At 39.5% G+C, this 57,671-nt stretch carries 60 protein-coding genes, 1 pseudogene and 2 riboswitches (2 of these 63 cut by a window edge); of the genes and pseudogenes, 11 read left to right on the top strand and 50 right to left on the bottom strand.

Going from position 1 to position 57,671, the window contains the following annotated elements; translation table 11 throughout:
- Nucleotides 1-151, bottom strand: partial view of a metal-sensitive transcriptional regulator gene (locus CCK98_RS12940; RefSeq protein WP_088086969.1) — the 5' portion only. 197 nt of this gene lie to the left of the window's left edge; the window shows 151 of its 348 coding nt (coding positions 1-151); it begins with the start codon at nucleotides 149-151; its stop codon lies off the left edge, out of view.
- Between the two features lie 196 nt (nucleotides 152-347).
- On the opposite strand from CCK98_RS12940, the gene CCK98_RS12935 reads away from it, so the two are divergent.
- Nucleotides 348-1,466: a metallophosphoesterase gene (locus tag CCK98_RS12935; RefSeq protein ID WP_088086968.1), complete on the top strand. Its 1,119-nt coding sequence runs from the start codon at nucleotides 348-350 to the stop codon at nucleotides 1,464-1,466.
- Nucleotides 1,467-1,636: 170 nt separating this feature from the next.
- Complete coding sequence (locus tag CCK98_RS35310) at nucleotides 1,637-1,798, top strand: hypothetical protein (RefSeq protein WP_168243275.1); 162 nt, start codon at nucleotides 1,637-1,639, stop codon at nucleotides 1,796-1,798.
- A 103-nt stretch (nucleotides 1,799-1,901) separates the two neighbouring features.
- Here the strand turns inward: CCK98_RS35310 and CCK98_RS12930 are convergent, their stop codons facing one another.
- The 3 genes from CCK98_RS12930 to CCK98_RS12920 form a co-directional block, all read right to left on the bottom strand.
- A complete protein-coding gene (locus tag CCK98_RS12930; RefSeq protein WP_088086967.1) occupies nucleotides 1,902-2,363 on the bottom strand; it encodes a CBS domain-containing protein in 462 nt (153 codons plus the stop codon).
- A gap of 71 nt (nucleotides 2,364-2,434) precedes the next feature.
- Nucleotides 2,435-3,151 (bottom strand): GTP pyrophosphokinase family protein, encoded by a 717-nt coding sequence (locus CCK98_RS12925; RefSeq protein ID WP_088090392.1) that lies wholly within the window; start codon nucleotides 3,149-3,151, stop codon nucleotides 2,435-2,437.
- Between the two features lie 38 nt (nucleotides 3,152-3,189).
- Nucleotides 3,190-3,855: a TetR/AcrR family transcriptional regulator gene (locus CCK98_RS12920; protein ID WP_088086966.1), complete on the bottom strand. Its 666-nt coding sequence runs from the start codon at nucleotides 3,853-3,855 to the stop codon at nucleotides 3,190-3,192.
- A 297-nt stretch (nucleotides 3,856-4,152) separates the two neighbouring features.
- Between CCK98_RS12920 and CCK98_RS35305 the strand changes: the two genes are divergently transcribed.
- Complete coding sequence (locus CCK98_RS35305) at nucleotides 4,153-4,314, top strand: hypothetical protein (RefSeq protein ID WP_179195788.1); 162 nt, start codon at nucleotides 4,153-4,155, stop codon at nucleotides 4,312-4,314.
- A gap of 185 nt (nucleotides 4,315-4,499) precedes the next feature.
- On the top strand, nucleotides 4,500-4,937 hold the full coding sequence (locus tag CCK98_RS12915) for a hypothetical protein (RefSeq protein ID WP_088086965.1): 438 nt from the start codon (nucleotides 4,500-4,502) through the stop codon (nucleotides 4,935-4,937).
- Between the two features lie 161 nt (nucleotides 4,938-5,098).
- Here CCK98_RS12915 and CCK98_RS12910 read toward each other — a convergent pair whose 3' ends face one another.
- Nucleotides 5,099-5,671, bottom strand: coding sequence for a DNA-3-methyladenine glycosylase I (locus CCK98_RS12910; protein WP_088086964.1), 573 nt, complete (start codon nucleotides 5,669-5,671; stop codon nucleotides 5,099-5,101).
- On the bottom strand, nucleotides 5,668-6,060 hold the full coding sequence (locus tag CCK98_RS12905; protein ID WP_088086963.1) for an MmcQ/YjbR family DNA-binding protein: 393 nt from the start codon (nucleotides 6,058-6,060) through the stop codon (nucleotides 5,668-5,670). Before CCK98_RS12905 ends, CCK98_RS12910 begins: the two co-directional genes overlap by 4 nt.
- 483 nt (nucleotides 6,061-6,543) lie before the next feature.
- Between CCK98_RS12905 and CCK98_RS12900 the strand changes: the two genes are divergently transcribed.
- The 3 genes from CCK98_RS12900 (at nucleotide 6,544) to CCK98_RS12890 (ending at nucleotide 9,617) form a co-directional block, all read left to right on the top strand.
- Nucleotides 6,544-7,365, top strand: coding sequence for a Cof-type HAD-IIB family hydrolase (locus tag CCK98_RS12900; protein ID WP_088086962.1), 822 nt, complete (start codon nucleotides 6,544-6,546; stop codon nucleotides 7,363-7,365).
- Nucleotides 7,366-7,513: 148 nt separating this feature from the next.
- Nucleotides 7,514-8,104 (top strand): hypothetical protein, encoded by a 591-nt coding sequence (locus CCK98_RS12895; protein WP_088086961.1) that lies wholly within the window; start codon nucleotides 7,514-7,516, stop codon nucleotides 8,102-8,104.
- A 182-nt stretch (nucleotides 8,105-8,286) separates the two neighbouring features.
- Nucleotides 8,287-9,617, top strand: a protein-coding gene (locus CCK98_RS12890) for an IS3 family transposase (RefSeq protein WP_088086960.1) whose coding sequence is annotated in 2 segments (ribosomal slippage) — nucleotides 8,287-8,659 and nucleotides 8,659-9,617 — 1,332 coding nt in all. Because the reading frame shifts where the segments join, the coding sequence is not laid out codon by codon here.
- Nucleotides 9,618-9,685: 68 nt separating this feature from the next.
- On the opposite strand, the gene CCK98_RS12885 is transcribed toward CCK98_RS12890, so the two are convergent.
- From CCK98_RS12885 to CCK98_RS12815, 16 genes are all read right to left on the bottom strand, one after another.
- Nucleotides 9,686-10,621: a manganese-dependent inorganic pyrophosphatase gene (locus CCK98_RS12885; RefSeq protein WP_088086959.1), complete on the bottom strand. Its 936-nt coding sequence runs from the start codon at nucleotides 10,619-10,621 to the stop codon at nucleotides 9,686-9,688.
- A gap of 112 nt (nucleotides 10,622-10,733) precedes the next feature.
- Nucleotides 10,734-10,967 carry a hypothetical protein gene (locus tag CCK98_RS36240; protein WP_256942333.1) on the bottom strand — a complete coding sequence of 78 codons (234 nt, stop codon included), beginning with the start codon at nucleotides 10,965-10,967 and terminating at the stop codon, nucleotides 10,734-10,736.
- A gap of 209 nt (nucleotides 10,968-11,176) precedes the next feature.
- On the bottom strand, nucleotides 11,177-11,584 hold the full coding sequence (locus CCK98_RS36235; RefSeq protein WP_256942332.1) for a GNAT family N-acetyltransferase: 408 nt from the start codon (nucleotides 11,582-11,584) through the stop codon (nucleotides 11,177-11,179).
- A gap of 318 nt (nucleotides 11,585-11,902) precedes the next feature.
- Entirely contained in the window at nucleotides 11,903-13,111 is a 1,209-nt protein-coding gene (locus tag CCK98_RS12875; RefSeq protein WP_088086958.1) for an iron-containing alcohol dehydrogenase, read from the bottom strand.
- Between the two features lie 19 nt (nucleotides 13,112-13,130).
- Nucleotides 13,131-14,654 carry an aldehyde dehydrogenase gene (locus tag CCK98_RS12870; protein ID WP_088086957.1) on the bottom strand — a complete coding sequence of 508 codons (1,524 nt, stop codon included), beginning with the start codon at nucleotides 14,652-14,654 and terminating at the stop codon, nucleotides 13,131-13,133.
- Nucleotides 14,655-14,680: 26 nt separating this feature from the next.
- Nucleotides 14,681-15,574, bottom strand: a complete 894-nt coding sequence (locus CCK98_RS12865; RefSeq protein ID WP_088086956.1) for a R2-like ligand-binding oxidase — start codon at nucleotides 15,572-15,574, stop codon at nucleotides 14,681-14,683.
- A gap of 23 nt (nucleotides 15,575-15,597) precedes the next feature.
- On the bottom strand, nucleotides 15,598-17,118 hold the full coding sequence (locus CCK98_RS12860) for a class I adenylate-forming enzyme family protein (protein ID WP_088086955.1): 1,521 nt from the start codon (nucleotides 17,116-17,118) through the stop codon (nucleotides 15,598-15,600).
- Nucleotides 17,119-17,377: 259 nt separating this feature from the next.
- A complete protein-coding gene (locus CCK98_RS12855; protein WP_179195787.1) occupies nucleotides 17,378-18,328 on the bottom strand; it encodes an MBL fold metallo-hydrolase in 951 nt (316 codons plus the stop codon).
- Nucleotides 18,329-18,747: 419 nt separating this feature from the next.
- Entirely contained in the window at nucleotides 18,748-19,917 is a 1,170-nt protein-coding gene (locus CCK98_RS12850; protein ID WP_088086953.1) for a thiolase family protein, read from the bottom strand.
- 202 nt (nucleotides 19,918-20,119) lie between these two features.
- Nucleotides 20,120-20,893, bottom strand: a complete 774-nt coding sequence (locus CCK98_RS12845) for an SDR family oxidoreductase (RefSeq protein WP_088086952.1) — start codon at nucleotides 20,891-20,893, stop codon at nucleotides 20,120-20,122.
- 554 nt (nucleotides 20,894-21,447) lie between these two features.
- Nucleotides 21,448-21,849 carry a MaoC family dehydratase gene (locus CCK98_RS12840; RefSeq protein ID WP_088086951.1) on the bottom strand — a complete coding sequence of 134 codons (402 nt, stop codon included), beginning with the start codon at nucleotides 21,847-21,849 and terminating at the stop codon, nucleotides 21,448-21,450.
- The gene (locus tag CCK98_RS12835) at nucleotides 21,846-22,295 is read right to left on the bottom strand and encodes a MaoC family dehydratase N-terminal domain-containing protein (protein WP_088086950.1); all 450 of its coding nucleotides are present in this window, start codon (nucleotides 22,293-22,295) and stop codon (nucleotides 21,846-21,848) included. Before CCK98_RS12835 ends, CCK98_RS12840 begins: the two co-directional genes overlap by 4 nt.
- Nucleotides 22,296-22,315: 20 nt before the next feature.
- Nucleotides 22,316-23,080, bottom strand: coding sequence for a beta-ketoacyl-ACP reductase (locus tag CCK98_RS12830; RefSeq protein WP_088086949.1), 765 nt, complete (start codon nucleotides 23,078-23,080; stop codon nucleotides 22,316-22,318).
- A 53-nt stretch (nucleotides 23,081-23,133) separates the two neighbouring features.
- On the bottom strand, nucleotides 23,134-24,312 hold the full coding sequence (locus CCK98_RS12825) for an acyl-CoA dehydrogenase family protein (RefSeq protein WP_088086948.1): 1,179 nt from the start codon (nucleotides 24,310-24,312) through the stop codon (nucleotides 23,134-23,136).
- 191 nt (nucleotides 24,313-24,503) lie between these two features.
- A complete protein-coding gene (locus tag CCK98_RS12820; protein ID WP_088086947.1) occupies nucleotides 24,504-24,875 on the bottom strand; it encodes a DUF3147 family protein in 372 nt (123 codons plus the stop codon).
- A gap of 18 nt (nucleotides 24,876-24,893) precedes the next feature.
- On the bottom strand, nucleotides 24,894-25,253 hold the full coding sequence (locus CCK98_RS12815) for a DUF3147 family protein (RefSeq protein WP_088086946.1): 360 nt from the start codon (nucleotides 25,251-25,253) through the stop codon (nucleotides 24,894-24,896).
- 252 nt (nucleotides 25,254-25,505) lie between these two features.
- On the opposite strand from CCK98_RS12815, the gene CCK98_RS12810 reads away from it, so the two are divergent.
- The 3 genes from CCK98_RS12810 to CCK98_RS12800 all read left to right on the top strand — a co-directional run bounded on the left by CCK98_RS12810 (nucleotide 25,506) and on the right by CCK98_RS12800 (nucleotide 28,253).
- Nucleotides 25,506-25,661, top strand: a complete 156-nt coding sequence (locus tag CCK98_RS12810; RefSeq protein ID WP_088086945.1) for a YpzG family protein — start codon at nucleotides 25,506-25,508, stop codon at nucleotides 25,659-25,661.
- Nucleotides 25,662-25,841: 180 nt separating this feature from the next.
- The gene (locus CCK98_RS12805) at nucleotides 25,842-26,345 is read left to right on the top strand and encodes a GNAT family N-acetyltransferase (RefSeq protein ID WP_088086944.1); all 504 of its coding nucleotides are present in this window, start codon (nucleotides 25,842-25,844) and stop codon (nucleotides 26,343-26,345) included.
- 228 nt (nucleotides 26,346-26,573) lie between these two features.
- A complete protein-coding gene (locus tag CCK98_RS12800) occupies nucleotides 26,574-28,253 on the top strand; it encodes a PAS domain S-box protein (RefSeq protein ID WP_088086943.1) in 1,680 nt (559 codons plus the stop codon).
- A 14-nt stretch (nucleotides 28,254-28,267) separates the two neighbouring features.
- Here the strand turns inward: CCK98_RS12800 and CCK98_RS12795 are convergent, their stop codons facing one another.
- From CCK98_RS12795 to CCK98_RS12750, 9 genes are all read right to left on the bottom strand, one after another.
- Nucleotides 28,268-29,374: a GerAB/ArcD/ProY family transporter gene (locus CCK98_RS12795; RefSeq protein WP_088086942.1), complete on the bottom strand. Its 1,107-nt coding sequence runs from the start codon at nucleotides 29,372-29,374 to the stop codon at nucleotides 28,268-28,270.
- 35 nt (nucleotides 29,375-29,409) lie between these two features.
- The gene (locus tag CCK98_RS12790) at nucleotides 29,410-30,516 is read right to left on the bottom strand and encodes a GerAB/ArcD/ProY family transporter (protein ID WP_088086941.1); all 1,107 of its coding nucleotides are present in this window, start codon (nucleotides 30,514-30,516) and stop codon (nucleotides 29,410-29,412) included.
- 30 nt (nucleotides 30,517-30,546) lie between these two features.
- Nucleotides 30,547-31,764 (bottom strand): Ger(x)C family spore germination protein, encoded by a 1,218-nt coding sequence (locus tag CCK98_RS12785; RefSeq protein WP_088086940.1) that lies wholly within the window; start codon nucleotides 31,762-31,764, stop codon nucleotides 30,547-30,549.
- Nucleotides 31,761-33,347, bottom strand: coding sequence for a spore germination protein (locus tag CCK98_RS12780; protein ID WP_088090391.1), 1,587 nt, complete (start codon nucleotides 33,345-33,347; stop codon nucleotides 31,761-31,763). Before CCK98_RS12780 ends, CCK98_RS12785 begins: the two co-directional genes overlap by 4 nt.
- Nucleotides 33,348-33,815: 468 nt before the next feature.
- Nucleotides 33,816-34,040 carry a hypothetical protein gene (locus tag CCK98_RS12770; protein WP_088086938.1) on the bottom strand — a complete coding sequence of 75 codons (225 nt, stop codon included), beginning with the start codon at nucleotides 34,038-34,040 and terminating at the stop codon, nucleotides 33,816-33,818.
- Nucleotides 34,041-34,269: 229 nt separating this feature from the next.
- Nucleotides 34,270-35,490 carry an MFS transporter gene (locus CCK98_RS12765; protein ID WP_088086937.1) on the bottom strand — a complete coding sequence of 407 codons (1,221 nt, stop codon included), beginning with the start codon at nucleotides 35,488-35,490 and terminating at the stop codon, nucleotides 34,270-34,272.
- A gap of 136 nt (nucleotides 35,491-35,626) precedes the next feature.
- The gene (locus CCK98_RS12760) at nucleotides 35,627-35,893 is read right to left on the bottom strand and encodes a phage holin (RefSeq protein ID WP_088086936.1); all 267 of its coding nucleotides are present in this window, start codon (nucleotides 35,891-35,893) and stop codon (nucleotides 35,627-35,629) included.
- 108 nt (nucleotides 35,894-36,001) lie between these two features.
- Nucleotides 36,002-37,351 (bottom strand): FtsX-like permease family protein, encoded by a 1,350-nt coding sequence (locus CCK98_RS12755; RefSeq protein ID WP_088086935.1) that lies wholly within the window; start codon nucleotides 37,349-37,351, stop codon nucleotides 36,002-36,004.
- Entirely contained in the window at nucleotides 37,348-38,037 is a 690-nt protein-coding gene (locus tag CCK98_RS12750; protein ID WP_088086934.1) for an ABC transporter ATP-binding protein, read from the bottom strand. The genes CCK98_RS12755 and CCK98_RS12750 overlap by 4 nt, the downstream gene beginning before the upstream one ends.
- Nucleotides 38,038-38,258: 221 nt before the next feature.
- Here CCK98_RS12750 and CCK98_RS12745 point away from each other — a divergent pair, with 221 nt between their 5' ends.
- Nucleotides 38,259-40,361: a transglycosylase domain-containing protein gene (locus CCK98_RS12745; RefSeq protein WP_088086933.1), complete on the top strand. Its 2,103-nt coding sequence runs from the start codon at nucleotides 38,259-38,261 to the stop codon at nucleotides 40,359-40,361.
- A gap of 17 nt (nucleotides 40,362-40,378) precedes the next feature.
- On the opposite strand, the gene CCK98_RS12740 is transcribed toward CCK98_RS12745, so the two are convergent.
- The 19 genes and pseudogenes from CCK98_RS12740 to CCK98_RS12650 form a co-directional block, all read right to left on the bottom strand.
- Nucleotides 40,379-41,095, bottom strand: a complete 717-nt coding sequence (locus tag CCK98_RS12740) for an ATP-binding protein (protein WP_088086932.1) — start codon at nucleotides 41,093-41,095, stop codon at nucleotides 40,379-40,381.
- Nucleotides 41,092-41,583: an ECF transporter S component gene (locus CCK98_RS12735; RefSeq protein WP_088086931.1), complete on the bottom strand. Its 492-nt coding sequence runs from the start codon at nucleotides 41,581-41,583 to the stop codon at nucleotides 41,092-41,094. Before CCK98_RS12735 ends, CCK98_RS12740 begins: the two co-directional genes overlap by 4 nt.
- 1 nt (nucleotide 41,584) lies before the next feature.
- Nucleotides 41,585-42,169 (bottom strand): cob(I)yrinic acid a,c-diamide adenosyltransferase, encoded by a 585-nt coding sequence (locus CCK98_RS12730; protein WP_088086930.1) that lies wholly within the window; start codon nucleotides 42,167-42,169, stop codon nucleotides 41,585-41,587.
- Between the two features lie 15 nt (nucleotides 42,170-42,184).
- A complete protein-coding gene (locus tag CCK98_RS12725; RefSeq protein WP_088086929.1) occupies nucleotides 42,185-42,619 on the bottom strand; it encodes a bifunctional adenosylcobinamide kinase/adenosylcobinamide-phosphate guanylyltransferase in 435 nt (144 codons plus the stop codon).
- A complete protein-coding gene (locus CCK98_RS12720; protein ID WP_256942331.1) occupies nucleotides 42,571-43,170 on the bottom strand; it encodes a histidine phosphatase family protein in 600 nt (199 codons plus the stop codon). Before CCK98_RS12720 ends, CCK98_RS12725 begins: the two co-directional genes overlap by 49 nt.
- Complete coding sequence (cobS, locus tag CCK98_RS12715) at nucleotides 43,140-43,928, bottom strand: adenosylcobinamide-GDP ribazoletransferase (RefSeq protein WP_088086927.1); 789 nt, start codon at nucleotides 43,926-43,928, stop codon at nucleotides 43,140-43,142. Before cobS ends, CCK98_RS12720 begins: the two co-directional genes overlap by 31 nt.
- Nucleotides 43,925-45,433: a cobyric acid synthase gene (locus CCK98_RS12710; RefSeq protein WP_088086926.1), complete on the bottom strand. Its 1,509-nt coding sequence runs from the start codon at nucleotides 45,431-45,433 to the stop codon at nucleotides 43,925-43,927. Before CCK98_RS12710 ends, cobS begins: the two co-directional genes overlap by 4 nt.
- Complete coding sequence (locus tag CCK98_RS12705) at nucleotides 45,430-46,002, bottom strand: bifunctional adenosylcobinamide kinase/adenosylcobinamide-phosphate guanylyltransferase (protein ID WP_088086925.1); 573 nt, start codon at nucleotides 46,000-46,002, stop codon at nucleotides 45,430-45,432. Before CCK98_RS12705 ends, CCK98_RS12710 begins: the two co-directional genes overlap by 4 nt.
- Nucleotides 45,984-47,060, bottom strand: a complete 1,077-nt coding sequence (gene cobD / locus CCK98_RS12700) for a threonine-phosphate decarboxylase CobD (protein ID WP_088086924.1) — start codon at nucleotides 47,058-47,060, stop codon at nucleotides 45,984-45,986. The genes CCK98_RS12705 and cobD overlap by 19 nt, the downstream gene beginning before the upstream one ends.
- Complete coding sequence (gene cbiB, locus CCK98_RS12695) at nucleotides 47,017-48,000, bottom strand: adenosylcobinamide-phosphate synthase CbiB (RefSeq protein WP_088086923.1); 984 nt, start codon at nucleotides 47,998-48,000, stop codon at nucleotides 47,017-47,019. The genes cobD and cbiB overlap by 44 nt, the downstream gene beginning before the upstream one ends.
- Nucleotides 47,997-49,463 (bottom strand): heme ABC transporter ATP-binding protein, encoded by a 1,467-nt coding sequence (locus CCK98_RS12690; RefSeq protein WP_088086922.1) that lies wholly within the window; start codon nucleotides 49,461-49,463, stop codon nucleotides 47,997-47,999. Before CCK98_RS12690 ends, cbiB begins: the two co-directional genes overlap by 4 nt.
- A gap of 3 nt (nucleotides 49,464-49,466) precedes the next feature.
- Nucleotides 49,467-50,528, bottom strand: coding sequence for an iron ABC transporter permease (locus CCK98_RS12685; protein WP_088086921.1), 1,062 nt, complete (start codon nucleotides 50,526-50,528; stop codon nucleotides 49,467-49,469).
- Nucleotides 50,494-51,459 carry an ABC transporter substrate-binding protein gene (locus CCK98_RS12680; protein ID WP_088086920.1) on the bottom strand — a complete coding sequence of 322 codons (966 nt, stop codon included), beginning with the start codon at nucleotides 51,457-51,459 and terminating at the stop codon, nucleotides 50,494-50,496. The genes CCK98_RS12685 and CCK98_RS12680 overlap by 35 nt, the downstream gene beginning before the upstream one ends.
- A 193-nt stretch (nucleotides 51,460-51,652) precedes the next feature.
- A riboswitch (cobalamin riboswitch) is annotated at nucleotides 51,653-51,846 on the bottom strand.
- A 58-nt stretch (nucleotides 51,847-51,904) separates the two neighbouring features.
- Entirely contained in the window at nucleotides 51,905-52,375 is a 471-nt protein-coding gene (ribE, locus tag CCK98_RS12675; protein ID WP_088086919.1) for a 6,7-dimethyl-8-ribityllumazine synthase, read from the bottom strand.
- 26 nt (nucleotides 52,376-52,401) lie between these two features.
- Nucleotides 52,402-53,025: pseudogene (ribB, locus tag CCK98_RS12670) on the bottom strand (3,4-dihydroxy-2-butanone-4-phosphate synthase); the annotation flags it as partial.
- A 59-nt stretch (nucleotides 53,026-53,084) separates the two neighbouring features.
- Complete coding sequence (gene ribE / locus CCK98_RS12665; protein WP_088086917.1) at nucleotides 53,085-53,744, bottom strand: riboflavin synthase; 660 nt, start codon at nucleotides 53,742-53,744, stop codon at nucleotides 53,085-53,087.
- A gap of 148 nt (nucleotides 53,745-53,892) precedes the next feature.
- Nucleotides 53,893-54,041: riboswitch (FMN riboswitch) on the bottom strand.
- A 303-nt stretch (nucleotides 54,042-54,344) separates the two neighbouring features.
- Nucleotides 54,345-56,726, bottom strand: a complete 2,382-nt coding sequence (locus tag CCK98_RS12660; protein ID WP_088086916.1) for a hypothetical protein — start codon at nucleotides 56,724-56,726, stop codon at nucleotides 54,345-54,347.
- Nucleotides 56,727-56,839: 113 nt separating this feature from the next.
- Nucleotides 56,840-57,520 carry a M23 family metallopeptidase gene (locus tag CCK98_RS12655; protein WP_088086915.1) on the bottom strand — a complete coding sequence of 227 codons (681 nt, stop codon included), beginning with the start codon at nucleotides 57,518-57,520 and terminating at the stop codon, nucleotides 56,840-56,842.
- On the bottom strand, nucleotides 57,521-57,671 hold the 3' portion of the coding sequence (locus tag CCK98_RS12650; RefSeq protein ID WP_088086914.1) for a hypothetical protein. The gene runs 269 nt beyond the window's last position; the window shows 151 of its 420 coding nt (coding positions 270-420); its start codon lies beyond the right edge, outside the window — the gene reads right to left on this strand; its stop codon occupies nucleotides 57,521-57,523.

Genomic DNA, 57,671 nt, shown 5'->3' with positions numbered 1-57,671 from the left:
TTATGCCGCGAATTTGCCCTTCAATCCGGTTTAGTCTCGTAACAAGATTATTTTTTACTTTATCCGGATGATGACTCTTCCGATCGCTGCCTTCATCTGAACAGCAGGTATTATCAAAAAGTTCATCTACCTTCCCTACTTCATTAGACATTGGTCCATCTCCTTTTTGGGAATATTATATCATACCTCAGGAAAGTGACGGGAACGGTTGCTACAAAAGATTTATGAAAGACATAAAAGCAAACTAACCACATGGGTTGGATTAATTGACAGCCCTTACATGCCCATGCAATACTTGAACTACATTTCATGTTTTAAGGAATATTCCCTCAATAAAGGAGCAATCGATGAAACCACGCTACTTGATAAATTTCATGACCATCATAATTGTTTATTCTGCCATAACATTTTATATCGGTTGGAACGGCTGGGTTTGGCTGCATTCAGTATTTGATTTGCAGGATAAATGGATATACGGTTTAGTCGTTAGTCTCATTTCCTATTCATACATCATCGGACATTTCACAAAAAAAGTGCCTCTATTTAAAATGATCGGCTCTTATTGGTTTGGATTATTCCAATATGCCATCCTTTTCCTGCCTCTTTCCAATCTTGTTGCCTTTGTTCTCATTTTTGCGGATTTTTCCACAACATCAGTCATCAATTGGGTAGGAGGAGCGGTGTTAATATCTTTTGTTATTCTATTTATCTTCGGAACGTTTAATGCATATAGCCCAGTCGTTCGGACTTTTTCACTTGTCATTCCAAAACAGGTGGGCAATCTAACTGAGCTTCGAATTGCCATGGCCTCTGATATGCATTTTGGCAGACTTTCAGGCATCCGACATGTTCGCCGGCTTGTCCGTAACGTAAATGCGCTAAAGCCGGATATCATTTTACTGCCAGGCGATATCATTGACGACGATCCCGAGCCATTTACTCAAAAGAAAATGGCTGATGTCATGAAGGAGTTATCGGCTCCCTTAGGTGTCTATGGAGTCCTAGGAAATCATGAATATTATGGTGGCGGAATTCCAAAGTTTTTGCAGGAAATGGAACGAATCGGGATAACTATCCTTTTGGATCAAGTATTCAAAATAGCCGACAGCTTTTATCTTGCAGGTCGAAAAGACAAATCTGATCGAAATCGGCTACCGATTGAAGCTTTTCTAACAGATATTGATCCATCCCTGCCAATTATTATGATGGATCATCAGCCAGCTGAAATAACTCAAGCGCAAGAAAATCGTGTCGACTTACTTTTATCAGGCCATACACACAGAGGGCAAATGGCACCGAATCATCTGATTACAAAAAGGATATTTGAAAATGATTGGGGCTATCTTCAGAAAAGTCAGCTTCATTCCATTGTTTCATCCGGTTATGGTTTTTGGGGTCCTCCACTTCGGATTGGCAGTCGTTCTGAAATCATACAAATACATCTTACCTTTTTAAAAAGGGAATAGAGTAAAATACTCACCAATCATTTGCATCCCACATAAGAATAGAAGATAAATTATTTTTGCGTTCACAAAACGGAAAATATTTTTTAACTTTTCTGATTATTTATACTAGCTTAATTTCCTTTTCTTCATATATAATATTTTCATAACTATTTTGAAGGGTGTTGGTTAATTTGGCAAATCAATCTGAAGCGAAAAAAATCTCAGTTAATTCCACCATTTCTTTAAAAGGAATTGTAAAAGCCATTTTCAACGATACCGTTCATGTTCAAATTGGCGGGAAAATAATTACCCTCCCAGCATCTGAGCTCCTGCTTGAAAAGCCACTACAATAGTTTAGTTTTATAAAGTATATTATTATGGAACATTAGGAGTATATTTTTTTTCCAAAGACAGCCCTACACTTTAATGTGAAGGGCTGTCTCATTGGCATGACTATCATTGCCAATCATTAATAATCGTTTCTTGAATGCTGCGAATGACATCTCCCCTGCTGATTACACCAACCACATGATTAGACTCATCAACAACAGGTAGTTTTTTAAAATGATGCTTAGACAATAGTGAGACAACTTTTTTCATTTCATCTTCAGGATGGACTGTTAATATTCCGTGGGTTTTTGCAATCCTAATGACTTCCCTGTCAGCCAATTCACTCAGCCGATTCTCCATGTCTTCTTCTGCAACATATGTGATAAGAGAGAAATAATCATGAATCCGACGATCCAATGGACTGATTGCCCGTAAAATGTCACCATCTGTTACAAATCCACGTAGCACACCATTCTCATCGATAATTGGTAAACCGCCAATTTTTTTCCCAACAAACAATGTCATTACATCTTTAATGGAAGCACTTGGACTAGCTGATATAACATCTTTAACCTGAACATTTATCATATCGACACCGCTTCCATTAGTTAATAAAATGCTAAAGAATATCTGCTAGTTAAACTATTCCGCTAGAAATTTTACTTTTTAGGGCGGAGTGGTTCTAAAAATGGAATATGAATGTTTTCTTTTTGCATGTTTAATAACATGTGCTCTACTTCCTCTTCTTGATCAGCATGCTTTATCTCTATTATTTCTCTGTGAAGCCTTTCCATTTTTCGATCAAGACCTGCTGCCATTGTGGCAGCTTCTTTTAATTCATCAAGCATATGTCCGGGAATTTCCTTGTTATATTTATAATAGATTTTGTGTTCTAAGCTTGCCCAAAAATCCATCGCAATTGTCCGAATTTGTACCTCAACATTCGTTGTTTCCACTCGGTCAGACATGAAGATCGGAATTTCTAAAATTAAATGAAGGCTCTGGTAGCCATTGGGCTTAGGATTTTTTATATAATCCTTGTAATCAACCACTCGTATGTCTTTTTGATTAGCGAGCATCTTACTTAATTCATATATATCTGAAATAAAAGAACATGTAACCCTTATACCAGCAATATCTCTGATCTTTTCTTTAATGACTGGTAAAGAAAAGTCATAGCCTTTCCGATAGACTTTCTTGAATATACTTTCCGGTGACTTTAACCGTGACTTCACGTGTTCTATTGGATTATAGTCATGAATATAATTAAACTCTTCTTTAAGAATGTTAATTTTAGTGTTCATTTCGTCTAACGCAAACTTATAAGCCATCATAAACCTCGTCAGTTCAACCTTAAGGGCTTTAAGTTCTTTCATGTCAATACTATGTTCAAAGTTCACCAGTTACTTCCTCTCTAGCTGTTATTTCGATTATTCATTTCATCCGAATTTTGCAATTGCTGTAACACATCTGGTGGAAAAACCATCCGGCACATTACTTTCGAAATTTCTAGAAAATCCGCTCTTTTCCCAGTTTGTCCCTCTTTCCCATGACCATTTTCCACTAAGACTAAAATTGCCCACGCGACAGTTTCTAAATCGAGATCCTCCCAGGTTAATCCTTTTTCTTCCGCTTGTTTTAGCCCTAACAAAATTCTCGAATGAATTTTCCTTCGTGCGTCACCCAAAAATTCAGCAAGACCAGGATCTTTCATCACTAGCTCAGGCAACACACGCTGTATCCCTAACTCATTAAGGCGTTTATTATGGGCTTCTAAAAGTGATGCTAATAATGATACTGGATCATGGGAAATCCAACTAGGTTCAGGTGGGAGAAGCTTGTCTAATTTGTCTTCTAATAATGACATTAAAAGTTGGCGTTTATCTGAAAAATAACGATAAAAGGTACCGGTAGCAACACCTGCATGGGCAGCAATTTCCTTAGCAGTAGTTTGCTCGTACCCCTTAGAAATAAACAAAATTTGTCCACTTTCGAGCAGTGCATTTCTTTTTTGTTGCGCCCGTTCCTGTTTTGGGAGAAAAGGGAATTCGCCAATTAATAGGTCATCACTGTCTGGCATTTTATCACCTCAAATATATCATACCACGATTTTAAAATTTGAACCACAGTTCATGTTTTCGTTGACAGACAAATTCAAAAATGCGATACTTGACCTACGGTTCATGTTAAGTCGCTATTATTGTTTAAACACCCCTTTGCAATATAGATAGATCAAGACATGACCGATTTTTTTATAAAAATCCACTTGCCAAAGCAGGAGTTTCTAATATTTTTCCGAATAATTTAATGTATCTTTATTTTAATTTTTTGCTATAAGTTCCTATATTTCTACCAATTTTCGAAAGGCGTTGATATTGTGGCAAACCAAGCTGAATCCAAAAAAATCTCTGTCAATTCAACCATCTCCTTAAAGGGAATTGTGAAAGCCATTTTCAACGACACCATTCATGTCCAAATTGGCGGCAAGATCATTACATTGCCCACATCAGATTTCGCGCTTGATAAACCTGCACAGTAATAAGCAAGCCATTTTAATTGCCAATAAAGCCCATCACGGTTGTGATGGGCTTTATTTTTGTAAAATTAGGAGCATCCTTCTATTCATTTCATAATATACAAAAGAAATCCTTTAGCTGCACAGATTTCTATCCTTGTCATTATCGTTGTACATGAAGAGTTTAATTTGAGTAGGTTGTGAAATCGTTGAAAAGTAGTTGTGACTTAGAAAATGGCCTACAAACAGTTATATCTATCCAACGAACTATTGATATTATAACGGCATTTTTATTATTAACAGGTCAAGTGACAGTTGTTAGACTTGTTATAGAACCAGGAGGATTTGCCCTATCTGTTGGTGGGCCGCTAACTGGAAGAGACCGTTTAGAAGGTAAATCAGGTAATAAAACATTGAGTTTGTTATTGGACATTGGGGATATCCTATTAGCCATACTATTGATTAGCGATCAGACAAATGTGTCAGGTATCTTTTTAGGACCAGGCAGGTTTAGCATTAATATTACAGGACCTATTTTTGGAGTTCCTAAACACGAACCTACATTGCCTGATTTAGAAAAAGTCTTTACTCAATTTCGCTGGATTGTATCTGAACATTTTGAAATCGATCCTGAAATTCTAATCTAATTAAGAAGGAAGTGGCCATATTGTCTTTAACAGACCTCCCAACGTTCGAGCCCTCTAAAGCAGAGATATTTCTATTTTTACTGTCAATTGCCATCTTTATATTTTTCTTTACACAACCTAAGGAAAGCGATGTCTCTTCATTGAGATAATCGCTTTTTTCATTAGTTCATTATTTGATGTGCTTTTTGATAACATTCACAGGTCACGATATGGTCATTCACCATCCCTGTTGCTTGCATAAACGCATAACAGATGGTCGAGCCAACAAATTTGAAGCCGCGCTTCTTTAAATCCTTACTTAATTGATCACTAATATCCGTGATTGCAGGAACATCTTTCATTTCACGGAAGTGGTTTTGAATAGGCTTACCGCCAACAAAGGTCCATATGTACTTACTAAACGAGCCAAACTCCTCTACAACCTTCAAAAACGCATGTGCGTTTGTAATGACTGCATTGATTTTTAGCTTATTACGGACAATCCCTTCATTAAGGATCAATTCTTCGATTTTCTTTTCATCATAGCGAATAATTTTTTCCGCTTCAAAGTTATCAAAAGCTTTCCGGTAGTTCTCTCTCTTTTTTAAAATGGTGTACCAACTTAGTCCTGCCTGGGCACCTTCGAGATTTAAGTACTCAAATAGCAGGCGATCATCATAGACCGGAACTCCCCATTCATAATCGTGATAATCAATATATAGTGGATCCTGATTTACCCAACTGCATCGATTCATCTTTGAAAAGCCTCCAGTACTTCATTTGAAAGCTTCTTCGGAGCTGTCTGCAAAAAAGCTTCTTTGATGTAGCCCTCAATTTCTTCCCAATTTAGATCTTGATTGGTAAATAATGAAGTCCAGCCGTGCTGCCCGATATAACGAGTTTTAAAAAACCTTTCTGGCTGTTCTAGTAGTAACTGTTGGGTCGTTTTTAGTGTTTTAATTGCTAAAGAAGCACCTTCTTCGTTTTCCCCCATCATTATAAATGGTTTATCCTTTACACGAAACGATGTATGCCCAAATTTATCAACCGCTTCTGTTACTTCTGGGAATTGAATCGCAATTTCTCTAACTTTTGAAAGAAGCTCATTTCCCTGTATTGAATTTATAGTTTTATTGTGAATCATAGCAATACCCCTTATTTTATAACTTACGTTCACTTAAGTATTACACATTTTTTTTTAAATAAGAACCTCCCATCATAAAATTGAGAGGTCGATTCCCTATTATTCGATAACTTGATGGTTATATTCATATGGATTATTTTTTACCATTATAAGTAATTTTATTGTACAAAAATAGTACAACTACTATTATCTTTTTATTCGAAAAGCCCTCCGTTCAGCATATTGTGAACATGGAACACAGACTTTCATGGTCTCGCCCTTATCATTAATATATTTTCGTATGGGCTTGATCTTTCTTTTGCAAATATCACATTTATTATTAAAAAAACTAAAAATAGACACTGCTTGTCACCTTCTATTATTTAATGGGATTTCTTAATATATTATTCGGCTCAAAACGAATTGGATTCAATTGTAGGACGTATTTTTACTAGATTTATAGTAAGATAGTTAGATGACATATGTTTAAAGGAGACTTCAAGAATGCCTTATAAAATGATTGTACTTGATTTAGACGATACACTATTGCAGGACGACCACACAATATCTGACCGCACAAAGCGTGCACTTATGGATGCACAAGAATTAGGAGTGAAAGTGGTGTTAGCTTCTGGCCGGCCTACGTCAGCCATGTATGCTATTGCTGAAGAACTGCGGTTGAATGATTTCGGCAGCTTTATTCTTTCTTTTAATGGCGCTAAAATTACTAACTGTCAAACTGGTGAAGAACTGTTTAGCAGCACTTTATCGCCTGATGTCGTTCACTATTTATATGAAGTAAGTCGTCGTGAAAATGTTTGGATTCATACGTATGTTGGGGATCATATTGTTACCGAGGCTGGAAACCAATTCACAAATATTGAAGGAGAAATTACTGGCCTAGAAATAATTGAAGTCGGCAGTTTCGTGGAGGCTGTATCGGAACCTGTTGTAAAAGTGCTGATGCTTGAAGATGAAACAAAACTTGCAGATGTAGAAGAAAAACTGCAGCAAGAGTTAGCTGGTCAGTTAAGTGTCATGCGTTCCAAACCATTCTTTCTAGAATTTACGGAGCATGGCGTCACGAAAGGTACAAGCCTTAGCCATTTGATTCAACAGCTGGGGATTAAGCGCGAAGAAGTCATCGCAATTGGAGACAGCTATAATGACCTTGCAATGATTGAGTTTGCAGGCTTAGGTGTTGCGATGGGGAATGCTCCAGACGATATTAAAGAAAAAGCTAACTTTGTCACTGACAGCAATATGAATGATGGTGTCGCAAAGGTCGTAGAAAAATTCGTATTGAAAACACCGGCTCTTGTTTGAAAATAAAATTTTATCGAAACAACGCATGGAATTTTCCAAGCGTTGTTTTTTTTGCACTCTTTCCTTTCCAACAGCCCAATCATGTCCCCTCTTTAGTTTTTCAAGCATAAAATATTGCAACCAAATACAAAAAAAGGCGGAGAGAGGTATGGGATTATTCATTAATAATAGTGACCATCCAGATGTTTATAAAAACAAACAAAATCCACAAGCATCGAATCAAGTCATATCAAGACAGGATTTCCTGTCTCAATTAATTTATGAACAGCAAAAAGCGAATACTACGCTCAAAAAAACTTTATCTGAATTAGGTATGCAATCACAGCATCAAGAAGAAACACACCTCAATCAATGGAACCATGTAGGAAATCAACTAAATGATTTACAAAGTCGGTTGGAGCGTTATGAAGATGCTAATCATAACCTTGCCATTCAACTGAATAAACAACTGGAATTACAAAAAGAAATTTCGAAAAAAATGACTAAACAAGAGGAAATTCAAGGCGGAGTTTTACAGCGCTTGGACAATCAAGAAGCCCTAATGGACAAAATTTCCCGTCAAATCAATCATATCCGTTCCATTCTGTTTGAACGGACGAATTATTTGGCCACGAAGATAGATGACGGATATAAGATTACCTCTTCCTATGTGTATAAATTGATGACCGGTTCCGACCAGCCATTGACATTCTTCGTAATGAATAAAAAGCAAGAAGAGAATCAAATCAATTCTGACTAGGTTTCCTAATATACTATTTTTCAACTAATCAAAAGGAGATTGAAAAAACCGTCCATGAAATGTCTGAACTATAACCCGAATAATGGACACTTTATAAAAAGTCCCTTATTCGGGTTTTTCTGTGTCCATTTCACAAAAACCCGTTTATAATCAAACTCAATGATGTGAGCGGAGGACATATAATGAGTAAAATTATTTTTAATGAAATTCAAATGAAACTACTAGAACAGAATCCAAATGTACAACACGTATCGGATCGTTCTATCGCATATAAGCCTGAATTTAAGGTAGAAGCAATTAAAGAAAATTCAAATGGTAAAGGACCTGCCCAAATTTTTATTGAACATGGATTTGACTTAGAAATGATTGGGTCTGATAAACCTAGTGAATGTTTAAAACGCTGGAGGAAAACATTTGAGCAGTTTGGGGAGGATGGTTTCTTCACAGAAAGGCGTGGAAAAGCAAGCACTGGTAGACCCTCTTCAAAGCCTCTTTCAGTTGAGGATAACTTAAAGAAAGCTGAAGCACGAATTAAATTCCTAGAAGCGGAGCTTGAATTCTTAAAAAAGCTAGACGAACTAGAAAGGCAGGCGAAGAAGAAGAAAAAGTAACCGTTTCAGAGAAGTATATGCTTATCGAACAAACTATTAGAAAGTTTGGGCTTATACATATGGTGAAATTCCTCTGTCAGAAGGCAGAGGTAAGCAGAAGTGGATATTATGCTTGGGTAAAGGCTGAAAGCATGCGGTCTGAGCGAGAAGAGAATGATTGGAATGATTATGAGTTAATCAAGGAAATATTTAATAAGAAAAAGGGTTTCGCTGGAGCACTTACTATCAAAATGATTTTAGAGAATGACTATTTTGTGGAAATGAATCACAAAAAAATCCGACGGATTATGAGGAAGTTTAATTTAGTGGCAAAGGTTCGCCAAATTAATCCTTACAAAAAAATGGCTAAAGCTACCCAAGAACATAAGACTCTCTCTAACCTATTAAATCGAGAATTTGACCAAGGTGAGCCTGGAAAAGTATTGCTAACGGATATTACTTATGTGTACTATGGAGCAGCGCAACCGGCTTATTTGTCTTGTGTAAAGGACTCCTCGACAAGGGAAATTGTTGCTTATCATTTGTCCAGAACATTAAAGATGGATCTTGTTTATTGTACATTGGATAAACTCTCTGTAGCACTTGGTGATCTAGTTCATCCGGAAGCTATGATTCACTCAGACCAAGGGTTCCATTACACGCATCCAGAATTTCAAAAAAGAGTGAAAAAGCTAAAGCTTACTCAGTCTATGTCCCGTAAGGGAAATTGTTGGGATAACGCCCCAATGGAATCATTCTTTGGTCATTTAAAGGATGAAGTAGACTATTCTTCATGTCAGAGCTTTGAGGAATTACAGGGATTGATAGGAACCTATATTGAGGAGTACAACACCAACAGATATCAATGGAGCCTAAATAAAATGACTCCGGCACAATACCGGAGTCACTTATTAGCAGCTTAAAATACTCGGTCTTTTTTTAGACTGTCCATTTTATGGGTCACAGTTCAGTCTATGGACGGTCTTTCTTCTTATAACCCTTTAGTAAAAATATCAGTCAAGACAGGTACGATTTGCTTTTTGCGTGAAACGACACCTTTTAAGGTAGCAATGTTATTAGCAAGTGTAACATTATAAGCTTTTTCTACTGCAGCTGTTTTGCTTCCTAAAGCTAAACCAACTGAATCGTTTGTTAAGATATCAGTAACCACAAACAAGAATAAATCTAAGTTCTTTTCTTCGATAATCGTAGAGATTGCTGCTTCCAATTCTTCTTGGCGAGCAAGCACATCTGCCGTGTCAACCACATTGACTTGAGCAATTTCTACTTTACTTGAGCCCATTTCAAATCCTTTAGCATCTAGGCTTAGGAGTTCATTAATTGACTTATCACGAACATCTGCTCCAGCTTTCAGCATTTCAAGGCCATATGCATCTGCATCGACACCAGCAATTTCAGCTAACTCACGTGCCGCTGCCACATCTTCTGGCGTACAAGTTGGGGACTTAAATAATAATGAGTCAGAAATAATCGCAGAAAGCATAAGACCAGCAATTTCTTTGCTTATTTCTTTGTTGTTTTCTTTGTACATTTTATTTAAGATCGTTGCTGTACACCCAACAGGCTCGCAGCGGTAATATAACGGATCACTTGTTTCAAAGTTAGCAATCCGGTGGTGATCGATTACTTCTAATACACGAACATCAGCGATATCATTTGCACTTTGCTGGCGCTCATTGTGATCAACTAGGATGACCGCGTTCACTTCATTCGAAACTGCTTCAACAAGGCGTGGAGCCTCTGCATTAAACTGGTTTAGTGCATATTGTGTTTCACCATTTACTTGTCCTAAGCGCACTGGTTCAACATCCATCCCCAATTGTTTTTTTAAGTCTGCATAGGCAATTGCAGAACAAATCGTATCTGTGTCAGGATTTTTATGACCGAAAATAAGTACTTTTTCCATTTTATTTCTCCTAATCCGATGAATTTATGTAGGTCAAGCCCAATCTACATGAGAATGGCCCTAACGAAAATTATATAATATTATGAATTAGGATTCAAAAAAATTTTTTTAATTACATTTTTTTTATCATTTGGGCTTGCTCCGTTTTTTTCTCAAAGCCTAAATCTAGTAAGAATGGGATAACAGGATTTGATAATATGGAATTAATTGTCATAAAGTTGACAGGCTTTTGATGTTCTCCAGATATAGAAGTGAAAATAGACTTTATCGTTTCCTTTTTAATGTCATTGAATAGTTCAAGCTGAAATAAGATTACTTTTTCTAGTTGCCCGTCCTGGTTCCACACTCTCTTATATAATGAATATCCTAACGGCTTATCATTACCGTCGAAATAGATTTGTGCCTCACCCGACTTAGCACTCTGCCACTGACATTGCCATGGAACCTTATCATTATAAAAATGGAAAGTTGGCAGTTGCTCGGGCCGGATAGATATAAAGGGAATGGGAGTGTGATCAGCCTCTAGAGTCCCATTTAGATAAACAAGTGAATTAATTATTTCATAGCCATGTCTTTTATATAATCGAATGCCCTTTCATTTTCCTTAATGGCTTCAAGTGTGGCAACCTCGACCTCTTCTTCGGAGTAAACTTTTATGGCTGCCTCCATTAAAAGATTTGAAACACCCATTCCACGATATTTGGAGTCGATTCCTGTCCCGCCATTCCATGCAGTTTTTTTTCCGTCGATCACACGAAATCCATTTAATACAATCGCTACAGGGTCTTCTCCATCATAAGCTACTAAAGAGTGCTTCAAAGATAATCCTTCATTAACCAATCGATTAAAAAACAATTCGGCAGTCATTTCCATTTGCACAAAATAACCTTCAAACCCCCGATTCCAAGCTGTTATCGTATCTTGGACGGTGCATTCTGTTAATCTTTTAAATGTAATTTTCATATTTTCAACCCTTTCTGGCGGATGGTTTCCTGTTACTGGCGGATAACCTCCTTTTACTAGCGGATGGCCTCTTTTTACTGGCGACTAGGTTCTTTTACTGGCGGATAACCTCCCTTTACTGGCGACTAGGTTCTTTTACTGGCGACTAGGTTCTTTTACTGGCGGATAACCTCCCTTTACTGGCGACTAGCTTCTTTTACTGGCGGATAACCTCCCTTTACTGGCGACTAGGTTCTTCCTTTGGAATGTATAACTAAATTCAGCAATTTATTAAACCCAGCCAGCTTGTCTTCGCGCTGGCTGGGTCACATTAAAAATCTATTTCACCGGCAAGGGAACAACCTTTTGCCCAATTGCCGCAATTAATTCTTTTGGCATTGGGAAGCTTAGTGCAGCTGGGTCCTTCATGACGGCTGGAATCGCCAACTGAAGTGCCTCTTCGCTAATGTTGAATTGCTTGAAATCAGCCGGTAATCCTACCTTATACTGAAGCAATTTAATTTTCCCAATCACTTTTGCTAACGCTGTTTGTGGGGTATCACCCTTTACATCCACGTTCAAAGCTTGTGCCAATTCAGCAGCCTTAGGCAGATATAAATCAGGAACCAATTCCATGACCACCGGTAAAAAGACAGCATTTGCTAAGCCATGTGGAATTCGGAACAAGGCCCCGTACGCGTGAGCCATATTGTGAACAGGAATCGCATTTAAGGCGAAACTGAAAGCGGTGATCCCCATTAAGCTTGCTTGCAATAAATCCATTCGGGCATCAAGGTTCGAACCATCAAAAACGGCAACTGGTAGATTTTTTTCAATAAGGCGAATTGCATGGAGGGCATAGGCATCGGTTAGACCTGTTGCGGTTGGTGATGCGAGCGCCTCGATGGCATGCGTTAAGGCATCAAATCCAGTAAATGCCGTAATGACTGGTGGTAGTCCGACGGTTAAATCTGGATCCAAGATCGCCATATCGGCATTAATAAACGGATTGATGATATTCGTCTTCATTTTAATTTCTTCATTAAAAATAACGGCAATCGGTGATACCTCTGAACCGGTTCCCGCGGTAGTCGGAATGGCAATATGGGGAATCGGCATGTGATTTGCTTTTGGGAATGACTCGTACAACAAACCTCCAGGGATCGCTTCTTTTATATCTGTCAATCCTTTGTGGAGCGCATACTTTACCCCTTTTACTGTATCCAGAACACTGCCCCCGCCAACGGCAAGTAAGGAATCTGCACCTATTTCTCTTGCATAGCGGACAGCTTCATTTATGCAGCTGCTTTCGGCATCCTGTTTGATATCAAGAAATTGACCGACAAGTTCTGGACCAGAGCCATGGCCTGTCAGCGAAAAAATATCGGCCACTTTTTCAACAATTCCTGCTGCTTCTAGTCCTCTATCACTTAAAAGGAGCACCCGTTTGGCACCCAGACCAGCAAAGAGACTTGGGACCATCGCCCTTGAGTTTGAACCGCTGTATATTCCCGTACGTAACATAAACTGTGATAAGGTTGTTTTCATTTTCATCCCCACCTTTTCATTAGTTTTGGCCAAACAGAATTCCATACCAATTGCGTCGTTCTAGTTCAGGCGACATCGATGTGTGGACATGCTTTACCTGGGTATAGGAATCGAGTGATTGCTGTCCCATTTCTCTGCCAATTCCGCTTTGTTTGTACCCGCCAAACGGGGCATCACTTCTGAGCATATGCCAGTCATTAATCCAGACCACGCCCGCCTGCAGTTTTCTAGCCACCGCGTAGGCTTTATTGACATCACGTGTCCAAACTCCTGCAGCTAAGCCATAAATCGTATCATTCGCCATTCGAATCGCATCGTCCAGTTCTGAATAACGAATCACACAGAGGACTGGGCCGAAAATTTCTTCTTGGGCAATTTTCATATCATGGGTGACATTTGTAAAAATCGTTGGTTCGATGAAATGTCCTTCCTCACAGCCATCAACCTTAACTTCATTGCCACCACAGACAAGGGTAGCGCCTTCTTGTTTACCTGCTTTAATATAGGAAAGGATGGTTTCCTTTTGCTTTTTCGAGATTACTGGACCAACATCGGTGGTCGGATCAAGGGGATTCCCAAGCTTTAATTTATTTTTGTGAGCAACTAAACCTGCAATCACTTGGTCATACAGCTTATCCGGTACAAATAAACGTGTCCCAGATTCACAAAGCTGGCCAGAATGGAGAAATACTCCAAATAGACTTCCGGGCAGAGCAATACTAAGATCGGCATCCTCTAAAAGGATATTAGGTGATTTCCCACCTAGTTCTAGTGTGGTTTTCTTGATCGTCCCTGCAGCTAGTCCCATAATTCGTCTGCCAACCTCAGTCGAACCAGTGAATGCCACTTTATCGACCTTTGGGTGGTTAACTAAAGCTTCGCCCACTTCCGCACCAGGACCTGAGACAACGTTAATTACACCTGGAGGGACCACGGTTGAAATAATTTCTGCTAGCTTCAAAGTGGACAGAGGCGTGTAGCTGGCTGGCTTGATCACAATTGTATTCCCCATCGCTAATGCCGGTGCAATTTTCCAGGTAGCAATCACCATTGGCAAGTTCCAAGGAGTAATCGCTGCACATACACCGATTGGTTCACGCCAAATAAAATTATGTGCTGGTCCTGGGAATGGCGGGACTGGCAGTGTTTCCGAGAATGGATACTCAACTGTAAAATTGGCTAATGTTTGGAACAAGTCAATCATTTGCAAAATATCACTATTGCCAATTCGGCGTACTGTTCCACCTGAGCTAATCGCTTCTAAGTATGCTAGTTCCTCGGCATACTCGGCAATTTGATAGGAAATGGCATATAACACCTTGGCTCGGTCTTTTGGCTTCATGTCTTTCCAGTCACCTTGATCAAATGCCTCGCGGGCCGCATTTACAGCACGGTTAACATCTTCCGTAGTTCCTTTTGCTACTCTAGCTACAAGTTCACCATTTGCCGGGTTCAATACATCAAACGTTTCTTGACTGGAAGCAGGCTCCCACTTTCCGTTAATAAAATGCGGAAATGTTTGCACATCAACCTTTACTGTCATGATAATTCCTCCTTTTCTAAAATCATTTATAGCACTCCTAACTCACTATCTGTGTATCTATAAATCTCTTCGATTTTTTTGCCTTGTGCGCGCGCTAAGATTTCCATTCGGACTGCAAGTTGTTTTAAGGTAAAGTTCATGATATCTGCAGGATCCCCGCCGAATGCACTTACCTCCCTTCCCGCGATGCCTTCTTGATTTAGCCTAATTGCTAATGGGGTCAGCTCGCCCATCTTGGCTGCCACAAAATCAAAGAGATGTGGATGTTCACAAATTAACCGTTGCAAAAGGAATGTCCCATAGCCGATATGCCTGGACTCATCCTTTTTTAAATTGCCGACACCTTCAAGTAATCCTGGCATGATATCAGCGGTTTCTAATGTTTGATAGAAAGAATAATAACCGGTTTCTGCTAATACTCCTTCTACAAACATGTTGTACACTACGGATGCCTCGGCGATCGCTTCTGGGGATTGGTCGGAAATCAGCCGTTCCATTGTTGTTGGGAGAATCTCATAGAAAATCTTCTGATAGGTTTCGGTATGAAAGTGAGATAAGTCCCCTCGCTCCCCGATTGCATTCAAAACTAGACGGAAAAATTCTGTATGTTTCGCTTCCTCGTATAAAAAGGTCGTCAAAAACATTTCTTCCTCAAGACGACCTTCTTTCGCAATCGCCATGATCAGTGGAAGGAGATCTAACGTAACCGCTTCCTCACCCGCTTGAAATTGAGAAATAAGCCGCAAAATATCTGCTCGCTGCTCGGCATTCATCGTATTCCAATCCTTTTGGTCCTGACTGAAATCGATATCTACGGGGTTCCAGGTTCCTAACCGTTTTGCTTTTTGGAATAAGCGGTACGGGAAAGAATCCTCAAGCAATCCTCGACTGCTAGTTGTTAATATGGTTCTTTTTTCCATATATGTTTTCCTCCTTTTTTCCTTTACGGTTTGATTACAATTTCTGATGCCTGCTTGCGGAGATGCGTCTTTAATATTTTCCCAACACCATTCCTTGGCAGTGCCTCTAGGAAAACGATTCTTCGCGGTGTTTTGTTTTTTGCTAAATGCTCCTGGCAATAGTGAATTAGCTCCTCATCAGTTACTTGTGCACCGGTTTTTTTCACGACACAGGCAACCATTTCTTCTCCCATTCGTTCATCAGGAACACCTACAACCGCTGCCTCAAAAACTTGTTCATGAGCATTTAATATTTCTTCGACATCACGAGGATACACATTAAATCCTCCTCGAATAATTAAATCCTTCTTTCGGTCAACAATATAGACATAGCCATCGTCATCGATCCGGGCCATATCGCCTGTAAATAACCACGAATCTTTTAAGACACGGCTGGTTTCTTCCGAATTTTGATAGTAGCCGGGCGTGACACTATCACCTCGGACGATTAACTCCCCTACTTCTCCAGCTTGAACTTCCTTGCCATTTTCATCGACGATTTTCAACTCTACCCCAGGAATCGGTATTCCAACAGAGCCTGGTTTTATTTCGATCCCTTTGCGATGAGCAGTAACAACCGGTGCAGCCTCTGATAACCCATAGCCCTCGTACACTTTTGCGCCAAATTTTTGTTCAAAAGCATGCAATAAGGCAACCGGCAGCGGTGCAGACCCGGTTCCAACTGATTCAAGACTGGAGGTGTTATATTGGTCGGCGTGTGGATACGATACTAAGGCATGAATCATCGCGGGAACAGCTGAGAACGTCTGTACCTTATATCTTTCAATCGCCTTAAATACCTCTTTTGTATCAAATTTTGAAAAAATAACAATAGAGCTGCCTGTTAAAAAGCAAATATTTGATATCGTCAGGCCATATACATGGGCAAGCGGCAGGACACCAAGTGTTGTTCCTCGCTGGGTTACATTATGTTTTGCCGAATTCTCGGCATTAGAATATAAGTTTTTATGGGTTAATAGCACTCCTTTTGGATTTCCAGTCGTACCTGAGGTATATAGAATGACTGCTTTATCATCTGAGTTCCCACCATCGTCTAGTTGATTTTCGGCGGGGACAAACAGTTCATAAAAGTTTTTCGCCCGCTCATCTGATGGCAGATCAACAACGATTAACTGTGGTTTAGCCGGTAATCCTTCTAATGAACATTCAACATTACTCCTTAATGCGGAGGAGGTAATTACTGCTTTTGCGCCAGAATTTCGTGCGATGTAGTGAAGTTCGTTTGGATGCAAAGTAAACATAACTGGGACAATCGTTGCTCCCGCTCTAGTAATCCCTTGATAGGCAAAGAGGACCTCAGGACAATTGGGCATACAAACAATTACTCTGTCGCCTTTAGCAATTCCAAGATTTCGCAAGCCACGAGCAAATTGGTCCGCGTATTGCTTCGTTTCAACATTTGTGTACGTCTTTTCTTTGTAAAATAAAAAAGGATACTCACCAAATTCGGCGATATTTGTTTCCAGCAGGTCTTTCAACTTCACACCATCCGCTCCCTTTTTAAAAATTTGGCTCTTTTAAACTTGGCTGTTGATCTCCGCTCCAGGCGCGTGCGATTCGCGGGCGGTCCGGGAAGCCTCCCGCAGGTTATTGAATAAGCTTCGTTGAATCAACACCCCACGAAGGAAATAGCATTTTCGAGGATCTCGCGCCTTCCGCTCCAATCAACGTAGGCTTTAAAATAAACAATGACCTTTAACACAGCCAAAATCTAAAAGAACACTAGAAAGCACAGGACTACCACTATTGCCAGGTCGAACGATAAATAACAACTGAATCTTTTTTTTCATAACTAACCTGCTGTCTTTCTTCAAGTAAATCCAAGTGACCTTGTATTTGTGATAATCCTAAGAACACTGTATTTCCGTGCAATCGCGGATACATTTGCTTGCAGATTTCATAGATGCATTTTCCTCCGGTTGCAAGTACCGCTAGAATTTGCTCACATCGTTTTTCTTGTTCTAGTAATCTTGTTTTGATCAAGGATAAATGATCGCTAAATGCCTCGCCGTGACCTGGGTAAATCATTTCTAACGGCAGTCGGCTTACTTTTTCAAGCGAATTTCGGTATTGCATTAACGGCCTCGGCCGATTGACCTCGCCCGGATTAGGTGGTTCGATAAAGGCATTCACCGAAAAAGACTTTAATAAATGGTCGCCGGCAAAGGTATCGCCTGTTTCTTGGTTCCATAGTAAAATATCAGATTGGCTGTGGCCGGGAACATGAACTACCTCAAACTCCTTTCCACCTAAAGGAATAACATCACCTTCATTTAGATAGGTAATATTCCGCCACTTTTCCTCTTTAAATGGCCGTTCGATGATGTGATTGAGTGGGTTGGCACCACAGTTCGTTAAAAACTGGTGAAAAAAAGCCTGCACTCGTTGATACTCGTCCACACCAACATTAATCGAACCTTTCGCCTGTTCATGCACATAGATTGGCACATCTATTTCTTCCAAAATGTAAGGAATTGCACCCGCATGGTCGATATGAATGTGGGTAAGGACAATCTGATCAATTTCCTTCAATTTAACTCCGTGCGTATGTAGTTTGCTTTTAAGTTGTTGAAATGACACTTTCCCAGGGTTACCTGTGTCGATTAACGTAACGGAATCTCCAATCGCCAAAAAGGCATTTACCGTCCCCTCAGCAAAATGGGTTTCTAATTCAAGCGGTACAATTCTAAACAATTTAATACCCCTCCCTTCTAAATCATTATTTAACTATCACTTTGACAGGAGGATAGACCTAAGCACTATCAAAACTATATTTCACTTTCACTAGAAATATGAATACGATTCATCCAAAAAATGAAAATTTTTATTTTTTTCAAAAAATGTTTTAATCACCAGAACCCCCTTGATAAATACGTAAACGAAATTACGTATTTATCAAGGGGGTATTCATCATTAAGAGCTGTTATTTTTTCCACTTAATAGGGACAATTTTTCCATCCTCAATAGCGGCCACTTCAAATTCACCATCAAAACCGCCCCCGGCAAACTTTGTAAATTCATAACGCTGTCATTTCATGAAAACCCTTTTACTTCTTTAACAAGGTAGGAGGCATGTCTGCCTCTACTACCCCTGAGAGGCCTAACAGCACGAATTATTCGCGTTCAATGATCGTTGCAATTCCTTGTCCGCCGCCGATACAGGCGGTGATCAGCGCATATTTTCCAGCTGATCGTTTTAATTCATAGACTGCTTTTGTAACCAGGATGGCACCTGTTGCGCCGAGTGGATGTCCATGGGCGATGGCACCACCGTTTATATTTACTTTTTCAAGGTCCATCTCGAGTTCGCGATTACATGCTAATACCTGTGCCGCAAACGCTTCATTTATTTCAATGACGTCTATATCATTTAAGGAATATCCTGACTTTTGGAGCACTTTTTTTACAGCTGGAACAGGTCCAAATCCCATAATATTCGGGTCTACACCCGTAACGGCATAGGCGCGAATTACTGCTAGAGGGGTTAGATTTAATTCCTCTGCCTTTTCTCTTGACATAATCACTAGTGCTGATGCCGCATCATTTAAGCCCGAGCTATTGCCCGCTGTAACTGTACCCCCTTTTAGAAAAGCTGGCTGCAGCTTCGCCAAAGTCTCATAGGTCGTTTGCGGACGCGGGTGCTCATCAATTTTAAAAATAAATGATTCGCCCTTTTTGACTGGAATCGTGATTGGGACAATTTGTTCATCAAAACGCCCCTCCTTCATCGCAATCGCCATCCGCTGTTGGCTTTGTAGGGCAAATTGATCCTGTTCTTCTCTTGTAATCTGATATTTTTCCACCAGGTTTTCAGCTGTTATACCCATTGGCGGATCACCAATTTCCTTTGGTGACAGCTGCGATTTTCTGAAACTTGGCGGTGCAGGGCTGAACGGTTTTTCTGGTCGATCCATCAAATACGGGGCCCGGCTCATGCTTTCCGTCCCGCCGGCAATATAGACATCGCCATCCCCGGCACGTATGGCTTGGGCAGCAAGATTGATGGCATTGAGTCCGGATCCACATTGGCGGTCAACAGTTAAACCAGGCAACTCCATTGCTAACCCTGTCTGTAAGGCTGTTAATCTAGCAATATTTCCACCGCCAGATAAGACATTTCCAAATATAACATCGTCTATGATTTCCGGTTTAATTTTAGCGCGTTTAACGGCTTCTTTAATGACCTCTGCTCCCAATACATGGGCAGGAACACCAGCAAGTGCACTACCTTGCCTACCTATCGCTGTTCTGACGGCTGAAACGATGACTGCATCTCTTTTCATTACGCTATTCACCCCTAGGATTTGAATATTATTATTTTTCAGGAAAAGTTTTGATTTTTTCCGTAGGCTGAGCTCATTTAAAAGCTATTTATTAAATAAAATAGGATTCTATCAGTAGATTATTGTATTCAATCAGCGAATTTCATACTTCTATCAGCGAATCTGCTAATTCAATCGTCGAAGCTCATTTTGGTGACAATATCTACATTGCATGGGCCCCGCCATCCACAACAACGATATCTCCCGTCACAAAGTCCGACGCTGGTGCAGCTAGGAATAAGGCAACTCCTTTAAGATCATTATCGGTACCAAATTTCCTTAATGGTGTCCCTTCAAGAATGGCTTCTCCCCCTTGGTCAAGCAGCCCTTTTGACATTTTCGTCGGGAAAAAACCTGGGGCAATTGCATTTACATATATGCCACTAGGTCCCCACTTAACAGCTAAATCTTTAGTAAAAGTAATCACAGCCCCTTTACTAGAGTTATAGCCAATTGCATTCATATACTTTGGATTACTGCCCTTTAAACCAGCCACCGATGCAATGTTAATTATTTTTCCAGATTGTTGTTCGAGCATCACTTTTCCAACTGCCTGTGACATTAAGAACGTACCAGTAACATTGACATCCATTACTTTCTTCCATGCTTCGAGCGGCATTTCCTCGACCGGTGCTCCCCATGAGGCGCCACTATTATTTACAAGAATGTCGATTCTCCCAAATCGTTCCATTGTCCGCTCAACGACATTCTTAATATCCTCCGGGTTGGTGACATCACATTTTAAGGCGAAGCTCTCCACACCCAGTCTGTTTAAACCTTTGCTTACTTCCTCACACGCTTCCAATTTTCTTGAACAAACAACAACATTTGCACCCGCTTCCGCAAAGCCTTCTGCAATCTGCTGGCCAAGTCCCCTGCCGCCACCTGTTACAATTGCTACTTTACCCGTTAAATCAAACAACTCTTTCACATTCATTGATCGTTCCCCCTATTAAAAAGCTTCATTATTCATTGAGCCCTTTGACAACCGAAACTGGTGAAAAGCTTCCAGCATATCCCTCAAATTTACAGACAACAACTAAATACTAACCAGTTGGTATGTAGATACCCATAATGATATCAAAATTTTCATAATATTCAACATCTAATTATTCGTCAATTTTTTCATTAATATATTAAAAACATATTAATTAAATAATCCAAAGCGTCGCTAATCATTACTAACCTGTTCACCTTCACCAACAATGTGAAGAAGTTATTCTACCAATAAAGAATAAGCTGCCTGTTCCTTCAAAAAACAAGCAGCTATTGGATACTTTTTTTCAAAATCTGAATCTCGTTAAATATAATTTTACTCATTCCAACTTTCCTCCGGTTATATCCTCTAAATGAATATAAACGGGTTTTAATCCAGGGGACACAAAAAACCCGAATAAGGGACTTTTTTTAAGTGTCCATTATTCGGGTTATAGTTCAGCAACAAGAAGGGTTTTTTCTTCTTGGTGCCGGGTCTAAATTTACTTAATGCAATTAATATTGGCGGTACAATACCTCACCTTTTAATACTTCATTTCCTTGTTGATTGACTGCTTGGACAGTAAAGCGCAAATTTTGATCCTGCTTTTCCTTAAGCGTCGCTTTCAGCGTAATTACATCATTCAAAAATACCATTCCTTTAAAACGGATCGAGTAATCCTGTACAAAGCCTTCTTCATAATAAGAAGTAAAAAGCTTTGCAAGGTTCCCCATTGTCCACATTCCATGGGCAATTATTCCTGGTAATCCCGCTTTTTTCGCCTCATCATCAATCGTGTGTATTGGGTTAAAGTCTCCTGATGCACCTGCATACTTGATTAAGTCAAGCCGCGATACAGGCGCCAGTTGAATTTCTTTGACCGTTTCTCCAACTTGTAATTCAGAAAGAATACTCATCGTGCCAACACCTTCCTCACAGCTTCAGAGATGACAATCGTTGAGGATGAGCTAAAAATTAAAGCGCCGGATAGATCCTCGCCGTAATTTTCCACAACCAGGAATCCCATCTCCCCAAAGTTCCCTTTTTTCTCAAAGTAGCTTTTTACTTTGGTATAACAGTAAATTGTTTCGCCAACCTTTAATGGCCGCTTGTAATTAAATGTTTGTTCTCCGTGGATTAAACCTTTATTGGGAAGATTTAATCCTTCGATGACACCATAATCAAAAGTTCTTGGAAAGGTAGGAGGTGCAATGTTGGCTTTGTTTCTTGAATTTCTTCCAGTTTCTTCATCAAAATAAATGGGATGAAGGTCACCAATCGCCTCCGCAAATTTTTTGACGGCTCCTCTTTCAACGTCATTTTTAACTTTGTTTGATTGTTTGCCTATCTGGTCTTTAAACAATTCATCTTCACCTCACCTAATTAACATTTTGGTCCGCCGGCAACATAGATAACTTGACCATTCACGAACGATGATTTTTCATCAGCAAAGAAGGCTACTGCATTGGCAATGTCTTCTGGCTTGCCACTTCTGCCGACTGGAATATGTGCCACACTCGCTTGAATTAATTGCTCAAATGGAATGCCGATTCTGGCAGCGGTTTCCTTCGTCATCTCTGTTTCAATAAATCCAGGCGCCACTGAGTTTGCTGTAATCCCATATCTTCCCAACTCAATTGCGAGTGTTTTTGTAAAGCCCTGCAAGCCGGCCTTTGCCGCCGCATAATTAGCTTGACCGCGATTTCCAAGTGCTGATGTCGAAGAAATATTGATGATACGCCCATATTTATTTTCGACCATATATTTTTGAGCAGCACGGGCCGCATTGAATGATCCTTTTAAGTGCACATCCATAACGGTCTGCCAATCTGAATCAGTCATTTTAAAAAATAGATTATCGCGGATTACCCCGGCATTATTCACGAGGATATCTACGGAGCCAAATTCCTCATAAACCTCTTTCATGGCATCTTCAACCTGCTCGGCATCAACCACGTTTGCAACTTTTGAATAAACGTCATAACCTTTTTCTTTTAATTCACTGGTTGTTTCACTTAACGCTTCTTCGTTCAAATCTATTAAAGCTACCTTTGCTCCTTCTTTTGCAAAAAGCTCGACAATCCCTTTGCCGATTCCACGGCTTCCACCCGTAACAAAAGCAACTTTTCCCGTAAATCTGCCTGCCATTTCTATTCCTCCTGAGTTTAATAAATTTATAGATTGCGCTTACATTTATTTTCTTACACGTATTGACCGATCTTCACATGACCTTTAATCAGGTTACGTGCGATAATCATTCGTTGGATTTCGTCTGTGCCGTCGTAAATTCTCCATAGTCTGGCTTCACGATACCAGCGCTCAATTGGTAATTCTCTTGTATACCCCATCCCGCCGTGAATTTGAAGGACACGGTCGACGACATTGTTGCCCATATTTGCACCATATAATTTTGCCATCGATGCTACGTGTCGATTATCTTCCCCATGATCTAGAGTAAAGGCAGCGTTCAAGACTAGCCATCTTGCCGCTTCAATTTCAACCGCAGAATCTGCGATTTGCCATTGGATTGCTTGTCTTTCGGCAATGGGTTTCCCAAATGTAACCCGTTCCTTGGCATAATCAATCGCCATTTGCAGCAAGCGTTCTGCGGCACCGACTGCTCTTGCCCCAACAACCCAGCGTGCAAACCCAATCCACTCGAGACCAAGATTATAGCCCTTGTGTAATTCACCAAGGATATTTTCCTCCGGAACACGGACATTATCAAAAACTAAGCCGGCTGGACCCCATTCTCCCATTGTATGTATATACTCTGATTTCCAGCCCATATCGCGATCGACAATAAAGCATGTAACCCCTTCGCGGCCTTGTGTTGATTGATGTCGTTCCTTATCCGTAATCGCTATCGCCATAACGAAGTCCGCTTCGTTTCCGCCGGTAATAAACGTTTTTTCACCATTTAGAACCCATTCACTGCCGTCTTTCACTGCTGTCATTTTGATATTTCTGGTATCAGAACCAGCTCCTGGCTCGGTCATTGCAAAACAAGACTTTTTCTCGCCATTAATCGTCGGAAGTAAGTATTTTTTCTTTTGTTCTTCATTACCATAGTAAAGAATATTATCTGCACCACCGCCGAACTGGAATGGGACAAAGGTTTTTGAAACTTCCATTAACACAATTGCCATCATCATTTGACCAAGATCTGCACCACCATATTCCTCTGGAGTGTTAATTCCCCAAAAACCAGCTTCCTTCGCTTTAAGTTGCAGCTCTTTTAGTTTACTTGCAGGAAGACTCGGTTTACCTTCTCGTTCATTGCGGAGTACATCGTTTTCAAGGGGAATAAGTTCTTTTTCTACGAATCTTCTAATTGTTTTTTGTACCATTTTTTGTTCATCAGTCAATCGTAAATACATACCATTCACTCCATTCTTATTCTTAACATCAAATTTAATGCCGTTAAAATATAATATGCTGAACCGTTTGTAGGCATACCTACCGGTTGGTATGTTAACTTTATTTTATTCCGAACTTTCAGATAATACAAGTTAATATTTTCTTAATAAAAAAAATTCTCTAGCTATGGCGCCAAAGAATTTTTTGTTAACTATACATGGCTAATTACTTTTCTTGCTGCCCGCTCTCTCAAGGTGGAAAGGGTAAGTGAACTTCCAAGCCAAAATAGGAGACCTAGAATGATACTAAAAATCCAATTTTCACTGGTTTCCAATGTTATTAAAACTGTTATTACACAAATGATTCCACCAATCATTCCATATACGGAGCCTCTAGCAATATTTGTTGCTTTCTTAGTCCCCGAGGCAATTCCCACCATAATAACGGCTGTCAGCATAACGGCTGGAAAAGCGGCAAAAATACCGGCAAGAATCTTCCATGGGGAAATAATAGTTATAAGATAACTTAGGGAGACTGCTGCCCCACCTAGTAAAAACCGAATAAATAAGTCTTTTTTATTCATGTTGTCCACCTTTTTCATTTAATGAGATGTAATGAATACAACAACAATTGATACAGTAAACCAACAAGCCATTGCATGGAGGATTCCTTTTTTCCAACCTATCTTAGGAAGCAGATAGCCTGCGAGGATGGCGACAAGAATATTGATTGCCATTCCAAAAATGGCTCCTTTAGATAACATGATCGAATGGGTAATAAGCTGACCGCCGTGAAAATCAAGACCGATGGTGAGTAATGCTGCCAGGTAAACAGCAGGAAATGCAGCAAATATTCCCCCAGCTTTCTCCCCTAACTTCTTTGCTACGACAGTACAGGCAACTACAGCTAGACCTCCCAATAGGAATCGAAGAAGCAGTCCGCCAAGTGATAAACTAACCATTTTAAATTCGCCTCTTTTATTGTTTTGACATGCTGTTAAAAATAATTTGTTTTGTGAATTGAATCACAATCATTCGATGTATTCATTTTAACTCATTTCCATGACTATGCATGTGAACGTTTTATTAACGTTTTTGAAGAGATTTCTCATTAAATTCAAGTTTGATGACTATTTTCCTGTCATTTGACAAAAGATAATAGTGATATTCATTAGAATATCGTCGTTTCAAATCCTTTGATGAGGTGATTTTAGATGAGTTATAAAGACCATTTAGATCCGCACTCAGAGCTCTTTCACTACCATACGACGCGTCCAAAACGTCAAAATTCACAAGTGAATGGGCAAACTCAAGTGACGCACAACACGATCATCTTAAGGAGCAATGCCAAGGCCCACCGTTGGGTTTAGGCAAAGAAACGAGGAATGGCAGCATAACAATTACTGTCATTAGAAATGACCTTTTCTCGAATAGCAATTTCGAGAAAAGGTTTTTCTTTTTCTAAGTAATTTGTTATTACAATATTGATAATGTTTGTTCCAAAAGATATCATAAAATCTATTAAGAAAAAAACGGGAGTGGAACATGACATGTTTGATGACTTTACGATTAGAGATGCCGATATGTGTGATTTGCCTGTAATTGTTGATATATACAATACAACCATAGCAAGTAGGATGGTTACAGCCGATCTTGAACCAATATCAGTAGAAAACAGAGTTCAATGGTTTAACGAACATTCATCAACCTTTCGTCCATTATGGGTTGTAGAAAACCAAGGAGAAATCTGCGCATGGGTTAGTTTCCAATCTTTTTACGGCAGGCCTGCCTATAATGCGACTGCAGAAATTAGTATCTATATTCATCCCGACTTTCGAGGTCGGAAACTTGGTAAATATTTAATCCAAAAAGCAATCGATGCCTGTCCAAGTCTGCAAATCAAAACCTTACTTGGTTTTATTTTTGGTCATAATGAACCTAGCATTAAACTTTTCTCAAGTTTTGGATTTGAAAAATGGGCACAGCTTCCGAATGTGGCTGAGCTGGATGGCATTGAACGTGATCTAATTATCCTTGGAAAAAGACTCTTCTAAAAATCTTGAAATCGAAGAACAGATAGCTTATGGAATACACTCCATAAGCCTTTTCCATGTAGGCAATCAGATAATAATGTAGCAAAAGTTTTTATAGTTATTAATATTTCAAGCGTTCCATTATTCCAAAATAATGGATTATCTAGTACTATAGACTAAGGAGTAATAAATACTCACTACTCCTTGTTTTTAATAAACTTTATTCCTTGAATAGAACTGGAGATTTCCATGAATAAAATAAAGATCATCATCCTCTACTTTTTTACAAGTATTATTTGGATATATGGGTCCAATTATGTAATCGAACAATATGTGCCTTCTTCACTTATTGAGTTGGTGTTAAGGTCAAAAGAGATCTTTTATGTTGCCATGACTGGAGGGTTCATTTATTTCTTCATTAGTAAAAAAGAGGAGTTAGATGTTTCCCAGGAAGATCAGAAACGTCTATCTACTTTAATCAATTCAATGGTTGATTTTGTTAACTTTAAAGACGGTGAAGGCAGATGGATTGAAGCAAATGAATTTGGTTTACAATTGTTTCAGCTTGAGAATGTCGATTATCGGGGGAAAAAGGATTCGGAATTAGCCGAGTATACAGACTTTTACAGTGATGCTCTCAGATTTTGTGAAACTTCTGATGAAGAAGCTTGGATTAATCGAGAAATCACTCGAATAGAGGAAGTCCTTCCTGTTCCAGATGGATCAGTAAAAATATTTGACACGATTAAAGTACCACTATTTCACGAAGATGGCAGTAGACAAGGTTTGGTCATCATTGGACGTGATATTACCGAAAAAAAGGAAATGGCCTTAAAATTAGCAGAGAGTCAGCAACAATATAAGTCATTATTTGAATACAGTCCAGATATTGTTTATATGATGGATTTAGGCGGAACTATTACCAATTTAAACCCACAGTATGATGTCATTACAGGCTTCAAACGGGAAGAAGCGATTGGGAAAAATGTAAAACAATTATTACCGAAAAGGTATAAACGATATCTTCCAAAGTTCATTTCCACTGTTGTGGAAGAAATAAAACCGGTCATGTACGAGCTGGATATACCACATGCAAACGGGAATCGGATTATCTTACAATGTACTTCCCTTCCGATCATTATTAATGGAAATATCGCTGGAATTATTGGCTATGGCAGTGATGTGACCACCTTAAGGGATGCAGAAGAACGTCTTCGCAGGACAGAAAAGCTATCAATCGTTGGTGAATTATCTGCCAGCGTTGCCCATGAAATTCGGAATCCGCTGACGTCATTAAAAGGATTTGTCCAACTTTTACAAATGGAAGATGAGAAGCATCAATTTTTTTATCAAATTATGCTCGACGAATTAAATCGTATCAATGACATTGTTGGTGAGCTTTTGTTATTGGCAAAACCTCAGCTATTAAAATATACCAAAGCAGATCTTCAGAAGCTTTTAATGGATGTCATTTCATTATTAAACACCGAAGCCAGTTTATATAATGTTCAAATTGATTCTCTTTTTCCAAAAAATGACATATGGATTGAATGCGAACCAAATCAACTCAAGCAATTGTTTATCAATGTGATTAAAAATTCGATTGAAGCAAGCCAAAATGGTGGAACAGTCTCTATTGTTCTAGAGCAATTAGAACAAAGTCATGTGTTAATTACCATTAAAGACACTGGCTGCGGTATTTCAAAAGAGAGATTAGAGAAAATTGGCGAACCCTTCTACTCTTCTAAAGAAAAAGGGACCGGGTTAGGTTTAACGGTTAGTTTCAAGATTGTTCAATCACATCAGGGAACCATCCGTTTTGAAAGCCAGAAAAAACAAGGGACATCTGTTCAAATTTCCTTACCGGTCAAGCAAAAGGACCTTAAGAAAATTAAGCACTCTATACCTGAAAAAGTGGAAAACAACTAGGATTAGCTCGTCTATTATGACGGGCTTTTCTTTTTCGTCCGATTTCGGAAAAAAGCAATAATTAATAACACGCAAGGAATGATAATTTGAAAAGGCCAATGTAAATAAGTGGGTACAATTACTAGCCCTTCCTTTATATGTTCCGCATAATTAGATGCAATGTTAATGGATGCAAATAAGACGATCATTCCAATTGGAAACCCAAGCTTACGTTGGTTTGAAATTTGAAAGATATCCGCAGCACCAGCAACTGCAGCATAATAGTAGATTGCAATCTTAAAAAAACCCCCAATGACTAGATAGAGCATAAATAATACATCGAGACGTTCGATAAAATCGGCAATTTGGATTCTCCCTATTGTGGTTAATAAGGGGAAATTGGATCGACGGAAGAGATCCACACCCAAAACAGAAATATTTACTACAACTGTAATAGTAATATTTATTCCGCTTAATATCATTCCACTTAAACAGACTATTTTAGCCTTCTTTTTATCATTTATGAACGGGAGCAGCATCGTAAAGACGACCATTTCTCCAAAAGGAAAGTTGATGGTTTGACTTAAAAATGTTTTTATTACTGGTTTCAACCCATTCTCTAAGATTGGTTTTAGATTTCCCAAATGAATTAACCCAGAAAAGGTAATTAACATCATTCCTAATATCGCCGTCAGGTAGACAACCCCAAAGTAAATTTCGCCAACTCGGGCTAAGACTTCAAACCCTTTATGGATTGCATAGATAATGGTAATAATCATCAAGCTATTGATAACAAATAACGGAGTACTATTATAAATAGTCGTTGTTAATAACTCTCCAAAATCTCGCAATACCCTTGCTGCAAGATAAATAAAATAAACAATATATAATAACCCAATCAACCTGCCAAGCCATTTTCCAGTAATTTCTTGAACATAACTCGTTAAGGGCAGGTCAGGATAATATATATATAATCGGTGATAAACTAAAAAGATCATTATACCGCCGGATAAACCAAGCAAAATGGCCATCCAGGCATCCTGTTTCGCATCTGCTGCGATCCCAACAAGAATCGCACTACCCATTTCAAACAAAACGACCAGGACGAACAATTGGGTTGTACTTATTTTCGCCTTTTCCATCTACGATTGATCCCCCCTTAAACAGGGTTATTTATTTAAGCAGAGCTAGTTTGTTTCTTCCTATTAAGAAAAAAAGCAATGATTAGTAAAATAGAGGGGATGATGATTTGAAAAGGCCAAGACAAATAAACCGGCACAACAACGAGCCCCTCCTTGAGAAATTCTGCAATATTAGATGCAATCGTTATTGATGAAAATAAAACGATCATTCCAATTGGAAACCCCAGCTTACGTTGGTTTTTAAATTGAAAGATATCAGCAGCCCCGGCCACTGCAGCATAATAATAAATGGAAATTTTAAAGAAACCACCAATGATTAAATAGAGCATAAATAATACATCTAAACGTTCGATAAAATCCGCAATTTGGATTCTTCCTACTGTGGTTAATAAGGGGAAAGTGGACCGCTGAAAGAGACCTGCTCCCAAAACAGAAATATTTATTACAGCAGTTATTGTAATATTTATACCCGCTAATATCATCCCACCCAAACAAACTATTTTGGCCTTCTTTTTATCATTTAAAAATGGGAGCAGCATCGTAAAGACCACCATTTCCCCAAAGGGAAAGGTGAGGGTTGTGGTTAAAAATGTTTTAATAACAGGTTTCAATCCATGCTCTAAGATCGGGGTTAGATTACTCAAATGAATTAAACCCGAAAAGGTAATTAGCAGCATGCCTAAAATCGCCGTCAGGTAGACAACTCCAAAGTAAATTTCTCCAACTCGGGCTAAAACTTCAAACCCCTTATGGATCCCATAGATAATAACAAGGATCATTAAGGAATTGACAACAAATAGCGGAGTGCTATTATAAATCGTTGTGGTTAATAACTCTCCAAAATCTCGCAATACCCTTGACGCAATATAAATAAAATAGACAATATATAATAACCCAATAAACCTGCCAAACCATTTTCCTAAAATTTTTTGAAGATAACTAGTTAAGGGCAGGTCAGGATAGTACATATATAAGCGGTAATAAATAAAAAAGACAATGATTCCCCCAGCTAAACCGAACAAAATAGCAATCCAGGCGTCCTGTTTCACTTCTGCTCCGAGACCAAGAAGAATCGCACTACCCATTTCAAACAAAACGATCAGAACGAACAATTGGGATCCACTTATTTTTGCCTTTTCCATGCACGATTGTCCCCCCCTCCTTATACCGCATTATTTATTAATGTCTGACCAAAACGGATTTGTCCGAACCCCTTCGCGCCGCACGTAGGAATCTACCTTAACATTCACTTCTAGGTCTGCAAAATAATCGTTCCAATCCCCTTTAAGCTTCTTCCATAGTTTAGGATTAGCTTTATGTACATAATCACCAAACCCGAAGATATCACACTTTAGTTTCTGGGCTTCCTTTACTGAAGACTGTATTTCCTTTTTAATTTCTTTTTCAACTAACTTTTCAATTTTTCCAATCGTTTTTGGATCCATCAATTCTATTGCTGTATTCGCTTCACTAATCCAGCCCTCATTCTCAATTTTAATATTTATTACAGGTTTCCCATTTTTAAAGATGGTTGAAACTTTGGTTTTTGATCTAATTGGCACCATACTAATGGCGTTTTTCTTCCCCTTCCACTTAAGTGTGATATCGGTACTCTTCGCTTTATCTAAGACCCAGATCACTCCACGAGCCTTGTTACTCTCTATCCAACCGATCAATGCACCCTCTTTAATAACCGCTAAGCCATCAGCTGAGAGGAAAGCATAGGTTGTTGTTTTTTGCAAATTAGTTGCTTTATTGGCTTCTTCTTTTTGACCAATTAGTCGATAACCGTTTAGAATAGGCTCTTTCCCACTGTCGACAATTCCATCAATGATATCATCTATACTTACACTTATATTTTCCCCCTTCATAGCTTCAGTAGATTTGATTTCTTTTGTGACTTTGGTGACAGGCAGTTTATCGAGAATAGTCAGAGTAGTAACTATTTCCTCTGCTGTAGAATCTCTTGCAATAATTAACTCTGTAGTTGTTCTAAACTCTGGATCCCTAGCAAAGGCATCCAACAGATTAAGCATCAGTGTTCTATCACTCGCCACCTCTTCACTAACAACGACTAAATTAGTGTGTGCATAATATAAACGGCGCGAAACCTTTTTCGTTGCATTTCTTGACGCTTCAGTAATGGTTCTACCAGTGCTTTTATAAACGGCTATCGGCAGCCCCTGGCCTCCTCCTCCACCTTGCCCAGCTGAAACGTTGCCTGGATTAACAAGCTGAAACGAAAGATGGTACAGATCGTCCTCACCCCTATCAATACCAAGTGCCATTACAAAGGCCAAATCAGTAAGTTCTTTCTGATTCCAGCAAGCGCTCAGGATCGGTAGAGACATGATTAATATCAAAATAATAATGAAACATTTTTTCATCATTCTTCACCATTTTTAGGTTGATTTTCCGTTGATTTGGGTGGCCCAGGTTTTTGATTATCTCCAGTTCTCCTCATATTGCCTTTACTAATAAACATGGGTCTATTTTTCATAGACCAGATAGGAAAGCGAACGAATGCGTCTTGTTGATTATGGATGTTGAATGGTGCGAGCGGCATCATGTATGGAATTCCAAACGAGCGAAGCGAACATAAATGAATGGACATGAACATAATCCCTAACATGATTCCATAAAATCCCAAAATCGCAGCTAATCCCATCAGGACAAAGCGAACTAATCTTGCTGCTATCGCCATCGCAAAAACCGGTGTGGAAAAATTTGCGATAGCGGTGATTGAAACGACAATAACCATTACAGGAGAGACAAACCCAGCCTGTACTGCTGCCTGGCCAATTACGAGAGCCCCTACAATCGATACGGCCTGACCAACAGCCCGTGGAAGCCTAAGACCCGCCTCCCTTAAAATTTCAAATGTTACCTCCATGATTAATGCCTCAACAAAGGCAGGGAAGGGAACATTTTCACGTTGAGAAGCAATAGCAATAGCCATCGTCGTCGGGATCATCTCTTGATGGAAAGTGGTCGCAGCAATATAAACAGATGGTCCAATAACAGCAATAAGGAATGCTAAAATTCTTAACAAACGTATTCCTGTTGAAATGTCAAACCGTGAATAGTAATCATCCGGAGCCTGGAAAAATTGAATAAAAATAGCTGGAACTGTAACAACAAACGGAGTCCCATCAACTACTATGGCAATTCTCCCTTCAAGTAAATGTGATGTTACAACATCGGGCCTTTCTGAATGGTAGGTGGTTGGAAATGTTGTCCATGTTTGGTCTTCAATCAATTGCTCTATATATCCAGAACCAAGGACCGAATCGATATCGATTCGATTAAGCCTTTCTTTGACCTCGCCAACAATTTTTTCATTGGCAATGCCTTTCATATACATAATTGCGATATCTGATTGGGATACAGCTCCTATTTTCATGGAATCCACTCTCAAATTTGGACTTTTAATCCGGCGACGAATTAATGCTGTATTCGTCCGAAGGGTTTCTGTAAAAGAATCCTTTGGACCACGAATCGATAGTTGTGTGGTAGGCTCGGAAATCGCACGCCTTTCCCATCCTTTGGTTTCGCCGCTGATTGCTTTGTTGCATCCCTGTAAAAAGATGACTGTATCTCCTGAAAACAATGAATCATATACTTGGTTCCAATTCTCAATGGTCTTGACACTTCCTAGTGCCATTGTTTTATCCAACATGAATTGAAATATATCGACTGGTACGTCGGGTACTTCTGTCTCCATTACGGTTTCTAATATATAGTCGGCTATTGCGATAACACTAGCCAATCCGTCAACATAAACAAGAGCACCTTTATATGCACCAATCTTAAACTCGCGAACGTTAATGTCGGTACTATTGCCAACTTCCTCTTTGATACGTGATATATTTTCTTGATAATCTCTTAAGATTGGCAAGTCCTCCGGTTTTTGCGGATCTTGTTTTTGCCTATAATTATCGTCCTGTCTCTTTTTTTGTTTATTTTTAAGCATTTTAGATAAAATCGACACAATATCCGCCTCCCTTAATATTATTTGAACACTTTTCTCCCAATACTGGATATATTGCCCAAGGTATATCACTTTATCCTATTGAAATCGGTTTTTATACAAGCATTCTTAACATTTTTAGTTCCGAATAAGGAACTGCTTAGAAAAGAACAATAAAAACAAGATGATTCCTAAAGGTGTGATGAGGCTGAAAATATTATTTGTAACAACCCTGCTGGCGGCTTTCAGTTTAATACTAATTATTTCATTGGATCTTTTGATGGGAATAAGTATTTCAGGGATTTTTTGGAAGGCATTAAACCCTTTTAGGGTTATGGAGACAGCTGAATATATTATTATTTTATTATTTATATTGTTTTACGTCATTGATTCCATAGGTGCTTTTTTAAATAGGAAAAAGGGGAATTCTTCTAACTAGAATTTAAAATAAAAAAAAGATAAGTGCTTACCTTATAATGGCAAGCCCTTATCTGAATTAGAATTCGATATTTCTTTTTCTCTTTTATGGAACACTCGTTTAAAAATAACACCTGCAACAGACAGTTTACTCCACCATCTCCACTTTCTTTCATAATTTGCACCATACACATAACGGTTCCAAAAATAGTAGATGAATTCCTCTAAAAACAGCAATAGGACGAAACAAAGAGCAGAAATAGTAATCCAAAACCACATTTTAAGGACCCCTTTCCCAATAGATCATTAATCCTATTCAAAAAACAATAAAGAAGTACTACTAAGGGCTAAAACCTAAGTTTTCCTCTTACCATATCTCTCATCCTTATTTTAACAAACATTTGGGAAATTGTGGGCATCTTAGTAATAAATGTAGTGTTTTTATTTTGGGTCACGATGTAAAAAAATGCCTCTGGTTTTCATCACCAGAAGCATTTTTTTATCTTTTTCAAGTCGTTTTTTCCATGCTGGAAGCTTTAGTGTCAATGAAAACTTTGTTTCCAGCTGTAAAGAACACGATACTTCCTAGTGTTATTAGAGCAATAATCCAAAACATGATCTGTCCTTGATACAGGCTAAGTATGTAGCCGCCTATGACTGGCCCAAGAAAATTTCCAATTTTCCGGAATTGAGCTGCTCCGAAATAGGTGCCGCGCAAATGCTCGGGGGCTAATTGATCAATCATCATACTGTTGGAAGGAAAGATTAATATTTCACCCAGGGTTAATAATACGATTGCAAGTATAGCTGTTACCCAGCCACTTACAAAGCTAAATGCGATTAAACCTGCCGCCATAAAAATTGCACCGACTACCATTACCTGCATTAATCTAAACTTTTCAGCAACATAGCTAATTGGCATCTGCAGGAAAACAACCATCAAGGCATTAATCGTTATGAGCGAGGAAAAAATCACAATGCCATTATCAACCGTACCTTCTAAAATCTGCGGTAAATTGGAATCTATTTGAACATAGCCAATGTTAACTAAAATAATCCCAATGATTAAATACCTTAAGGCCTTATCTGTTTTAATAATCCAAAATGCATCCCCAAGGGATACCACCTTTTTACTAATCTTATCTGTTTGGATAACCAGCTTTTTCATAAAATAAACTAATACAATCGCATAGATAAGATAAGTTGTTCCCGTAATCGCAAAGGAAAGCTTAGCAGCCGTACTTGCCAAGTATGCACCAATAAGCGGACCTACGGATGCTCCGATATTCATCGCAGTGTAGCGTAAAGAGTAAACCTTCATCCGCTTTTCCTTGCTGGTTAAATCGGCCATCAAGGCTTGCGAGGTTGGTTCGAAGAATGAGGTACAAAGCCCGTTTAGTGCATTTAAGAGAATAAACCACCCCTGTCCTGATGCAAGGGTGAACCCATAATAAACAAATGCTAACGCAAACAAAGCAGTCAGCATAATAGGTTTACGTCCGAACCGGTCCGATAAATGGCCGCCAATAAAACCGCCGACGGTCGCCATTAATGGACTCATCCCAACGGTTAACCCAATCACGATTGGTGACAGGTCCATATGTCTAGATAAGTAGATTGATAGAAAAGGGAGCGTCATAAAAGCCGAGCCCCTTGACAAAACTGTACCTAATAACAAAACCCATACAATTGGATGATATTGCCCAATATAGTTTTTTACTTTTTCCATATATGTACTGCCTCTCACGAATATTTTAGTCAATATCTAGTAAAACAATTTGAATAGATAATGTAAAGAATTTTCTCACTGTTCCAATATAACTAACAAAAAAAGCCAGTTCCATTTTGGAACTGACATGAGTTAATTAATTTGGGTCCTTGTATTTTAACGCCCGTTCACTGTCCCCATAGCCCTTAGTGGTTGGATCCTGTACGATTCCTAACATAGACAGCAATACAAATACAGCATTTAAAAAGGTTAACACAGAATTTTGAATAGCATCCGTGAGTTGAAAATCAATGATCCCAAAGGAATTTAAACACGCAAACACCATTTGAGCAACAATCATAATTTGAGATACAAACGCGATAACCCAGTTCCGGTTTCTTAATCGGACCTTCCAGTTAATCATCTTCCCCAGCCCTTTCCTTTATGTTAAACAATCTTTCTATTAACATATGCTTGGACTAGGAATTGGTTGTCCGCGAATGGTACGGAATTTCAGTGGATAACCTCGTAACTAAACTTCTCTTCGCATTGCTTTTAATACATCAACTTTTGTTGCCCGCTGTGCTGGTCGAAATCCTGAGATAATCGTAACACCATAACAAATTACAATACAAATGATTGGTAAAATAAGTGGGATGTCACTAAATATTATGTCTAAGTCCGTTTCTTGACCAAATGCCTGTTTGATAATTAATGGAATCGCAAAATTCACCGTATAACTAATCCCATAGGAAACGACTGTACCAATGAGTGCACCGATTAATCCAATATAACTGCTTTCAAGCAGAAAGATTTGCTTAATTGTTTTCGGATTCGCACCGATTGCTTTCATAATTCCAATGTCAGGCGCCCGCTCGGTCACCGCCATCGTCATCGTATTATAAATTCCGATAGAAGCGATTAAAATGGCGATCGTCCCAATAAATATGAGTCCTGCTTTTGCAATCATGAATACCATATTTACCTCTTTTAATTCATTTACCACTGAATACGAAGCATAATTCTTGTCTTTTAATTGATCAGAGATACTTTGGACGGCTTCCATGTTTTTAGCATAGATTTTAACTTCATCATACGAGTTTTTATTGACATTCAGGTCGACAGGTACTTCACCATTGGCATCGAGCTGGTACCCTTTTGGTGTTCCAGTGAACGTCTCAATTTCCGTTAGAATTTCATCCGAAATAAACACACTTCTATCTTCGGCCCATTCTTTCGTTGGCTTTTTAGAGATGCCAACAACCTTCAAAGGAATCGTTTTTACTACTTGTTTGCCCTCTTTAAACTGCCTGATCGTTAACGAAATTTCCTTGCCAAGTAATTCGCCTTTATAGAGGTACTCCGCTTTAACCTGACCCTTCTCATCGTACAAATCATCGCCAGCCTCTTTTTCTGCGAGATTAGTTAGGAAATTATACCCTACGGCCACTTCATCTTTCCCCTTTGGCAGCCTGCCCTCAGATAATTCAAAACCGGATTTTATTTCTGCCGGAAAATTCGCCACAAAAGTTTGCGTTGCTTCTTGATAATTCCCAATCGTATAGGTGCTTTCCTGTTGCAACATTTTCCTTCTTGTGATAGCTTTTACATCTTTAACTTTTTCAAAAATTTGAATATCTTTATCATTTAAAGGACGAAAAACCCCTTGATCTTTTGTTTCTTTGCCATGGACATCAATTTGGGTAATGACCCTGCGTTCAGTAATTTCTTTTACCACTGATTTCTGTAAGCCAAACCCGACAGAGGCGAGAACAATTAAGAAGGCACATCCCATTGCTGTCGCAAGAATCGTCATAAATACTCTCGTTCTATTTTTCTTCATATTCTGGCTGACGAAGCGGAATTGATCTTTTAACTTCATAACAGCACCCCCTCGACAATACGGCCATCTTTTAACTCAATCTTTCGGTTACCGATATCGGCCACCTTGTCATCATGGGTAATTATCAAAAAGGTGATTCCTAAATCCGTATTTAATTCCTTAATGAATTTCAATAATTCTTCCTCTGTTTCACTATCAAGGCTGCCGGTCGGTTCATCGGCAAGAATTATCGGGGGATTAACAATTAACGCACGGGCGATACTTACCCGCTGCTGCTGCCCGCCTGATAATTCTCCCGGATAATGATCCTGGTAATCTAGCAGACCAACTTTTTTAAGCATTTCTTCCGTTTGGATTTTTCGTTCCTTTTCGTTAATACCTTTTAAAATAAGCGGCAGCTCCACGTTTTGAAAGGCAGTCATGCTCGGAATCAATTGAAAGCTTTGAAAAATAAATCCTAGATTATTAATCCGAAAATCTGCAAATTTCGTTTCGTTCAGATCTGTTACCTTTTCCCCGCTGATCCAAATTTCACCCTCTTTCGGATGAATAAAGCCACTCACTAAATTAAGAAGCGTTGATTTCCCCGATCCGCTTCTACCAACAATCGTAACAATTTCACCTTTTTCGACCGTCAAAGAAATATCTCTAAGTACCGGAATAATTGTTTGTCTTCCTTTTTTTCCAATCACAAAATCATGGCTTAAATTTTTTATCGTTATCATTATTTCCTCCTGTTTCCCATTCATTACACCTAATAGACGAAGTTTTTTTAATGAACCCTACACAAATTTAAAATATTTTTTTAATTACTTGTTAGACGTACCTAAGTTTTATTTGTTCCTAGGGGGAATAATAATAGCCAAATGGCTTTTACTAGTCTTTTAATTCGATAAAATTTATAATAAAGGAATTAAAAATTACTCTTTTAAAGTAAGGAGGTCACATGGAGAAATTGCATCCATTTTGGGAAAAAATCGTTCGTTTCTGGAAAAAGAAACACTTAACTCAAATATTCTTATTAATTATTCTAGTGGTTGTTCTAGCGACCATCCTCTATTTCGGCTGGCTCGCGATGAGAGCAAATGTTCAATCATTAAAGCAGGGTCTCAGTCAGCCGACAGTTATTTATGATAAAAATGGAAAAGTGGCTAGTAATGTCGCTACCAATCGGACGAAAGGCGTAAAAATCGAGGACTTGCCAAAGTATGTCCCCAATGCGGTCGTTGCCATCGAGGACGAACGTTTCTATCAGCATGGCGGTTTTGATATCAAAGGAATTGCCCGTGCCTTTTTCAGTAATTTGTTTGCGGGAAGAATTACAGGCGGTGGCAGTACTTTAACGCAGCAGTTAACGAAGAATGCCCTTCTTTCACCAGAAAGGACCTATAAGCGAAAAGCAGAGGAATTATTTTTAGCGGTAAAAATTGAAAAGGTTTATACCAAAAACGAGATTCTGCAAATGTATATCAATCAGGTTTACTTCGGGAGCGGTGCCTGGGGAATCAGCAATGCGTCGAAAAAATATTTTAATAAAGATATTACTGATGTAACGGTGAGCGAGGCAGCAATGCTAGCCGGACTATTGCATTCACCGAATTATCTGGACCCTTATAATAACTATGATTTAGCGATGAAAAGACGAAATACGGTGTTAGCAAAAATGAAAGAACTAGGTATGATTAATAATTCACAGTATACCGAGGCTAAAAAAGAAAAGATTCGTCTTCACGATGGCGGCGGGAGCTTTGTTGAACGAAAATACCCTTATTATGTGGATGCTGTTTTAAATGAAGCTATCAATAAATACGGCATAACACAGGAGGAAATATTAACAAGAGGTTATCGAATATATACTGCTTTGGATCAAGATCTTCAGTCTGGACTTGAAAAAGTCTATAGTAAAAACTACTTGTTCCCAAGGAGTCAAGGGGGTAAATTAGTTCAAAGTGGTTCAGTCTTAATGGACCCTGCATCAGGGGGAGTACTAGCCCTTGTTGGAGGCCGCGGTGAGCATGTATTCAGAGGCTTTAACCGAGCAACACAATTACGTGCACAGCCTGGATCAACGATCAAACCATTGGCAGTATATACACCAGCCCTTGAAGAAGGATACAACTATTCATCCAAGCTTGTCGATGAACCAACCACCTTCGGAAATTACAAACCAGAAAATTTTTCAAAAACATATTCTGGAAAGGTTGAAATGTATAAGGCACTTGAGAAATCGCTGAATATCCCGGCAGTGTGGCTGTTAAATGAAATTGGCCTAAATAAAGGGATAGATTCATTAAAAAGGTTTGGCATCCCTGTTACAAAAGAAGATAAAAACCTAGCAATTGCACTAGGGGGAATGAGTAAAGGGGTTTCTCCCCTACAAATGGCTAACGCTTTTTCAGCTTTCCCAAATGGCGGAAAGCGTGAAGATAGCCACTTAATTACTAAAATAGTGGGACCTACTGGAAATGTTTTAGCAGAGCGGGAAGCGAAAACCACAAAAGTGACGTCAGGAGAGGTCACGGATGAAATGACATCGATGCTCTTAAATGTAGTAGAAACCGGGACGGGTAGACGCGCCCGTATTCCTGGAGTGCAACTCGCCGGAAAAACAGGATCGACCCAGTTACCATTTAAGGATGTCAGTGGAACAAAGGATCAATGGATGGTTGGATATACCCCAAATCTTGTCGGGGCAATCTGGTTAGGATTTGACCAAACCGACCGAGAGCATTACCTGCCAAGTGCGAGTTCAGCCAATGTGGTGCCAATTTTTAAAGAGATGATGAAGGAGTCTATTCAGCATCTTCCGAAAGAGCAATTCGAAGTTTCTTCAATTAATGCACAGCTCGCCGGAGAAGCTCCCCCAAATCTAAGAATCAATGAACAGGCGAAGAAGATAAGCAAAGAATTAAATGAAAATGCTCAAAAACTAGGTGAAACCATAAAAGAACAAGCCCCTGGATGGAAAAAGGGCTTGGATAGGGCTTTATATAAGCTCGGCGAGGCCGTAAATTCATTAGTTGAAAAAGTTAAAAATAGAGGTGAATAGCACGCAATCGATGCGTGCTATTTTTTTATTTCCAATAGGTTGAAAAATCTTCCTGCTGTTTTCATTACTGTTTCTTCCTGTCCTAGATCATACACAGCCAGAAAGCAGGTAGCTGGTCCAGCTGATTTTAAAATATCTACGTTTGGGATGATCATTTCCTGTGAAAATTCTAGATTAGGGAACATCTGATTGATCTCATATAAAATCCCTTTCGAACCAACCGGCCAAACCATTACATCATGAATCCTACTGATCTTCTGAAAAACGGACAGAGGGGCAACTTGATCATTTTGTTCGATCACTTCCTCCCCAACCAAAGGCATACCTACAACAGCAAACCTCAATTGGTTAGAGTAAGCCATTTCTAATGTTTGAGCAGTCAATTTTTTGCCGATAACAACTAAGCCAAGTGCAGATTGCATCAGTGAAAAATTACTTTCTGTACTACCCGTAATCAATACATCTGATAGATTTAGGTCGTGCAAACCTTTTTGAATGCCACTAACCAATTCATCCCAGGGTTCATTTCCACAGAAGTTGTGGAGCACCACTGAAATGGGCTCCGCGCCTGCTGAGATACATTCCATGACCGCAACTCTAAACGAATAATAAGCCACCGTTTCGTATGGGACATAAACTAGATCTTTTTCCTTCATCCCGATAGCTCCACTATTATCACAAGCAATAATGAGGGAGTCCATACCATTTAAAGGAACGGTTATAATATCTCTCATAATTTTTCTTCCCGCTTTGCTAAACCAAAATTGACCAATGAAGAAAGGCGTGGAATTGCTGCCAGTGCAATTACAGTATTGATGACCGAACCGATTAGCAATGAAGGCACAATTCCTAAATAAAAACCGACATTCATTAAGAACATAAATGGTAAGGGAGCAACAAATGCATTCCCAATAATGAAGAGCGCACTTGCTAAAACCTTATTGTTTTTATAAAGACGTCCAAACATCCAAACGAGCATTGCCATTTCGACAGCAATTAATAAGTGCATTGGCCCCAATGGGAAACCACCTATTAGTGCAGATAGGAGATGACCAAATGCAGCCACAACCGCTCCAGCCCCCGCACCAAACAGGACTGCTGCCAATAGGGCTGGAAAAACATCCAATGCGACACTGCCGACAATGGCTGGAATTTTTATCATCGCTCCGACAACTGACAATGCCGTTAACATGGCCAGCCCGCTCACCACTTTTCCCTTCATACTACTTTTCCTCCTTACGCTTCCCATCCCTGAATACATTTGCACTGCGCACATACTCAACGTCGTTGACATTTAATCGGAAGTTTATAACTCTAGCCAATGCAAAGAAATAATCTGATAAGCGGTTTAAGTACATTAAGGCTAATTCAGGTGTTTTAGAGTCAGCCTTGACTAGCTTAACAACTAATCTTTCCGCTCTTCTTGTCACCGTTCTAGCAATATGAATCGATGCCGCGGGCTTGGTTCCTCCTGGTAAAATAAATCGCTCGAGTTCTGGTGCTTCTTTAATGTATTCATCTATTTTCTTTTCAAGGTAATCAATCGATTCTTGCTGCAGCTTTATCACTCGCTTCTCAGTCACATTAGCAAGGTCGCCGCCACAATCAAATAATTCATGTTGAATTTTCTCCAGATCATCAAGCACGTCCTTGAATAATTTGGGGTCAAGCTCTTGAATCGCCTGACCGACAAAGCAATTCACTTCATCTACCGTTCCATACGCTTCCACACGGGTATCATCCTTGTCTACCCTGCCACCTATTATGCTTGTTTTTCCTTTGTCACCTGTTCTTGTGTAAATTCTCATTGAAACTTCTCCCCTTTACTTAATAGTTTGCTTTAATCCATACCAAATGACGTCAACCTTTGCTGATTTTGCTGCGATATCTTGATAGGCCCATCCTGTTACATCCCGCCATAGTCTATTTTCTACTTCCAATGGCACAATTCCTTTTGTGATATCTGTTCCAATCACAACTAATTGGTGATGTTCGCTAATTCGTTCCCAAGTTAGCCAATTCTCTAAACAATCATTCCAGATCTTTCGACACTGGTCGGCATCATTTGTCGCCGTTAAATCTTTCAACCAAATTTCTACTCCCTCAAGGACCATCACATCCTTGCCAAAATCGATTAAATTTATCGGGAGAGAATGGTTATCATATGCTGAGACCCAATGTTTATTCTTGTATGCAGTGTAGGTATTCTTTACCCATGCCCTTTTGCCGTTAAAGGCACCTCCAATAATAAAGTGCACCGCGTCCCCCTCCTTAAAGAATCTTTTTCAAATATGAGTTCGAACCCCTGATCATGGTTAACCTGCCACTCCCAAAATTCTTTTTGGTGTGGGGCAAATTTTGATAAAAGATATCTGATGACTCCCCCATGTGTAATTACTGCTGCGTTCTGCAAACTTGAATCGAGAATCTCTCCAATCATCCTAGCCCAGCCAGCATCAACTCTTTTAGTGAACTCATCAAATGATTCTCCGTCAGGCGGACAATGCAAAACAGGATCTTCCAGCCATTGGCGGTAGAGACTATTTTCTTTCAAGTCTTCATACGTTTTCCCTTCCCATTTGCCGAAATTCATTTCTCGTAATTCTTTTAATAAATAGGGGCTAGAGTTTGGAAATAATATTTGCGCTGTATTAGTACATCTTTGCAAATCACTAGAAAAATAGTGCTGATAGCTTTTTGTTACGAATGTAGTTTTTGATTTCGGACATAAAGGCGAATCATTCCACCCTAGATAGGCTTTCCGTCTATTTTCTTCTGTTACACCATGACGAAATAATGCAATAACCACACGGTCATCCACAGAATTAACTCAGTCCCTTCAACAGCTGCACCTAAGACATCCCCCGTTATACCGCCGAACCATTGCACAGCTTTCCGACGAAAAAGGAATAAACAGCATGCTGCAGCCAAAATCAATAACCCTATTAAGAAGAATTTATTTATGAATAAATTAACAAGAACTAGTACACCAATTAAATAAATAGGATATAGCCATAATGCCTGCGGTTTCGCCGCATTCTGGAATAACGCGCCCAGCCCCTCATCCTTGGCTGACTTTACCGTTAACAACAGAACACCCATGACAGTTTTACTTAAAAAAGGAATGACTGCAATCATAATAAATAGTACGTTTTCGATCTTTGCTGTACTCTCATACATAAATAGAAACCGACAGCTTAATAAAACAAGAATGGAGAGGACACCAAAGGCGCCCGTTCTTGGATCCTTCATAATTTCCAGCCTTTTCCCTTGATCTTGATAGGAAAAATAAGCGTCACTTGCATCCATCCAGCCATCCAGATGAATTCCTCCGGTCAGAAAAATCGTTACCAGCCAAAGCAAGAATGCACAAGCAAGATGGGAAAACGGAGTAAATTCAAGACACAGATAAAATACCGCTGAATAAATGATCCCTTGTATTAATCCAACGAGTGGGAAGGCTTGGACTGCCTTTTTAAGATGGTCTTTATCCATAGGTAACTCGAGTGTTATAGGGATTGCTGTAAAGAATTGAATATTAATCAAGAAGCCTTTCAAAAACTTCATGTTTTTGAACCCCATTGATTGATAATCTTTTTAATCAGATTCCATTTTAGATGACTTTTCATTTCGGCAGCGATAGAATCAAATCGTTTGTCCTTATAGTCGCTAATTGAACGAATTGCTTCAGCTGGGAGTCCTTTCCTTGTCCGAATCATGTTTAACCAGTGATTTCTCCACTCATCATTATGAAATAAATGGTGAAGGTACGTTCCGATAATTTGACCGTCATTGGCGATATAGCCTTCTTCTTCCCCGTTTGATAATGTTAAAAACGGACAGACTTCTTTAGAAAATATAGTCTTTCCTAAATGGATTTCATACCCTACGATCGGCTGGTGGATTGGTAATTCTATCTCCTTGTGATACAGTGCACTGACTCGATTTGTTTCCTTTTCTTTATAAAAAGTGGTAGCAGCAGGAATCACTCCTAACCCCTTCACCTTGTAGTTCGGTATCCCAGTGTCGGAACCAACTTCATCGATCAAATATCCGCCAAGGATTTGATACCCGCCGCAAATCCCAACAATATAACCGCCATTTGCTACGTAGGTTTGGACTAAGATATCTAACTGTTTATCTCTTAAATTTTTCAAGTCGCTAATCGTACTTTTCGTCCCCGGAAGGATAACGGCATCTGGCTGTCCAAACTCACTCGCATGATTGACCAAACGGAGCGAAACATCTTTTTCAAATAAAAACGGTTCCAGATCACTGTAATTTGAAATAAACGGCAGGTTGATGACTGCAATATCAATTGTCCCTTGATTCTGATTAGAAAATTGGCTGCGAATCGATAAAGAATCCTCTCCATCGATCATATGATTCTCCACAAATGGCAATACACCCAATACAGGGATACCTGTTTTCTCCTCCAGCCACTGAACTCCATCTTCAAATAGGGTGATATCTCCGCGGAATTTATTGATAATTACACCAACAACTCGTTGCCTTTCGTAAGGCTCCAATAATTCAAGTGTGCCAACAATACTAGCAAATACCCCGCCGCGATCAATATCAGCAACCAGTATAACTGGTACATCGGCAAGTTCGGCTACCTTCATATTCACTAACTCGCGGTCCTTTAAATTGATTTCAACCGGGCTGCCTGCTCCCTCAATCACCACAACATCAAATTCATCGGCAAGCTGATGAATTGATTTCTTAATCACCTCTAACCCCTTCTCATAAAAATGATCCCGATACCCACGCCCCGAAAGGGTTTCGATCGCTTTTCCTAGATAAACAATTTCGGCATGCTGATCTGACCCTGGCTTTAATAGAATAGGATTCATCCAAATAGTTGGCTCCACTCTAGCAGCTTCCGCCTGAATCCCTTGTGCTCTGCCAATTTCTTTACCGTCTTGTGTCACGTACGAGTTATTGGACATGTTTTGCGATTTAAATGGGGCGACCTTTACTCCCTCATTGGCAAGTATTCGGCACATCGCCGTTACAATTAGACTTTTGCCCACATCTGAAGCCGTACCCTGAATCATGATTCCTTTCATTGCGATACTCCCTTCATTACGATAGGAATCCCTGCCTCCACTAAAAACACTAACTCCGCTTCCTTGACTAAATATTGATGGATTTGGCCCAGCAAGCGGCCATAGGTAAACACCAGATCATTTCCAAGTAACGGCTCGTTTAATACTTCATTACTGACGACAATTATTGTCCGAGCATGATTTTTTATCGAAGTAATCCCTGTAATCACATTTTCTTTAACCGTTTCTAAAAAACGTTCATCCCATGCTTGCGCAGAAGAAAACAATTCATTATTTAATAGAGTCGTGACACAATCCAACAAAATAACATCCTCGCCATTAAAGTCATCAGCTATATTCCCGATTTTAACTGACCGTTCATACGTTTTCCACCGGTAAGTTGCTGAATCTCGATCAAGTTGGTGCTTTTCAATTCGTTCCTTCATTTCTTGGTCAGAAGGAACACCGGTTGCCAGATAGGTAAGCTGGCAGCCTGTCTTACGAGCGATCTCTACTGCTTTCCTCTCAGCAAAGCTGCTCTTCCCACTTCTTACTCCGCCTGTTATGAAGATTAATGATGATGACGCCATTTCACCAACACTTCCATTAGTTGATTATTTTCTTGATTACTTTTTATGGCAAACCGAAGCCATCTTCCCTCTAAACCAGGAAAATTAAAGGTATGCCTTGGAATGATTCCTTGATGAAGAAGGAACTCAAACAACGCAAACTGATCTTTCAAATGCGGATCCTTCAATAAATAGAAATTCACGTTGGAAGACGAAACCACAAATTCTTCCTGTGTAAAAAATGCAAACAGCCTTTTCCGCTCATGACTAATATATGCCTGTGACTCTTTAATAAAAAATTCATTTTGCAGACAAAGTTCCCCTGCTAATAACGCAATGGTATTGGTACTCCAATGTGATTGTAACTGGCTAAGGCTTGAAACAATAGCTGGCTGAGCGATTAAATATCCCAAGCGTATACCTGGAATTGCAAACATCTTTGTCAGCGAGCGAATAATAATTAAATTTGAAAACTTGTTTATGTATGGAACAACTGATTCATATTCTATTAAAAAATCAAAAAATGCTTCATCCAAAACGACCAAGCAATCTCGCTTTTCACATTCCTCAATGATCGAAATAACCGTAGAGGCCGGATAGTAAATACCTGTTGGATTGTTTGGATTACACAAAAACACCGCATCTGCATCCATCAGACTCGAGTGAAAATCGACTAGATTTAATTCAAAGTTCGGCTCCACAAGTTGATGGTAGACAATTTCACATTTGTTTGCCCGACATGCTTGTTCATATTCCGAAAATGTGGGTTCCACAATGAGTACTTTTTTGCCGGCAAGCATACGGGCAAGCAGCGTAATAAGCTCTGCTCCTCCATTTCCAATCAGGATTGTATCGATCGGGGTCTGCTCCGATTTTGCAATCCTTTCCTTAAGCTGTGTTGCATAAGGATCTGGATAAACGTTAATTTCTTGAAAAAAACCCGGCCATTTTTCTTTCAAAGCAGATGGCGGGCCAATCGGGTTAATATTTACGCTAAAATCTATAAACTGCAACGGGAGTGCAAGCCCCATTGCCTCATATAAATATTGAGGATTCGAGCCATGTGACGGCCAGTTCAAGGAGCATTCCCCCTATCCATAAAAATAGTAAAAATAAAAAGACCGTTTTACTTAGAATGTGATTGGCTTTGATGATATGTTCCGCTTGGATCGTATGAATGGGATCACCCATTTTTGCCCGGTTCGATATCATGCCTTTATAATAATTGATTCCGCCAAGCTGTATCCCTAAAATAGCTGCAACTGCCGCTTCCCCCCAGCCGCTGTTCGGGCTCGGATGCTTTTTCGCATCACGGAATAAAATCGCCCAAGCTTTTTGAAAACTCATGGTTTCCGGTTGCTTACCTATCAGCATGATGATCCCTGTTACGCGACTCGGAATCCAGTTCATCACATCATCCCATTTTGCAGACGCCCAGCCAAACTCTTTATATCTATCGTTCAAGTGGCCCACCATCGAATCACATGTATTGGCTGCGCGATAAACCATCGCCAGCGGGGCTCCGCCAATCAGTGCCCAAAACAAGGGGGCCGTCACCCCATCACTAGTATTTTCGGCCACAGTCTCAATCGTACCGCGAGCGATTTCACTCTCATCCAAGGAATCTGTATCACGGCCAACAATATAGGATAGTTTTTTCCTTGCTTCAGGAAGGTCCCCTTCTATTAATGGACGATAAACTTCTAGAGAAGCCACCTTCAAGCTTTTTTGAGCAATGGTTGTAGAAATAATCATACTTTCCACTAAAATTCCAACAAAAGGATCAATCCTATATCCAATTAAAACTAATAACAAAACGATGAAAAAAACTAAGAGTAATATAAAAAGGAGCATGGCCACCCCTTTCCATCGCTTAGACTTGCCATTATTCCAACGTTTTTCAAGAAAAGTTATCATGGTTCCAATCCATCTTACAGGATGGGGCCAATCGGGTGGATCCCCAATAAACAGGTCAATTATATAGGCAACTGTGATTGAGATTAAATGATAGACGATCATTTGCGTTTCCTTTTGCTGGATTTTTGAATCGCTTCGATCGTGCACTGATAAACTGCCTTGCTAATAAGCTTGCCTAACGGGGTAATGGTTCCCGCAAATTCTAATACTTCACCCGTTTGAGTAGCAGCAATTAAGATACTATCTGTCGATGTACCAGTGGCGATCGTTCCGGTGACTTCATCGATTATCTTTAGATCATTCAATGCCTTGACCTTCGCTTCAGTTGCGGTCATGATACATTGAATAAAAGCTTCCTCTGTCAGCTCGCCGCTCACAAAAATCCAGGTATTGATTGTTCCAGGTGTCATTTCAAATGTATGCTGTTCACTTCTCGATGCATCAATCGCATTTCCTACTCCTGCTGTCACAACAGCAAATATCGAGAAGCTATTATGTTCAAATCGCTTGTAAACTACATCTTCGAGGACAACTGCGGTCATCATGCCAACAGTTTCCGACGGTTCAAACCCTTTTGATTTTAAAAATGAAGCCATTTCTGAGCGATGGTCACTACAGCTGTAACCCTTGTGAACATGGCGGTTCACAAATGTTTGGTGCCATCCCGTTCCCGAACCAATCACCCCAGATGACATCGTCCTTAATGGCATGGGGGATGTTAACTCGATTAATTCTTCTGAGATATGTAACATCGACTCATTTATATCAAATTCGACAACTTCGTTTTTCACTTTTGGCAGTAAAACCATTTGCGGTGCAGCGACTTTAGGATGAGGATGTTTTTGAATATCTGTATGATACACATCTCTTATTCGTTCTTCCCGAAGCACCTCATTAGGAATATGATCGATATTAATTCTTCCATTTTCGAGAAGGAGCAATCGATCACAATAAAGCCCTGCAAGGTTTAAATCGTGAAAAATGGAGATGACTGTTAATCCATTTTCTGACGTCCATTGTTTTAAGAAATCTAACAATTCCTTTTGATACGACAAATCCAAATGGTTCGTAGGTTCATCTAACAATAATATTTCAGGCTCTTGGGCTAATGATTGGGCGAGAAATACTCGTTGTTTTTCACCGCCTGATAACTCCTGAATATTTTTATTTTGGAACCTGGAAACACCAATTTGCTTCATTACTCGCTGGACAACCTCTTCATCGGCTTTACTCCAGGATTGAAATAACCCCTTTTGATGTGCATAACGGCCAAGCGAAACGGTTTCTTTTACGGTGTACGAGAAAGATTGTGATGAATGTTGTGAAAGAACGGCAATCATTTGGGCCAGCTGTTTTGGTCTGTATTCCTGCAGCCGTTTCCGATTGATAATAATCTCACCTTTTTGGATTGGTAAAATTCCACTAAGCATTTTTAAAAGGGTTGTCTTTCCACTTCCATTTGGCCCCAATATCCCAAATAATTCTCCCTTTTCCACATCAAAAGAAATGTCCTTCAGAACCGCTTCACTCGAGTATCCACCGGAAACCTGTTGAACACTAAGCATTCTCTAACCACTTCTTTCCATCCTTTTTCTTTGGAGCAGGATTATTGCAAATACCGGTGCACCAATTAAAGCAGTGATGACACCAATGGGTAATTCTATAGGAGATATGATTGTTCTTGAAATTAGGTCAGCTAAGATTAAAAAACCGCTTCCAGTTATGATCGATAAAGGAAGGAGATGCCGGTGATCGGGACCCCATAATAATCTTGATAAATGAGGAATCACTAACCCGACAAAACCAATGGTGCCTGACACCGCAACCGCCGCTCCTGTTAAAATAGAGCCAGCTGTTAATATAATTAGCTTTCTTTTTTGAACATTGACCCCTAAATGCTGTGCCCGCTCTTCCCCAAACGACATGGCGTTTAGTTCTTTTGCATTAAAAACCAGCAGGCTTGAGCCAATGATAAAAAATGGCAAAATGATCTTTATGTACTCCCATCCTCTCATCGATACGCTTCCTAATAGCCAGCCAATAATTTGCCGGAGCTCATCCCCGGTCAGCGCAATCATCAGCGAAATTATTGCCCCTAAGAACGAGCTAAAAATTATCCCTGTTAAAATAATCGTTTCTACTCTCATGGAGCGCTCTATTTTACTGGCGAAAGCGAGGACTAAAAAGATGGTTAAAAAGGAAAATAGAATACTTAGCAATGGTAATGTGAAGGATCCAATAAAAGGGATTGATAGATGAAAAAACAGTGTCAACACCGCTCCAACAGATGCCCCGGAGGATACACCAAGTGTATAAGGATCTGCCAACGGGTTTCTTAACAGTCCTTGAAAGGCTGCCCCTGCAATTGCAAGAGAAGCCCCGACAAGACCTGATAAAATCACTCTAGGTAAGCGAATATTTAGAACAATACTTGAAAACATGGGGTCAATTGTCTCCAATGAAATTACCCCAAAAACTTTCGCACTGATTATTTTAATAATCGTTAACATTGGAACCGAAACTGTTCCTATTGAAATACCTAATAATATAGCTAGGAATAGGAAAATTCCAGCTATTATATAGGCTGTATACTTGTTATTTAAAAATTTCAGGATAGACAGCCTTTGCAAGATCTTCTACTCCTTCAACGATCCTAGGGCCTGACCGAGTTACTCGATCAGAATCTACATCGACTACTTTCTTATTTTTTACAGCGTTGACTGTTTCCCAGCCCTTTCTGCTTAAAACTTGTTCTGCCGGATTTTTCACATAGTACCCGTATGTTGTAACGATAACATCAGGATTCCGTTTAATCATCGCCTCTTGATCAATTTTAATCCAGCCTTCTTGATCATTTGCAATGTTTTCAGCATTAATCGAACTTAGCATTTGATCCATAAAGGTATTCTTTCCAGGTGTATAAATTTCTGGAGCCGGTGAAACCTCAACTAATACCTTTTTCTTTTCTTTTATTTCCCCAGCCTTTGCTTTAATTTCGGCCAATTTATCCTTCATCCCTGTAATCATTTCATCGGCTTTCGCTGTTTCACCGGTAGCTTTCCCAATCATATCAATGGAATCATAAACTTGGTCAAAATTTTGCGCATCATTAACAACCAAAACGGTAATTCCGGCATCTTTAAGCTGCTGAAGCCCTGCTTCAGAATTATGAGCGGACGATGCATGTGCTAGCACTAAATCTGGTTTTAAGGAAATGATTTTTTCTAAGTTTATTTCCTGTCCGCCGATTTTTTCTTTTTTCGTCGCTGCTTCCGGATAATTATCGAAATCAGACACGCCCACCACTTCTTTGTCAAGTCCTAATGAAAATGCAATTTCTGTATTACTTGGAATTAGTGAAACGATCTTTTCAGGTTTCTTTTCGATAATAACTTTAGTTTTGGTAGCATCTGTAAGTGTAACAGGATATGTTATTTCCGCTGTTTTCTTCTCTACGCTGGATTTATTCTCTTCCTTAACTTGGTCTTTCTTTTCAGCACAACCTGCTAAAACTCCTACTGTTAATAATACTACTAACAGCAATGAATACAACTTCTTCATTTTTCTCCCTGCTTCCTATGTAATAAAAGTATGTGACAAAAAATAAATCCATTCTTGTGCCAAACAAAATAGCTTGGATAACAACAAAAAACATCTCCACAATGTAAATGGAGATGTTGGTATGAGTAGATTCAGGTTACTAGCAACAAGTAAAAAGAGTCTAGACTTCAACACCGTCCTATCCTCGTAGGTCATTGGCGCACAAGAATTAGGCAGGTTTCCTGACTCATGATCGTCGCTTCCTATGCCTTCCCATCGTAGTCGACAGTGACACAATATAGGTTGCTCTCATTTACAGTGGCGGGACCGCGTTGGCTTATACCAAACTTCCCTTTTAAGCAGAAAATCTTTCGAAAAGATTTTAGCACCTAATTTTAAAAATATTTTTTGTTAAACTCATTATAGAAAAGTTGACATGAATTGTACATGTTTTTTTGCAATAATTCTATAATTCAATACTCCTGCATAAATTTGCCATTTCAATCGCAGCAGATGCTGCGTCCCAGCCTTTATTACCTGCTTTAGTTCCTGCACGCTCAATCGCTTGTTCAATGGAATCCGTGGTTAACACTCCAAAAATAACCGGAATACCACTACTTAAATTGATTGCAGAAACACCTTTTGCCACTTCATTACAAACAAAGTCAAAATGTGGAGTAGAGCCGCGAATGACTGTGCCAAGCGTGATAACTGCATCATATTTTTTACTATTAGCCATTTTTTGGGCGATTAATGAAATCTCAAATGCACCTGGTACCCAGGCAACATCCACGTCTGTTTCGCTGACGCCATGTCTTTTGAGAGCATCCTGTGCACCGCCTAATAATTTACTTGTAATGAATTCATTAAAACGTCCAACCACGATTCCAACTTTTAATCCTGAGCCAACTAAATTTCCTTCAAAAATATTACCCATGAGTATTCCTCCTAAATTTGATTTTAAACTTCCCGCTTAACTAAGTTTTCCTTGTTGTTTCGGTATTCTACTAAGTCTTTTATCGTAATCATTTTAACGTTTAGCTTATCAGCAATTTTGCGCAGTTGGGGGACACGGGCCATCGTTCCGTCGTCATTCATGATTTCACAAATGACACCAGCAGGTTTGGCACCGCATAAAATTGCAAGGTCTACAGCTGCTTCTGTATGCCCCGTTCTGCTCAGGACTCCGCCTTTTTTAGCAATTAGCGGAAACATATGCCCTGGTCTTAAAAAATCAGATGCTTTTGATTCCGGGTCGACCATACTCAACACCGTTGCTGAACGTTCAAATGCAGAAATGCCAGTGGTAGAAAATTTATGGTCAATGCTTACGGTAAAAGCTGTTCGATTAGGATCCGTGTTCTTGGAAACCATTGGATGTAAGTCGAGCTTTTGAGCTAATGCCTCGTCAATGGGAACACAGATTAGACCTCTTCCGTGAGTGGCCATAAGATTTATAACCTCCGGCGTTGCTTTTTCAGCAAGAGAAATAAAGTCCCCTTCATTTTCCCTGTTCTCATCATCGCAGGCAATAACAACCTTTCCTACTTTTAAATCAGCAAGAGCTTCGTCAATCGTATTAAACACGCCACTTCTCTCCTTTCAAAATTACAAACCAATTAAAACTAGACTTTTCCAACCATCATTTAATTAAAGCCATTGTCAGCTAAAAATTGTGCAGTTATCCCTGTCTTACGCTTTTCCGCTGTATCACTTGAAAGGTTTTTGATAAAATGACCAACGTATTTACCAATCATATCGCATTCTAGATTAACGATATCCCCTGACCCTTTTAATCCCAAAATCGTTTCCGATAATGTGTGAGGGATGATCGATAATGTAAAACTATTTTCTGTTACCGCAAAAACAGTCAAACTTGTCCCATCTACCGTGATAGATCCTCTTAAGATGACATATTTTAATATGTTCTGCTTCGCTTCAATCTCATAGTAAACCGCATTTTCGAAAGACTGTTTACTTTTAATTATGCCAGTTCCATCGATATGTCCAGAGACGAAATGACCGCCAAACCTTCCACCTGCTGCCATCGCCCGCTCAAGATTTACTTTGGAACCCCGCTTAACCATATTTAAACTTGAAGCTTTGACCGTTTCGGGCATAACATCTACCGTGAATAGCTTTCCCGTAAAGGATGTCACCGTTAGACAAACTCCGTTGACCGCAATACTATCGCCAAGGTGAACATCATTTAGTATTTTCTTTGCTTCAATGGCTAACACAAACGACTCACCTGTCCGCTGGATGTTCGCGACTACTCCAATTTCTTCAATAATTCCAGTAAACATAATTTCCTTCTCCTTACTTTGGTTCCACTTAAATTCTTACGCTAAAATGAAAAAGACCCTGAAGACAATAAGTCCTCAGGGTCCTGTAAAAGACAATAGAAAATAAAGGGTTAAAAATAGGTACACTACACCCTACCCTTAAACCTGTCTTTTCCTTCTCCCATCCAGACTTTAACTGTCGGCTCTGGAGTTTCACCAGATCCACCGTTTAACAATAATATGTTAACCGGGTCACGGACTAAGAAGCAACGCTTCATCACCGCCGGTTAGGAATTTCACCTGACCCCGAAGGCGACCGTATCTTAACCGATGCGGTCGTTTAAATATGAAATTAATTTTATCTTACTTCAAGATAATGATTCTTGCAAATAAAAATGCTCACAAGTGGGTGCCTAGAAAAGATTTAGTGTGACGCAATGCAGCATCTCTCCCTTCTTACCAGGAAAGGCTCTTAGTCTAAGCGACTAGGAGCCAGTTTTTATTTCATATTTAATTTCAGTTACTAATAAAACATCATCTTCATTTCTGCAACACGGACATGAAGGCTGGATTTCAATCGATAAACCAAGTCATTACAGCAAAAAAAACAGTGATAAATGATTAGGCTTTGCATTGTTCTGCCTCCTTTTGCTTACGCTTGATTCTATCTTCGACCTTGCCTGGCAATTTCGTTATAAAGCGCGAATACCCATCGCGACACTTGACGTAATTCATTGCGTGGTATGGTTTCATATTAGCCAAGTCTTCGGCCGTAAACGGATAAAGCTGGGCTTTTAGTTCTTTGTAATTATCTTCGTCACAGCCCGCGATTAGCATATACGACGTGTTGGCTGAGCGCAGTTCTTTGCGCAAATGCTTCAGTTGATTAATATAGTGGCAACTTATAATCGGCTTGCAGATAAACTTTGCGATTTGTGACAGCTTTTTTTCGATAAACTTTTCGGTGTTCTCTACTTGGTAAATTTCGTCGATAACTAAGTTAACTTTACGTTGTTTTTTATAGTCACGAATCTTATCGGCGCGAATCTGTAGAGCTAACCATATTTTCGTAATCCAATAAGTCGTAGCAATATCCCGTTCCCCTTCAGTCGGAAACTTTGACTCAGGCATCCGTATGCAAATCACCTGATTTTTCTGCATTTCTTCGACGAGGTTGATGTTCGTGTCCATATCGCGCTTCAGCATTAGCTCCATTTGAGTATTGCGCTTCAATATGGAAAGCCTGTCGATGATGCCGACGATTAAGTTTAGCTTCGTTCCGACCACCACGTCGTCCTTAATTTCGTCAAGCTCTTCTAATGAAGTCATGTATTCTTCCATAAATTCAAATTGTGCTTTCGGAACCTGACTGAGATAATCATGGCGACTATTATGGTTTTGTAATACGCGAAACACATCGCGAATGCTACCGGTATTGATAAAGACAACGAGTGCTGCTGCTTCGAGATACCGTTCCATCTTCGGCGATAAACGACTTTCGTCTACGTTTATCGCATTGATAAGCGCCAGCAGATTCGCCGTTTGGCGTTTGGCATTTTCGTATTGAGCAAACGTATTGCTCGTATAACCGACCTCGTTATATCCGAGTCCTTGCAATTGCGCCGGATCGCTGTTGTCGATGTTGAGTACTTTTTCCTTCGGAAACAAGGCCGATATCTCATCGCTCAATTCGCAGTTCTTAATGAAATCGAAGATAATCACACACTCGCCGTTTTCTATCGAATCTATACTGAGGTTTCCGATTAGATTCGATTTTCCTGCACGAGTTGGTCCGATTAGTAACGTTAATAGATTACGATAATGTTCGTAGTTGCTAAGATATGCTTTTTGCTTGGCGCCTCGAAACGTGCTTTCACCGACACACATAACGCCACTCCGCAAGTCCTCCGGCACTTCCGTTTCCTGTGTTTCCACCTTTTCGATAAAGTTATAGCGTTCTAGGATGTCCCGCCCAGCCAACGCAATAAAGTTTTGCGCCTCCTCATCTCCAACTTTGTTTAGTTCAGATCCTGCTATGGAATAGTCCGTAAACTTAAACGATTTTCGTAATGGTTTAGCCACTAAACGATTATCCTCAGTTATAGTTTCAAACGATTGTGCCAAACTCCTGGCATTATTACGTTCGCTTAATTTATCCTTGCTTTCGCTCATGACAACAATTTGAGCATTTAAAACGGTGGCTGTAGCTTTTTTGCTTGTGGCATCACTTATCTTTTTCCCACCATTCAAACGTTCGATAAGGGCCTCAAATACGTTCTCGTCACTAACTTTTTTCTTGCTTCCTGACAGCACTTCTCCCAGGTCATCGAATAGACCGGAAACAATACCAATCAGCATTTTTAAAATATAAGCAGTACCCACTTTATTTCTTTCTGTTGGAAGGTTTCGTTTTACTTTTTTTATTGTCGACTCATAGGAGCTGCGCCAACTAAATTGCGTGGTGGGGATAAAGTTATAAAACACCCCGACCTTATCCCCTTCATTCATGACATCGACTACATTTAATTTTGAACGAAGCAGATCATCGTTTCTTCGATCAGTTGCAAGACTTAACGCATTTTCTTTGGAATAAACGAGCTGGTACTTGGTGGCTGACTCTGAAAAGTTAGGTAGACCTTTAACCTCCTTGACAGTTATATTCGTCCATGAATCACTTATTTTTTCTTTAATAAGTGATAGGTGACGTTTTGGTATGATGAAATAAAACTCCACTTTCTTTTTCTCGATATACACGTAATAACTCACTTTAGAATTCATTTCGTACGAATATTTTGTACCGAATAGGAATTCTTTATTTAGAAACTTAATGACCTTGGCATCTTCTTTTTTAATATTTTGGGTAATATTTCGGTAAATAGAAGCGATGGATTTGGCGATTTTGTGAGTGGATTGATTGCGGATTGAATTGTTTGGAGTTAGGCGCAGATAGACATAGGACGGTTTGACGACGTTGATATAATCGGAAAGTTTAATTCGTTTCATGTTAGCGTACCTCCTTGTAACTTAGGTACATCCACCTGTGAAGGTTATCTAGCGTTAAATATACGACAATTAATTTACCGTTGTGCATTCCGCTCAGTCTTCGAATTTTCACGTTAAGCCCCTCCGAATAGATACTTTAGTAATATATTCGCCGTGATAAGCACTCCCGTCCAGCGCCCTCCGTCTTTCCACCCCGCGACCTTGAGAATTATCATTACGGCCGATCCGATGAGCGTTCCAGCGAGCAATAGATCTTTGAGAGCATCAAATATGCCAAATAATATTTCTGTTGTCACATCGGCAACATGGTCACGGATGGACTCTGTGCTACCCCACAATAACCGAGTAAGTGGACCTTGCGTGTCATGATTATTAAATAGCTTTGTTAAAAGTCCAGGAGAAACATGATTACCACTAACGCTGGCTAGTTGGTCAGCGACAGGAGTCGGATCTAATGCGTGACCGCTTGCATCTTTTAAACCAAAGTGAAGATGTGGCCCAGTGGAATTCCCTGTATTGCCACTTAAACCGATGATTTCCCCAGCGTTAACATGTTCCCCCACCCTTGCTTTCACGTTGCTTAAATGCCCATAAATCGCCCTGGTACCGTCCGGCATTTTAACGGATAGTCCTTTTCCTATTAACCCATTGTCATCAAATACTTTATCAACCACCCCCTCAGATACCGACCTCAATGTGGTTCCTTCGGGCATAGCTAAATCAATGCCCGAGTGTGGCTGGAAACCGCGTACGGGTGACAACTCTCCGAATTTTCCTGTTAGTCGGAATTTCATTTACTCCCATCCTCCCGATGATGACGTAGGAACCGTATTTAAGTGGTCAAATATTCCTCCTATCTTATCCATTCCATACGGTAATGCCAATAAAAACAGATAGGTTAATAAGTAACCGAAAAAAGACTTTTTTGCGGAATCGAAATCTCCA

It is taken from the genome of Bacillus sp. OV166 (assembly GCF_900177675.1).
Lineage (GTDB): Bacteria > Bacillota > Bacilli > Bacillales > Cytobacillaceae > Neobacillus.
The sequence above is the reverse complement of the archived record's forward strand: the minus strand, read 5'-3'. Positions and strand labels throughout refer to the sequence as shown.

Excerpts from the sequence above, each read along its gene's own strand:
- CCK98_RS12935 (WP_088086968.1), top strand. The coding sequence starts at position 348 with ATGAAACCACGCTACTTGATAAATTTCATGACCATCATAATTGTTTAT.
- CCK98_RS12930 (WP_088086967.1), bottom strand. The coding sequence starts at position 2,363 with ATGATAAATGTTCAGGTTAAAGATGTTATATCAGCTAGTCCAAGTGCT.
- CCK98_RS12925 (WP_088090392.1), bottom strand. The coding sequence starts at position 3,151 with ATGAAAGAACTTAAAGCCCTTAAGGTTGAACTGACGAGGTTTATGATG.
- CCK98_RS12920 (WP_088086966.1), bottom strand. The coding sequence starts at position 3,855 with ATGCCAGACAGTGATGACCTATTAATTGGCGAATTCCCTTTTCTCCCA.
- CCK98_RS12910 (WP_088086964.1), bottom strand. The coding sequence starts at position 5,671 with ATGAATCGATGCAGTTGGGTAAATCAGGATCCACTATATATTGATTAT.
- CCK98_RS12905 (WP_088086963.1), bottom strand. The coding sequence starts at position 6,060 with ATGATTCACAATAAAACTATAAATTCAATACAGGGAAATGAGCTTCTT.
- CCK98_RS12900 (WP_088086962.1), top strand. The coding sequence starts at position 6,544 with ATGCCTTATAAAATGATTGTACTTGATTTAGACGATACACTATTGCAG.
- CCK98_RS12895 (WP_088086961.1), top strand. The coding sequence starts at position 7,514 with ATGGGATTATTCATTAATAATAGTGACCATCCAGATGTTTATAAAAAC.
- CCK98_RS12885 (WP_088086959.1), bottom strand. The coding sequence starts at position 10,621 with ATGGAAAAAGTACTTATTTTCGGTCATAAAAATCCTGACACAGATACG.
- CCK98_RS36235 (WP_256942332.1), bottom strand. The coding sequence starts at position 11,584 with ATGAAAATTACATTTAAAAGATTAACAGAATGCACCGTCCAAGATACG.
- CCK98_RS12875 (WP_088086958.1), bottom strand. The coding sequence starts at position 13,111 with ATGAAAACAACCTTATCACAGTTTATGTTACGTACGGGAATATACAGC.
- CCK98_RS12870 (WP_088086957.1), bottom strand. The coding sequence starts at position 14,654 with ATGACAGTAAAGGTTGATGTGCAAACATTTCCGCATTTTATTAACGGA.
- CCK98_RS12865 (WP_088086956.1), bottom strand. The coding sequence starts at position 15,574 with ATGGAAAAAAGAACCATATTAACAACTAGCAGTCGAGGATTGCTTGAG.
- CCK98_RS12850 (WP_088086953.1), bottom strand. The coding sequence starts at position 19,917 with ATGAAAAGAGATGCAGTCATCGTTTCAGCCGTCAGAACAGCGATAGGT.
- CCK98_RS12845 (WP_088086952.1), bottom strand. The coding sequence starts at position 20,893 with ATGAATGTGAAAGAGTTGTTTGATTTAACGGGTAAAGTAGCAATTGTA.
- CCK98_RS12840 (WP_088086951.1), bottom strand. The coding sequence starts at position 21,849 with ATGAGTATTCTTTCTGAATTACAAGTTGGAGAAACGGTCAAAGAAATT.
- CCK98_RS12830 (WP_088086949.1), bottom strand. The coding sequence starts at position 23,080 with ATGGCAGGCAGATTTACGGGAAAAGTTGCTTTTGTTACGGGTGGAAGC.
- CCK98_RS12825 (WP_088086948.1), bottom strand. The coding sequence starts at position 24,312 with ATGTATTTACGATTGACTGATGAACAAAAAATGGTACAAAAAACAATT.
- CCK98_RS12820 (WP_088086947.1), bottom strand. The coding sequence starts at position 24,875 with ATGAATAAAAAAGACTTATTTATTCGGTTTTTACTAGGTGGGGCAGCA.
- CCK98_RS12815 (WP_088086946.1), bottom strand. The coding sequence starts at position 25,253 with ATGGTTAGTTTATCACTTGGCGGACTGCTTCTTCGATTCCTATTGGGA.
- CCK98_RS12810 (WP_088086945.1), top strand. The coding sequence starts at position 25,506 with ATGAGTTATAAAGACCATTTAGATCCGCACTCAGAGCTCTTTCACTAC.
- CCK98_RS12805 (WP_088086944.1), top strand. The coding sequence starts at position 25,842 with ATGTTTGATGACTTTACGATTAGAGATGCCGATATGTGTGATTTGCCT.
- CCK98_RS12800 (WP_088086943.1), top strand. The coding sequence starts at position 26,574 with ATGAATAAAATAAAGATCATCATCCTCTACTTTTTTACAAGTATTATT.
- CCK98_RS12795 (WP_088086942.1), bottom strand. The coding sequence starts at position 29,374 with ATGGAAAAGGCGAAAATAAGTACAACCCAATTGTTCGTCCTGGTCGTT.
- CCK98_RS12790 (WP_088086941.1), bottom strand. The coding sequence starts at position 30,516 with ATGGAAAAGGCAAAAATAAGTGGATCCCAATTGTTCGTTCTGATCGTT.
- CCK98_RS12785 (WP_088086940.1), bottom strand. The coding sequence starts at position 31,764 with ATGATGAAAAAATGTTTCATTATTATTTTGATATTAATCATGTCTCTA.
- CCK98_RS12780 (WP_088090391.1), bottom strand. The coding sequence starts at position 33,347 with ATGCTTAAAAATAAACAAAAAAAGAGACAGGACGATAATTATAGGCAA.
- CCK98_RS12770 (WP_088086938.1), bottom strand. The coding sequence starts at position 34,040 with ATGTGGTTTTGGATTACTATTTCTGCTCTTTGTTTCGTCCTATTGCTG.
- CCK98_RS12765 (WP_088086937.1), bottom strand. The coding sequence starts at position 35,490 with ATGGAAAAAGTAAAAAACTATATTGGGCAATATCATCCAATTGTATGG.
- CCK98_RS12760 (WP_088086936.1), bottom strand. The coding sequence starts at position 35,893 with ATGATTAACTGGAAGGTCCGATTAAGAAACCGGAACTGGGTTATCGCG.
- CCK98_RS12755 (WP_088086935.1), bottom strand. The coding sequence starts at position 37,351 with ATGAAGTTAAAAGATCAATTCCGCTTCGTCAGCCAGAATATGAAGAAA.
- CCK98_RS12750 (WP_088086934.1), bottom strand. The coding sequence starts at position 38,037 with ATGATAACGATAAAAAATTTAAGCCATGATTTTGTGATTGGAAAAAAA.
- CCK98_RS12745 (WP_088086933.1), top strand. The coding sequence starts at position 38,259 with ATGGAGAAATTGCATCCATTTTGGGAAAAAATCGTTCGTTTCTGGAAA.
- CCK98_RS12740 (WP_088086932.1), bottom strand. The coding sequence starts at position 41,095 with ATGAGAGATATTATAACCGTTCCTTTAAATGGTATGGACTCCCTCATT.
- CCK98_RS12735 (WP_088086931.1), bottom strand. The coding sequence starts at position 41,583 with ATGAAGGGAAAAGTGGTGAGCGGGCTGGCCATGTTAACGGCATTGTCA.
- CCK98_RS12730 (WP_088086930.1), bottom strand. The coding sequence starts at position 42,169 with ATGAGAATTTACACAAGAACAGGTGACAAAGGAAAAACAAGCATAATA.
- cobS (WP_088086927.1), bottom strand. The coding sequence starts at position 43,928 with ATGAAGTTTTTGAAAGGCTTCTTGATTAATATTCAATTCTTTACAGCA.
- CCK98_RS12710 (WP_088086926.1), bottom strand. The coding sequence starts at position 45,433 with ATGAAAGGAATCATGATTCAGGGTACGGCTTCAGATGTGGGCAAAAGT.
- CCK98_RS12705 (WP_088086925.1), bottom strand. The coding sequence starts at position 46,002 with ATGGCGTCATCATCATTAATCTTCATAACAGGCGGAGTAAGAAGTGGG.
- cbiB (WP_088086923.1), bottom strand. The coding sequence starts at position 48,000 with ATGATCGTCTATCATTTAATCTCAATCACAGTTGCCTATATAATTGAC.
- CCK98_RS12690 (WP_088086922.1), bottom strand. The coding sequence starts at position 49,463 with ATGCTTAGTGTTCAACAGGTTTCCGGTGGATACTCGAGTGAAGCGGTT.
- CCK98_RS12680 (WP_088086920.1), bottom strand. The coding sequence starts at position 51,459 with ATGAAGAAGTTGTATTCATTGCTGTTAGTAGTATTATTAACAGTAGGA.
- ribE (WP_088086919.1), bottom strand. The coding sequence starts at position 52,375 with ATGGGTAATATTTTTGAAGGAAATTTAGTTGGCTCAGGATTAAAAGTT.
- ribE (WP_088086917.1), bottom strand. The coding sequence starts at position 53,744 with ATGTTTACTGGAATTATTGAAGAAATTGGAGTAGTCGCGAACATCCAG.
- CCK98_RS12660 (WP_088086916.1), bottom strand. The coding sequence starts at position 56,726 with ATGAAACGAATTAAACTTTCCGATTATATCAACGTCGTCAAACCGTCC.
- CCK98_RS12655 (WP_088086915.1), bottom strand. The coding sequence starts at position 57,520 with ATGAAATTCCGACTAACAGGAAAATTCGGAGAGTTGTCACCCGTACGC.